The sequence below is a fragment of the Pseudonocardia charpentierae genome (assembly GCF_031845345.1).
Classification (GTDB): domain Bacteria; phylum Actinomycetota; class Actinomycetes; order Mycobacteriales; family Pseudonocardiaceae; genus Pseudonocardia; species Pseudonocardia charpentierae.
The window spans coordinates 1-57,195 of sequence record NZ_JAVREJ010000005.1 but is presented as its reverse complement, the minus strand read 5'-3'; the positions used below and the strand labels follow the sequence as shown (position 1 = coordinate 57,195).

Sequence of the window (57,195 nt, the reverse complement as noted above, 5' to 3'; positions counted from 1 at the left end):
GCCCTCACCAACTCGAGGATCGACACCTCGACCCCGGTGCCGATGTTGTAGACGCGGTGTCGCGGATCCTTGATCGCCGCCACGGCGAGGTTGGCCGCGGCGACGTCGGCGACGTAGACGAAGTCGCGGGTCTGGGTGCCGTCGCCGAAGACGACGGGTCGGCGACCGGTGAGCAGCCGCTCGCAGAAGATGGCCACGACCCCGGCGTCACCGGTCGGGTCCTGGCGCGGGCCGTAGACGTTGCCGTAGCGCAGTGTCACGACGTCGAGCCCGGAGCTGGACCGGAACCAGTCGGCGTACTCCTCGACGACCCGCTTGCTCAGCCCGTAGGCCGACAGCGGGGCCACCGGCGCCGTCTCCGGGGTCGGGATCGGGGCCGTCGGGCTGTAGATCGCGCCGCCGGTCGAGGTGTTCACGACCCGCCGCGCCCGGACGCGCGCCGCGGCGGCGAACACGTTGATCGAACCTAGGACGTTCACCGACGCGTCGTCGTGCGGATCCGCCATCGAGGCGCGCACGTCGGTCCGCGCGGCGAGATGGAACACCACGTCGGGCCGGAAGTCGTCGAACGCCTCCTGCACCAGTGCGGCGTCGCGGATGTCGAGCTTGACCATCTCCACGTCGCCGCCGACGTGGTGCAGGTTCGCCGCCGAGCCGGTGCTCAGGTCGTCGACCACGAGCACCGACGTCCCGCGGTCGCCGAGCGCCTCGACGACCGACGAGCCGATGAAACCGGCACCCCCCGTGACCAGCGCGCGTTCGGCCGCCATGGTTCGCCCCCCTCCTGCCCTGAACCCCCGGAAAACTGCGACGCGGCACACGCGTATCTTTGGGCCGGTCGTTCGCCATTACTACGTCGTTCGGAGCAGCGTCGGCAACCCTATGGTCCAACGACCATCAACCATTCTTGACCGATCACAACAAATGCTTGTGCTCATTCGCCGATCGATTCCTGCCGCAGACGGCTGCGAACTCGGTAAATGTGTCGGGAATCGGGATGCCCGGGTCCTGCCCTACCGGCGAACGGGGAGGACTCGTCACCCGGACGTGTGATTCACGATCCGGGGATCGCCCGGCTCTCGGCCCGCGGTGCGGTGCCGAGGAAACGGGACCGGTAGCGGCGGTACCCGACGAGCAGTGCCAGTTCGACGACCACGACCGCGACGACCGTCTCCGCGTCGAGGTAGCCCAGCACCACGTTCACGCCGGCCAGCCCGAGAATGAGGCCGGCGCGACCGGCCGCGACACCGACGCGGTCGCGTGCGATCAGGAGCGCGACGGCGGACGTCAGCAGCAGGACGCCGACCAGCGTCTCGCCGACAGACGCGACGAGGAGCGCGGTCCGCAGCTCGCCGACGTCGACCGGGGTGTCGCCGAGCACCACCTGCAGGTCGGGGTCGCCGTTCGCCAGCCCCACGAAGACCGCGAGACCCGTGAAGGACAGGAGCCCGAGCAGGGCCGCGGCGAGAGCCAGCACCAGGCGGTGCACCCACCGCGGGAAAAGTGCCCGCTCCATCCGGGTCAGCGCCGCCACGACGGGCCGCGTGCGGGGTTCGGGAAGGTCGACGGCCGCCTCCTCCACCACCGGCCTCAGGCGTCGCGCGAGCTCCTGGAGGTCGGGATGGGCGGTGGCGTTCTCGAGCGCGGCGACCTCATTCAGCATCTCGGCGCGGTCGCCGGGCGAGACCGGTCCGTCCACCACGCTCTTGAGGCGGACGACCAGCGTGTAGGCCAGGGACCGCGGCTCCTGCAGCGGAGCGTGCCGGGCGAGGACGGCCACGCCCAGCACGCCGAGGAAGAAGGCGTAGATGATCGGGGCGGCGAGCGGGGTGAAGTAGTCGTTCTGGCGGGTGATGAACTTGCCGACCTCGTCGATGAACAGGCCCGACCCGGCCCCGGCGCACACCGCCGTCGCCCGCTGCACCCACGGGTTGCTCCAGAGCAGGGCCATGATCCCGCCGAGCAGCAGGAGCAGCCCGCCCCAGAGCGCGTGCGCGAGGTGGTACTCGCCGCCGCCGATCTGGGGCCAGCCGGTCAGACTCAGATACAGGCGGGTCCCGACGACCGTCACTCCGAACGACACCGCCAGCAGGCGGACACTGGCCGCTCCGTCCACGCGGGGGACCGGACGCCTCATCGGACTCCTCACCGTCTCATATCGCGGGAGAACTGTTGCGCATGTTGGGAAACGGTCCGGACCATACCGGCATGCGCGCCGATCACGAGACCTACACCCACGGCCATGCTGCCAGCGTTCTGCGCTCCCACACGGCGCGCACCGTCGCGAACTCCGCCGCCTACGTCGAAGAGCACCTCCGTCCCGGCAGCACCGTGCTCGACGTCGGGTGCGGCCCCGGGACGATCACCGTCGACATCGCCCGCCGCGTGGCGCCGGGCCGGGTGCTCGGGATCGAGCCGGTTGCCGGACCGTTGGAACAGGCCCGGGAGCACGCCGCGGGCGTCGACGGCGTCGAGTTCGCCCTCGGCGACGTCTACGCCCTCGACCACCCCGACGGCGCCTTCGACGTCGTGCACGCCCACCAGGTGCTCCAGCACCTCGCGGACCCGGTCGCCGCTCTGCGGGAGATGCTGCGGGTGTGCCGGAGCGACGGCGTCGTCGCCGCCCGCGACGCCGACTACGCGGCGATGACCTGGTACCCGGCCGACCCGCGGCTCGACCGCTGGCTGGCGATCTACCGGGCCGTCGCCCACGGCAACGGCGCGCAGCCGGACGCGGGGCGCCGGCTGCTGGCCTGGGCACGGGCCGCCGGCGCTGCGGAGGTGACCCCGTCGGCGTCCGTGTGGTGCTACGCGACTCCTGACGACCGGGCGTGGTGGGGCGGCATGTGGGCCGACCGGATCCTCACCTCGGCGATCACCCGCCAGGCGGTCGACGGCGGCCACGCCGACCTGGCCGACCTGGAGCGGATCTCCCGGGCCTGGCGCGAGTGGGCCGAGAACGACGACGGCTGGTTCCTGGTCCCGCACGGCGAGGTCGTCTGCCGGCCCGGCCGATGAGCGGCCGTGCGGAGGTGGCCGACCAGGCCCGCGCGGTGGCGGCGGCGTGGTCACCACCCGGCGCGCCGGAGAGCTGGTGGCTGACCGCGGAGACGTTCGCCGCGATCGCCGAGGACGACGCCCTGCTGGACCTGGCGGTGGAGGTCCCGGCCGAGCGACTGCCGCCCCTGCTGCTCAGCGCGGCGATCACCCTCCTCGTCACCGAGCAGGGCCCGGAACCGCTGTCCCGCTACTACCCGCGTCCCGGCCGGCCACAGCCTCCGTGCGACGACGGGTTCCGTCCCGCGCTGCACGCGTTCGCACTCGCCGAGAGCGACGCGTTGCGCCGGCTGTGCGGGCGGCACCGCTACCAGATGAACGAGGTCGGCCGATGCGCCGACGTCCTGCCCGCACTGTCACTCGTGAGCGAGGCCGACCCGCGCCCGCTGGCGCTGGTCGACCTGGGGACCGGCGCCGGATTGGGACTGCATCTCGACCGCTACCGGTACACCTACGAGCTGCCGGGCGGCGACCGTCTCGTCGCGGGGGACGTCACCTCCGAGGTGGCCCTGAGCTGCGAGGTGCGGGCCGGTCGGCCTCCGGTCTCCGGCGGCGTGCCGTCGATCGGGTCGCGGATCGGCGTCGACAGCGAGCCGCTCGACCTGGCCGACCCGGCGACCGCGGCCTGGCTGGCGGCGTGCGTGCCACCGGAGGCCGGTGCGGTCACCCGGTTCGCCGCCGCGGCGGCGGTGGCCCGCGCCCACCCGACCCGGACGGTCCGCGGCGACCTGGTCGACGTGCTCCCGCAGGTCGTCGCCGAGGTACCGCGCGACGAGCTCCTCTGCCTGGTGGACACCTACGTGCACGTGTTCCTGCCCCCGCCGGAGCTGGCCCGGTTCGTCGCGCTGGTCCACGAGATCGGGCGCGAGCGCGACCTCGACTGGATCTCGGTCGACCCGCTCGTGCCGCTGGGCCCGCAGGCCACCGACACCGTGCAGGGCCTGCCGGTGCCGCGGGCCCTGATCGACGACAACCGCGACGGCGGTGTCTTCGGCCTGATCGGGCGGCTGAGCATCCGCGACGGACGTGCGACCGGGACGCTGCTCGGGCGCGCGCACCCCGGGTCGGCGTGGCTGGACTGGACGGTGCCCGCGCAGGCCGACGGCTGACGCCGCGTCAGACCGGCAGGGTGTCGACGAACCCGCGCAGCAGCGCGTCGAACTCCGTCGGCCGCTCCATGTTCGGCAGGTGCGCCGTGCCGTCGACGGCGGTGAAGGTCGCCCCTGCCACGCCCTCGACGAGCTCGTGCACCATGCGGAGGTGGTCGGGTGAGTCGAGCGTGCCGGCGATCCCGAGCAGCGGGATGTCGATCTTGCCGATGCGCTCGGGCGCGTCGGCCACCGGCGTCGGTGTGGGGCCGGGCCGGGGGCGATGTGGGTGACGAGCGTGTCCGTGATCATCTGCCGGCAGCGGGCGACGACGTCCGGGTCGAGGTCCGCGAGGGTCCGGTACGGCCCGGCGAGGCCCGCCGCGAGGTAGATCTCGGTCCACGTCGCGGCGTCCCAGGCGCGGGCGGCGGCGTCGAGGTCCGCGAAGCGTTGCAGGAGCCACGGGTCGCGGAAGTCGCCCTGGCCGAGCCCCGAGTGCGCGCTCGCACCGGCCGAGCAGGCCACGACCGCACGGACGAGGTGCGGGTGCTCCAGCACGGTGTCGACGGCGGCGGCCGCTCCCATCGACAGGCCGACCAGCACGGCGGGGCCGAGTTCGAGAGCCTCGATCGCGGCGGCCACGTCGTCGCACTGCCGGAACGGGCCGGTCGGGGTCGACGACCGGCCGTGGCCGCGCGCGTCGAGCAGAACCACCCGGTGGTCGGCCGCGAGTGCGGGCACCTGCCGGCGCCACATCCGTCGGTCGTACGCACCACCGTGCAGGAACACGACGGCCGGGCCTTCACCCGCCTGCTCGTAGGCGATGTGCCCACCGGGGCCGGGAACGGTGGCGGTCATGCGAACTCCTCCGTGACGGTGCTTGCGCCGGCTGGGGCGAACCGCGCCAGCCCGGTGGTGAGGGCGTCGAGGACGCGCAGGGCGGCCGCGACGTCGTCCGGGGCCAGGTCGGCGGCGATCTCGCCGAGGTTGCGGAGCTCGACGGCGTGCAGCCGCTCGAACGCGGCGCGCCCCGCGTCGGTCAGCGTGATCAGCCGCGAGCGCCGGTGTGCCGGGTTGGGAGCGGTGTCGACCAGGCCCAGCTCCAGCGCCTGGTCGCAGAGGCGCTGCACCACCTGACGCGGCATCGACAGGGCGCGCCCGATCGCCGGGACCGGCTGCGCCCCCTGACCGGACAGAACCTCGAGGACCGCACGCACACCCATCGTGACGTGCTCCCCCGCCAGGGCGTGTGTCACGGCACGGGCCGCGACCAGGTGCAGGGGGCGGACGTACCGCAGGACCGCGTACAGCTGCTCAGCCTCTCCCGACATGACACTCATGATGCTTATATGACACTGGTGATGGCAATAGTTGCCGCAACACTTACCTTGTGCTTCTATGCATATAGCCTCAAGTGTTGGAGGACAGTTGCGCATCGACAAGGACCTGGTCGCGGCATCGGCGACGCCGCTCGTGCTCGCGATCCTGGCCGAGGGCGAGAACTACGGGTACGCGATCCTCAAGCGGGTGCGCGAGCTCTCGGCGGGTGAGCTCGAGTGGACCGACGGGATGCTCTACCCCCTGCTCCACCGCCTGAGCCGGCTCGGGTACGTCACCACGGAGTGGCGGACACCCGACGAAGGACGTCGTCGTCGGTACTACGTGATCACCGACGACGGACGGGCCGCGCTCGCGGAGCAGCAACGGCAGTGGGCGACCGTCACCCGCGCCCTCGGTGACGTCTGGCGGGGCCCGGGCGGGCTCATGCCGGCACTCGGTGGGGCGTGATCGGTGGACCCCGTGGAAGCCAGGCCGGCGGAGATCCAGATCGCGGAGGAACAGATCGTGGAGTCACAGATCGCCGAGTGGCGGGCCTACGTCGCGAAGGCTCCGGCCGTCGACGGCCGGGACGTCGACGAGCTGGAGGCGCACCTGCGCGACCAGATCGCCGAGCTGGACGCGGCCGACCTCAGCGCGGACGAGGCGTTCCTCGTCGCGGTGAAGCGGATGGGCTCCCTCGACACCCTGTCGCGGGAGTTCGCCCGCGAGCACAGCGGCAGGCTGTGGAAGCAGCTCGTCCTCGGCGGCGACGACGCACCGGCACGCCCGTCCGGCGGATGGGTCGAGGCCCTCGGCTTCGCCGCGGGCGCGGCCGTCGCGATCCAGGTCGCCCGTCTCCTGGCGCACTTCCCCGACGAGGAACCGGTCTGGCTGCTGCGCAACATCGGGCTGCTGGTGCTGCCGTTCCTCGCCGGGTACTTCGCGCACCGCCGAGGGCTCGACACCCGGCGACGGTTGCTCACGGCCGTCCCGTTCGTCGTCGCCGCTCTCGTGGTCAACCTCTACCCGTACCGCCCGGAAGCGGCCACCGAACTGCTCGTCGCGGCCCACCTGCCCGTCGTGCTGTGGTTCGCGGTCGCCTACCCGTACATGGGCGGAACGGTCCGGTCGCACGAGCGGCGCATGGACTTCGTCCGCTTCACCGGCGAGTGGGCGATCTACTTCGTCCTGATCGCGCTCGGTGGCGGCGTACTGCTCGCGCTCACCGGGGCGATCCTCGACCCGATCGGCGTCGACATCGACCGGATCGCCGAGTGGGTGGTCCCGTCGGGCGCGGCCGGCGCCGTGGTCGTGGCGGCGTGGCTCGTGGAGTCCAAGCAGCACGTGGTGGAGAACATGGCGCCGGTGCTCACCATGCTCTTCACCCCGTTGTTCGCGGTGATGCTGACCGTCGCCGCGGTCACCTACGCCGTGTCCGGGGTCGCCGGTGCCTTCGACCGCGAGCTGCTCGGCGTCTTCGACGCCCTGATGGTGGTCGTGCTGGGGCTCGTCCTCTACGCGATGTCGGCCCGCGATCCGTTGCGCCCGCCCGGGCTGATGGACCGGATCCAACTGCTCGCCGTCGCGAGCGCCCTCGTGCTCGATGTGATGGTGCTGGGCTCGATGGTGGCCCGGATCGGCGATCTCGGGTTCACCCCGAACCGCGTGGCGGCGCTGGGCCTCAACCTCGTCCTGCTCGTGAACCTGGCCGGAACCGCCTGGTTCTCGACGCGGTTCCTCGCCGGCCGCACCGCCTTCCACCGCCTGGAGCGGTGGCAGACCCGCTACCTCCCGGTCTTCGCCCTCTGGGCGGCGGTCGTGGTCGCCGTCCTCCCGCCGGTGTTCGCCTTCGCCTGATCCTCGACGGGGGTCTCGGTCGGCGAGCGGAACGTGAGTCGGGTTGCGAGCCGACTGGTGTCCCACTCGCCGAGCCGCACCGACCGGCCCACCGGCAAACATCCGACCGGCACGACTGGAAGGTCAACTGGAAGGTCCGACGGTTCCCGGCCGACTTCCGCCCTGCCAGGGTCGGAAGGCGGAGCGGGAGGTCCCATGGAGCCGGTGTCGCCGAGCACGAGTTCCACGGCGCGGATCGCGGCCGTCAGCGGTCTCGTCTTCGCGGTGCTCTTCGTCGCCGCCCTCGTGTTCGTGCACCGGGCCCCGACGCTCGGCGACCCCGACACCACGTACGCGGCCTTCTACGCCGACGGCGGCGACCAGCTCTTCGTCGCCGTCGGGCTCTACCTCGTGCCCTTCGCCGGCATCGCGTTCCTGTGGCACATGACCGCGATGCGCGACGTCCTCAACACCCTCACGCCGACGCCGTCCGCCATGGCGCACGGGCTCAACCTGCTTGCCGGGATCATCTTCGTGACCCTGTTGTTCGCCGGCACCGCCGCCGTCGGCGCCACCGCCTTCGGGGTCTACTTCGGCCACGCGCCGGTCGAGGACCCGGCGACGGCGCGGGCGCTGACCGCGGTCGGCTACGGACTCGTGTTCGTGTTCGCCGTCCGCGGGGCCGGCATGTTCGCCCTCACCACCACGACCCTGCTGCGCAACGCCGGGGTGCTGCCGAAGATCCCGGCCGTCGTCGCCTACCTGCTCGCCGTCTTCCTGCTGCTCGCCGTGACCAACAACCCGATCGCCGTACTCGTCTTCCCGGCCTGGGTCGTGCTGGTCTCGGTCTTCCTGCTGCGCCACGCCCGTCGCGTCGCGGCGCCCTCCCCCGGATCGCTCCCCGACCCGACTCCCGACACCACCAGCCCGAGCCTCAGGAGCGATCCGTCATGACCGCCACCGTGACACCCGCGTCGAAGACCCTGGACGACATCCCCGGCCCCAAGGGCGTTCCGTTGCTGGGCAGCATGCTCGAGATCAAGCAGGCCACGCTGATCCAGGACCTCATGAGGCTCGCCCGGGAGTGGGGCCCCATCTTCAAGCTGAGCGCTCCCACCGGGCCGCGCTACATCGTCTCCGGCCTGGAGATGGTCGACGACCTGTGCGACGACAGCCGCTTCGACAAGCTCGTCGGGCTGAGCCAGCGGGAGCTCCGCAAGACCCACGAGAGCGCGGGCCTGTTCACCGCGGACACCGACGACCCGCTCTGGAAGTCCGCGCACGACATCCTGCTGCCGAGCTTCAGCACGTGGGCGATGAAGGGCTACGTCGATCCGATGATCGACATCGCGGAGCAGCTCTGCCTGAAGTGGGAGCGCCTCAACCCGGACGAGCCGATCGACGTCACCGCGGACATGACCCGCCTGACCCTCGACACGATCGCGCTCTGCGGGTTCAGCTACCGGTTCAACTCGTTCTACCGCGACACCGAGCACCCCTTCGTCGCGGCGATGATGGGCGCGCTGCACGAGACCCAGGCCCGGCAGGGCCTGCCGCCGATCGCGATCAAGCTGCGCCGCGGCGCCCAGCGGCAGCTGCTGGCCGACGCGAAGTTCATGGACGACACGGTCGCCACGATCCTCGCCGAGCGCAAGGCGAGCGGGGAACCCGGCACGGACCTGCTGGGGCACATGCTCGTCGGGACGGACAAGCAGGGGAACCGCCTCCCCGACCACAACATCGTCGCCCAGTGCGAGACCTTCCTGGTCGCCGGCCACGAGACCACCAGCGGGCTGCTCTCCTTCGTGATCGCCTATCTGCTCAAGTCCCCGGAGGTCGTCGCCCGCGCCCAGGCGGAGGTCGACCGCGTGCTGGGCACCGACCCGTCCGTGCCGCCCACGGTCGCGCAGCTCGGACAGCTCGGCTACATCCGGCAGATCCTCGACGAGACGCTGCGCCTCTGGCCGACGGCTCCCGCGTTCACCCGCCAGGCCCGGCAGGAGACCACGGTCGGCGGATGGGGGCCGTTCGCGCCCGGGCAGTCGATCATCGCCCTGACCCCGATGCTGCACAGGCTCCCCAAGATCTGGGGTCCGGACGCCGACGACTTCAACCCGGACCACTTCGACCCGCAGCGCCGCGACGCCCTGCCGCCGAACGCGTACAAGCCGTTCGGCTCGGGACAGCGGGCGTGCATCGGGCGCCAGTTCGCGCTGCAGGAGGCGACGCTGGTGCTCGGCATGGTCCTGCAGCGGTTCGAGCTCGTCGACCACGCGAACTACCAGCTCAAGATCAAGGAGTCGCTGACCATCAAGCCTTCGGGGCTGACGATCACCGTGCGCCCCCGCAGCGGGCGGACCTGGGGCACGACGCCTCGGGCCGCGGCGGCGACGGACAAGCCGCGGTCCCCCGCGCTCGCCGTCGCACCGGCCGACCGCCACGGCACCCCGTTGCTGGTGCTCTTCGGTTCCAACCTCGGGGCGGCGGAGGACCTCGCGACGCGGATCGCCCGCGACGCGACCGACCGAGGCTACACCGCCCGGACCGCCGCGCTCGACGAGGCCGTCGGGGAACTGCCTGCCGACGGCGCCGTCGTGGTCGTGACGTCCTCCTACAACGGCCAGCCGCCGGACAACGCCGGGAAGTTCTGCACCTGGGCCGACGACGTCGCGTCGTCGGCGGCCGGGGTCCGCTACACGGTGTTCGGCTGCGGCAACCGCGACTGGGCCGCGACCTACCAGGCCGTGCCGACACGTGTCGACGCCGCTCTTGAGGCGCGCGGCGCGACCCGCGTCTACCCGCGCGGTGAGGGTGACGCGCGCGGCGACTTCGACGGCCAGTTCGAGGCCTGGTACGCCGGGCTGTTCGACGCACTGGGGTCCGCTCTCGGCCTGGACTCCGCGACGACGACGGCGGTCGGGGGTGGCCCGCGGCTGACCGTCGAGGTCGAGCAGCGCCGCACGGCGAGCCCGATCCTGCAGTCCTACCGCGGCCAGGCCGCGACCGTCCGGGTCAACCGTGAGCTCACCGTCGGCGCGGGCACTCCGGACGGCCGCTCGGTGCGGCACCTGGAGATCTCGCTGCCGGCCGGGGCCTCCTACGCCGCGGGTGACCACCTCGGGGTGCTGCCACGCAACGAGGTGTCGGTGGTCAACCGGGTGCTCACGCGCTTCGGCCTGGACGGAGGCCAGTACGTGACGCTCGCCGCCACCGGGAGCGCCCCGACCCATCTCCCCATCGGGCAGCCCTACCCGCTGCTGGGCATCCTGGCCGGCTGCGTCGAACTGAAGGATGTCGCGAGCCGCGCCGGGCTGTCGGCGATGGCGGCCCACATGCCGGACGGCCGCGCCCGCGACGACCTGGCCGGCCTGGCCGGGACGGACGACGAGTCGAAGGCCCGCTACCGGGAGAAGATCGCGGTGCCCCGGCACACCCTGCTCGACCTGCTCGAGGCCCATCCCGAGTGCGAGCTGCCCTTCGCCGAGTTCCTCGACCTGCTCCCGGCGCTGCGGCCGCGCTACTACTCGATCTCGTCGTCGCCGACGATGAGTGCGGACGTCGCGCTGACCGTCGGCGTGGTCGAGGGCCCGGCGCGCTCCGGCGACGGCTCGACGTTCCGCGGCGTGTGCTCGGGCCACCTCAGCACGGTCCCCGAGCGCGGCACCGTCTTCGTCTTCGTGCGGCAGCCGGGCATCCCCTTCCGGCCGCCGGCGAACCCGCACGTGCCGATGATCATGGTGGGTGCGGGCACCGGGATGGCCCCGTTCCGCGGGTTTCTCCAGGAGCGGGAGTCGCTGCGGGCCAAGGGCGTCCCCATCGCCACGTCGCTGCTGTTCCTCGGCTGTCGGGACCGCGAGGACGACCTGCTCTACGCCGACGAGCTGAAGGCCTACGAGGCGGACGGGGTCGCGACGCTGATCGCTGCCTGCTCGCGCATCAAGGGCTACCCGCACCGCTACGTCCAGCACGCCCTCGAGGCGTCGGCGGACCAGGTGTGGGAGGCCATGCAGCAGGAGGCGGTGGTGCTCGTCTGCGGCAACGCCTCGACCATGGCCCCCGGTGTCCGGGCCGCGCTGATCGCGGTGTTCCGCGCCAAGACCGGCGCCGGCGAGTCCGACGGCGAGGCCTGGCTCGCGGGCTTGCGCACGAGCAACCGCTACCTCGAGGACATCTGGGGCGAGACCGCGGTGGTGTAGGACTCAACCACTTGTGATCATGCGCACGAGTTTGCGCGGGATAGTTCACCGTGATTGAAGTACCTAATGTTCGACTGCCGGGTCGCTCCCCACCGGACGGGGGCTCGTGACACCGCCGTCCGCGCCCGGCAGCCCGGACGAAAGGAACTCCATGACGGCGCTGGAATCTCACCAGCTCGAACGCCCCGACGCGACGATCCACTACTGGAGCGGCGGCAGGCTCGACGCCACGACCATCGTGCTCCTGCACGGCGCCACGCTGGACCACCACGCATGGGATCCGCAGGTCGACGCCCTGCACGACCGCTTCCAGCTCGTGGTGCCCGACCTGAGCGCCCACGGTGAATCGACCGCGCATCACCCGGTTGTTCCGCCCGCGGGCGGCCTGACCGCCGGGGCCGCGAGCGGAGCACCAGTCGGGTTCAGAGCCCGCTGGTGACCCGCTCGGCCCCGCGCCCTGCTACCGGTTGCGGCGCCGTCCCTCGCTCTGCCAGTAGCCGGGGCCAGGGGTGTCGACCGTGTGCCGGCGGCTCTTCGCGTTCCACGACCAGCGCCCCGCACCGAGCCCCCAGCTCACGCCGTCGGCGCCGACGTTCAGTCGCAGCGGCCCGACGCGGAACGTCCTGCGCGCGTGGAAATGGGGAAGCAGTCGGAATCCCATGTGTCCTCCTTCGTCCGATCCGTGAACGGATGGTCGGATCCGGAGGTGCCCAGGTCGTCGACTTCCAGTCCGGCGATCTGCGTCACTAGGGTCCGTCGCAGGAAGTCAGAGGGTCTGGATGAGGCCCCCGTCGATCGTCACGTCCGCCCCGGTGACATTGCCAGCCCGGCCGCCCGCGAGCAGGACGACCAGGTCGGCGACCTCGTCGGGCCGGGTGAAGCGGCCCGTCGAGGTCGTGGCCGCGACCTTGTCGACGACGGCGTGGGGGTCGACTCCGCCCGACACCGTCGCGGCGACGCCGTGGTCGCCCAGCCACAGGTCGGTCTCGACCGGCCCGGGGCTGACGGTGTTGACCCGCACGCCGCGCGGCCCGTACTCCTTCGACAGCGCCTTGCAGAAGTTGCCGAGCGCCGCCTTCGCGGCGGAGTAGTCGATCACGCCGGGGTCGGGCAGGAACGCGTTGACCGACCCACCGTGACGATCGTGCTCGGCGCCCGGTCCAGGAGGTGCGGCAGCGCCGCCCGGGTGGTCCGTACCGCCGCGAGGAAGTTGAGGTTGAGGGTCGCCTCCCACTCCGCGTCCGTGATGGCGAGGAAGCCGTCGAGCCGCGGGCGGACGGCACCGACGTTGTTGACCAGGATGTCCACCCCGCCGAACGTCGCGACGGCCTCCTCGACGAGGCGGACCGGCCCGTCGGCCGTGGAGAGGTCGACCGCGACCGGGTGGACGCCGTCGAGCCCGGCGAGCCCGCCCGTGCTGCGGGCGCCCGCGACGACCGACGCTCCTTCGGCGACCAGGGCGCGGGTGACCGCCAGGCCGATTCCCTTGCTGGCGCCCGTGACGACGGCGACCTTGCCCGTGAGTCCGAGATCCATGCGCTACAGCCCCTGCCCGCGCTTCCCGTCCGACACGTAGAACGGCCGTTCTACCCGGTGCTGCTGACGCTAGTGAGGAACGCCCCGCCGGGTCACCGACATCCTCGAACGGTCACCCTACGACCCCCGCGCAGTCTCGACAGATCGCCCGCACCTTCGTCGAAGACAGCACCGTCCCCGGCCTTCGTGGGTGCGAGTTCGTCGACGCCTCCGCCGAGTACTCCCACGACACCGACCCCGCCCGGGCCCTCGCCGCTGAACCGCGCCCGACCTGCTCGACGGGCCCGCCTCCGCCTGCCACGATCGGCAGCGGCCGGTCACCCGTCGGCCAGGCGCGGAGGTCCGAATGCTGACGTGTGGCGCCCGGACGCCCGTCGACTGCACGGCGCCCGCAGTCCAGCACGTGCAGCTGCAGACCCGCAACGGCGACCGGTACGTCGAACTCCTGCTGTGCGGCCCGCACTTCGCCGAGCTCGAGGCCGAGTACCGCAGGGACTGGCACGCGATCGGTCCCCGCTGTGCGTACCCGTGGCGGACCTGGGACTACGACAGCAGCCGATGCGTCGAGGACAGGTCCGACAACAGCACGCGGTACTTCACGGTTGAGCAACTCGTGCAGCTCCTCGAAGACGCGCCACCGGATGCCACCGACGACGACCCGGACGTCCCGCCGAACGGCCCCCAGCGCGCGTCCAACTGAGCGGACACGATCACCGCAGGATCTCGACGAGAAGCACCCAGGCGCCGACACGAGCCTCGCCGTACCCGGCGAGCACCACGACCGGCAGGCCGTAGAAGCCTGCGGGGTTGTCCGGCGACCAGGAGCACGCCGGTGGTCAGGGTCGCGAGGGTGACCGCGGCCGCCGGCAGGGCGCTGTCGGCGAACCAGATGACGATCGGCTGCTCCGGTGGGCGCCCGGCGGGCCGGGCCAGTACGCCGAGCCAGATCCCGACGACGGCGCCCAGGACCACGAGCTCGACACCGAAGGCCGCCGTGGTCTGCGGGACGAGCAGCAGGATCCCGGCGACCAACGGCATCACCAGCAGGAGGAGGGCCAGGAGAGCGCGCGTGGGCAGGTGCTCGGACACCACGATCTGCCGGAGGTTGATCGACAGCGCGACGACCAGCAGCCCGGTCAGCGCCGCGGTCGCACCGGTCACGGCGACCCCGAAGTTCGCCCGGGCGTCCACCGTACTCAGGGCGAGGCGTCGGACGGACCGTTCGACCGGTCCGGCGCCAGCTTCGCCAGCACCCGCCGGGCGAAGTCGGTGAGGAGGTCCGAGGGGGACAACGGCGCCGGTCGCCGCGCCAGATCGAGGTCGAGCGTGAGGGTGTCGACGCTGGTGAGCAGTACGGTCTCCGCGTCGTGTTCCACCAGGGTCGCAGCGGCCGCTCCCAGGTCGGGCTCCGCCGTACCCGACGCTCCGGCCTTCTGGTCGGCGACGTTGCGCTCGTGCTGCTCGTGTGCCGCCGCCGTGTCCCGGTACGCCCCGATGATCATCTGCAGTCGCACGCCCTGCAGCGGCGTCGGGGCCGGCCCGGACACCGTGTAGGTGCAGGTCATCCGCTCCAGACGGCCGACCGACGGTGACGGCGTCCCCAGCACCGTGCGGACGGCCACGCTGTCGACGGGCAGACCGAACAGCGCGGAGGCTTCGTCCGACGTGATCAGGTCCTCGCACGTGTCCGGCAGCGGGTTCCCGGCCTCCCGCGTGGGCGGCGCACCCGCCGACGTCGTCGGCACCGCGTCGAAGGTCGGCACCGGGACCACAAGCGGCGCCGACGAACAGGCGGTCACCCCGGCCACCACCGCGGCTCCGCACACGGCTCGCGTGAGCCACGCCGGACCGGCGCGCCGTCCGTGCCGGACGCCGACGCGCGGGTCCCCACCGCGTCGCCGTGGCGCCGGCCTGCTCCCCCGAACACACGCGCGCCGCGCAGCCATCGCCACCACGTGCCCCCTACCGGTACATGCCCCGACTTCGACCGGCGGTTAACCTTCCCGACCCGAGCCGACGCGTGCCCCGGTGCGTCGCCTGTGGGCACGTCGCGACGTGGCCCACGGCCGGATGAGACCCCCCAGGTTCATGTGTTACTCGCTCTGCCCGGGCCCGGCAAGTGGACCTTTTCGCAGAGCAGGCTCCCCCGGATCGACCCCCGCGGAAGTTCACCCGGACGTGCCGGGCGCCACATGCAGCCATGAGGCAGCCTGGCTACGTTTGGTAAAAGATTGACTGCGGAAAGTGTGCGTCGCAAGGAGGTGCTGGTGCTGTCGCGCATCGTGATCCTCCTGTTCACAGCCTGGATGCTCGCGCTGACCGCCGCGTTCTACGCATTCCCGGCATGGCACCTCGTGCTCTGGAGCTCGCTCGCCCTGAGCAGCGCGGGTGCCATCGCGGCCGGCGTGGTGATCCACCGTCCGTCGCACCCGATGCCGTGGTGGGTTCTCGCGCTCACGGTCACCGTGTTCGCCGCGGGCGACACCACGTACAACGTCCTCACGACGGTGCTCGGCCAGGAGCGGCCGTTCCCGTCGCTGGCCGACGTCTTCTACATCGCGATGTACCCGATCGCCGCTGCCGGCCTCGTGCTGCTCATCCGGCGCCGGACCGGTGGCCGCGACCGGGGCAGCCTGCTCGACGCGCTCAGCGTCACGACGGGGCTGGCCCTGCTGAGCTGGATCTTCTTCATCGGTCCCTACGTCCACGACGCGGCGCTCACGTGGCGGGAACGCGCGACCTCGATCGCCTACCCGCTCGGCGACGTCCTCCTCATGGCGACCCTGGCCCGCCTGCTGATCACGAGCGGCACCAACCGTGCCGCCGCACTGCTCGGCACCGGCGCCGTGGGGCTCCTCGCCTCCGACGTCGTCTACGGTCTCGGCCAACTCGACGGCACGTGGGCGATCGGGAGCTACTACGACCTCGGCTGGGTGGTGTTCTACATCGCCTGGGGTGTCGCGGCGCTGCACCCGTCGATGACCGATCTGACGGCTCCCGACCGGGGGGCCTCGGCCGAGATGAGCATCGGACGCATCACGCTGCTCGTGGCGGTGTCGCTGGTCGCCCCGGGCGTGCTCCTGGCCGAGGCGCTCACCGGCGACGTCACCCACGGGACGATGATCGCGGTGTCGTCCGCCCTGCTGTTCCTGATCGTCCTGACCCGGCTGGCCGGCGTCGTCTCACGGCACCGGCAGGCGGTCGAGCGTGAACGCATCCTGCGCTCGACCGGTGCCGATCTGGTGTCGGCCACCGACGCCACCGCCGTCGCCGCGTCCCTGCGCGCGGCGGTCGGCCGCCTGGTCCCGGCGAACGCGCCGCACCGCGCGGTGCTGCTCATCGACGGCGAGTCGGCCGGCGTACCCGGTCCCGGACCCGGCACCCCGGACGAGGCGAGCTGGTTCGTGAACGTGGAGACTCTCGACGGTGCGGCCGCCCGCGAGATGGAGGGGTTCGCGACGGCGCTGGTGTGCCCCCTCGTCCCGAACGGCCGTCCCACCGCCGGGTCGTCCGTGGGCCTCCTCGTCGTCGCCGCCGCCGAGACGGTTCTGCTCACCCTGCGCGGTGCTCTGGAGGTGCTCGCGTCCCAGGCCGCCCTCGCGGTCGAGCGCGTGACACTGAGCCAGGAGGTGACCCGGCGCAACAACGAGGCGTACTTCCGGACGCTCGTCCAGAACGCCCACGACGTGATCCTGATCGTCGACGACCGCGGCCTCATCCGGTACGCCAGCCCGTCGGCGGAGACGCTGCTCGGCCCGGGCTCGACGGTGGGGAGGCGAGCCGTCGATCTCGTCGTCGATCGCGACGCCGCCGAGCGGGCGCTGCGCTCCCTGTGGGCCGGGGAGGCGAGACCGGGAACCCGCAGTTACCAGATCCTGCGCACCGACGGGAAGCGCGTCGACGTCGAAGTGGCCTCGCGCGACCTCCGCCACGATCCCACCGTCCGTGGCGTCGTGCTCACCATGCGCGACGTGACCGAACAGCGGAAGCTCGAGGACGAGCTCACCCACCGGGCCAGCCACGACTCGCTCACCGGGCTCGCGAACCGGGTCCTGTTCCGCGACCGGGTGGAGCGTGCACTCGCGGCCGACGACGGCCGGGTCGTGGGGGTCCTCCTGGTCGACCTCGACGACTTCAAGCTCGTCAACGACACGATGGGGCACGGAACGGGCGACGAGCTGCTGGTCGCCGTCGCCGGCCGCCTCACCGCCACCCTGCGCCCCCACGACGTCGCGGCGCGGCTCGGTGGCGACGAGTTCGCGATCCTCATCCAGGGCGCGGCGAACGCGACCGAGATCGAGGAGATCGCGGCGCGGGTCGTCGACGCCCTCGGCGCTCCCCTCGACGTCGTCGCCGGGATGACGACGTCGGTGAGCGTCGGCGTGGCCACCACGCCGGGCGCGCGCAGCTCCGCCGAGATGCTCAGCCAGGCCGACCTCGCCCTCTACGCCGCCAAGGGCGCGGGCAAGGGCCGGTGGCGCCGCTACGAGCCCGGGCTCCACCTGGCCGCGGTCGACCGTCTCGAGGTGCGCAACGAGCTGGAGCACGCGATCGCCTCGGGCGCGTTCACGCTGCGCTACCAGCCGATCGTCGAACTCTGCAGTGGCGCGCTGGTCGGTGTGGAGGCACTCGTGCGCTGGCGCCATCCCCGCCGGGGTCTCGTGCCGCCGGGCGACTTCATCCATGTGGCCGAGGAGACGGGGCTGGTCGTGCCGCTGGGCTCGTGGGTGCTCGACTGCGCGCTGAGCGATCTCGCCCGTTGGCGCCGGAACGGCGCGTCGGGGACGTCGGTCATGATGAGCGTGAACGTCTCGGCCCTCCAGGTACGCGCACCGGACTTCCTGAACACGCTGGTGGCGGCGCTCGCCCGGTGGGAGGTGCCGGCGGAGTCGCTCGTGCTGGAGATCACGGAGACGGCGCTGCTCGGCGAGGACGACCGGGTCACCGCGGACCTGTCCGCCCTGCGCGAGCTCGGCCTGCACATCGCCATCGACGACTTCGGCACCGGCTACTCGTCGCTGGACTACCTCCGGCGCCATGCCATCGACGTCCTGAAGATCGACCGGTCCTTCATCAACGGGATCGAGAGCTCGGGCCGCCAGGCCGCGCTGGTCGGGGCGATCGTGCACCTCGCCCGGGCGCTCGACCTCCGAGTCGTCGCCGAGGGGGTGGAGACCGCCACGCAGCGCGACGTCCTGCTCCAGGCCGGCTGCCGTCTGGCGCAGGGGCACCTCTTCTCGGTCGCGGTCACGGCCGACGAGATCGTCTCCCGGCTGCTCGCCGCCGCTCCCCGACCCTGGGCGGCACACGCCGACCTCGCCCGCTGATGACGATCATCGACCGGCCCGACGGGGGCCTGCACCGGAGCCTGGCGCACCTCCGTCACGACCCGCGCCTGTCCGTGCTGTCGCGGCTGCACCGGTCCAGCCCGATGCTGGACGCCGTGATCGACGAGGTGCGCGGGAGGCGCATCCGCGTCGGCGAGCACTGGCTGGCCGACTTCGCGTCCTGCAACTACCTCGGGTTCGACCTCGACCCGGAGATCGCTGCCGCGATCGGCGAGCAGGTGGGGCGCTGGGGGACGCACCCGAGCTGGTCGCGGTTGCTCGGCAACCCGCGGCTCTACCCCGAGATCGAGGAACAGCTGACCGAGCTCCTGGGCTCCCCCGACTCGCTCGTCCTTCCGACCATCACGCACATCCACTCCTCGGTGCTGCCCGTACTCGCCGGCGACGGCACCGTCCTGCTGGAGACGAGTGCGCACCGGACGATCCACGACGGGGCGATGGTCGCCGCCGCGGCCGGTGCGACGGTCCACCGCTTCCGGCTCGACGACCTCGACCGGCTGGCCGACCTGCTGCGCGTGGCGCCGGCCCGCGGCCCGCGCGTCGTCTGCGTCGACGGCGTGAACAGCATGACGGGTAACCCGCCGGACCTCCCCCTGCTGGCCCGGACCTGCCGCGAGCACGGTGCACTGCTCTACGTCGACGACGCCCACGGCTTCGGCGTGCTCGGCGAACGCGCTCCCGACGAGACCTCCCCCTACGGCCGCTGCGGCAACGCGGTGGTGCGGCACTTCGGCGAGACCTACGACGACATCGTGCTGGTCGGCGGGTTCTCGAAGGCCTACTCGTCGCTGCTCGCCTTCCTGACCGTGCCGACCTGGCTCAAGGAGCACCTCAAGGTGGCGGCGCCGCCCTACCTGTACTCCGGGCCGTCGCCGACCGCCTCCCTTGCGACCGTGCTCGCCGGCCTGCAGGTCAACAGGTGTCGCGGCGACGCGATCCGGGCCGATCTGCACCGCAAGACGCAGCGCGTGCTCGACCACCTCGCCCTGCTCGGGGTGTACACGCCGAACGTCAGCGGCACCCCGATCGTCGAGATCCCGCTGGCCGCCGCCGACGATCTCGACGTCGTCGCCCGGCTGCTCTGGGACGCCGGCATCTACGTCACGCTGGCCGCGTACCCGCTGGTGCCCCGCGCCGCGGTGGGCTTCCGCGTGCAGCTGACCGCGGCCAACACCGACGACGAGGTCGACGAGCTGCTCGCCGCGATCACCGCGCTCGCTGAGCGGTCGCTCCTGCGGTGAGCGGCGCCGACGCCGACCGTCGGTGGCGCAACGCCGATCCGGACTGGGACCGCTGGCCGGTCCCGGTCTACCTCGCGGAGAACTACCGCGACCTCCACGAGAGCGACGACGCGGTGATCGTGCACCACTCGGCGGTCTACCGCGGTCTCGCCCGCGGAAGTCTCGGCCGTGCGGTGGAGATCGGGTCGGGGCCGAACCTCTACCCGCTGTTCCTGGCGTCGGGCGCGGCGCGGCGGATCGACGCGGTCGACCGGAGCGCCGCCGGGCTCGGCTACCTCCGCCGGCAGCTCGCGGAGGGCCCGGACCCGATCTGGGATTCGTTCTGGCAGCGGTGCCGGGCGCTGAACCCCGCGTTGCCGGACACCGTGGAGGAGGCGCTCGCGCGTGTCCAGGTCCGCCTCGGCGACGCCTTCGCGCTGGCCGGCTCGGACTACGACCTGGCATCCATGCACTTCGTCGCCGAGAGCGTCACGGAGGATCCCGACGAGTTCGAGGAGTTCTGCGCGGCGTTCGTGGCGACCGTCCGACCGGGCGGCCACCTCGTCGCGGCGTTCATGGAGAACATGAGCCGGTACGAGCTGGGCGACGGCTCGCGGTGGCCGGGCACCCCTGTCGACGGCGCGGTCGTCGCGCGGGTGTTCGGTCCGCTCACCGAGGATCTGCGGGTCTCGCGGATCGACGCCGACCCGGGTCTCCCGGAGTACGGCTACACCGGGATGGTGCTGATGCGGGCCCGGCGGCCTCGCGTCACCTGACGCTCGTCGGCCTGTTCGCCGGACGATCAGCTCGGTTGATCGTGCGGGAGAAATCCGGCCTGGTCGGGCCCCATCGAGTCCCGGACGATCAGCTCGGTTGATCGTGCGGGAGCACCGGGGCCGGTCCGGGCGAGTATCTGTCCCCGACGATCAGCATGCCTGCGCACCACGCGGGCTCAGAGCCGGTGGCCCCGGTTGCGGGCGACCCAGTCCGCGTAGTCGGCGCGCTGCGTGGAGAGCTGGTCCGGCGTCAGCCCGAGGCGCTCCCCCAGCACGTCGGACACCGCAGCGACCGCAGCGGCGTCGCCGTCGGCCGACCAGTAGAACGATCCCGTCCGCCGCACCAGCACGTCGGAGACGGTCCGTGCCATCTCGTCGTCCACCGCGTGGCGGATCTCGGCGTCGGTGAGCTCGGTGCCCGCGATCGGTGCGTGGCCGCCCGCCCTCGCGACCGCAGAGGCGGTGCCGCCGTAGCGGCGCAGCCAGCGCTCGGCGAGGTCCGGGGCGACTCCTACGAGCTCCCGCTCCGCCCGAAACCGCTCCCCCGGATCGCCGCCGGCGATGGGGACGGACGCGGTCGTGGTGTCGGGAACGCCGCGGACGCCGTGCCGCTCCCGGAGTTGCTCGACTACCCGCTCGACGATCTCGCGGCCCATCAGCCGCGCCGTCGTCAGCTTGCCGCCAGCGGCGGTGATCATGCCGCCGGGCCCCTCCGTGATCGAGTGCTCGCGGGAGGCGTCGGAGTTGGTCGTGCCGGGCGGCGGCGCGACGATCGGACGCAGGCCCGCCCAGGAGGCCACGAGGTGCTCGGGCCCGACCTTCACGTCTGGCAGAGTGTGGTTCGCCGCGTCGAGCAGGTAGGCGATGTCCTGCTCGTCGGCGACCACGTCGTCCGGCGAACCGGTGAAGTCGGTGTCGGTGGTGCCGACGTAGACGTGGCGCCCGTCGGCCGCCGGGGTGGGCCAGACGACGCGGCCGTCGGTGGGCGACCGCCGGAACACTGCGGTGTTCAGCGGGAAGTCGTCGGTGCGCAGCACGATGTGCGCCCCCTTGGTGGGGCGCAGGGTCGGGGTACGGACGTCGCGCTCGAGCCCGAGGACACCGTCGACCCACGGCCCCGCCGCGTTCACGACGGTCCGCGCGCGCACCGTGAACTGCTCACCGGCGAGACGGTCCGTCACCTCGGCGCCCACGACCCGGCCGCCGTCGTGCACCAGCCCGGTCACCTCACGGTGGTTGGCCACCAACGCGCCCGCGCGGTGGGCCGACTCCAGGACGTCCAGCACGAGCCGGGCGTCGTCGGTGAGGGCGTCGTAGAACAGGCCGCCCCCGCGCAGGCCGTCCGGCTTGAGGTACGGCTCCCGGCGGAGAACCGCGCCGCGCCCGAGCATCCGGTGCCGACGGCGCCGAGGAGCGCGGGCGAAGGCGTCGTAGAAGGTCAGGCCGAGGTTCAGCAGCGCCTTGCCCTCGGGATCCCCCTCGTAGATCAGATAGAGGAAGGGCCGCAGCGCCGCGAGGTGCGGGGCGATCCGCATCATCACCTCACGCTCGCGCACCGACTCGTGGACCATCGCGAACTGGTAGGTCTGCAGGTAGCGCAGGCCGCCGTGGATCAGTTTCGACGAGCGCGACGACGTGCCGGAGGCGAAGTCGTCGCGCTCCACGAGCACGGTCGAGAGCCCGCGCAGCGCGGCGTCGCGGGCGACCGACGCTCCGGTGATACCGCCGCCGACGACCAGGACGTCGGCTGTCGCGGGCAGGTCGGCGGTGGTGAACCGCCTCATGTGTGGATCCAGCCCTTCGCCCGTTCGACGGCCCGGCCCCAGTCGGCGTAGAGGGCGTCGCGAGTCGCCTGGTCCATGGACGGCGTGAAGACGGCGTCGTCGCCCGCCTCGCGGAAGCAGTCCTCCGGGGTCTTCCACACACCCACCGCGAGGCCGGCGAGGTAGGCGGCGCCGGTGGAGGTCGCCTCCACGTTCGCCGGGCGGTGGACGGTGGCGTCGAGCATGTCGGCCTGGAACTGGAGCAGGAAGTCGTTGGCCGAGGCGCCTCCGTCCGCACGGAGGACGGTGATCGACCGTCCGGACTCCTCGGCCATGAGGTCGATGAAGTCCTTGATCGAGTAGACGATCCCCTCCAGGGCCGCCCGGACGATGTGGGGCCGGATCGTCCCGGGAGACAGGCCGATCAGCAGGCCTCGCGCAGTCGAGTCCCAGGACGGTGCGGCGAGCCCGGTGAGCGCCGGGACGAAGTACACGCCGTGGGTGTCGGGGACGCTGCGGGCCAGCGTCTCGGTCTCCGCTGCGGAGCCGAGGAGGCCGGCGCCGTCGCGCAGCCACTGCACGGCCGCCCCGGTCACCGGCGCGTAGCCCTCGAGGCCGTACGTGACGACCCCGTCCAGGCGCCAGGCGATGATCGTCGAGAGCCCGTGGTCGGAGATCACCGGCGTGGAGCCGGTGTTGAGGTCGAGGAAGGTGCCCGTGCCGTGGGTCGTCTTCGCCTCGCCGGGGCGCAGGCAGCCCTGCCCGAACAGTGCGGCCGACTGGTCGGCCACCGCAGCCGCGATCGGCACCTCGGCGCCGAGTACGTCCGCACTCGTCGTCGTGATGACCCCCGAGTCGTCGACGACCTGCGGCAGCACCGCCCGGGGGATGTTCAGAGCGTCGAGCCACTCGCCGTACCACTCGCCGGTATGGATGTCGTAGCACCCGGTCACGACGGCGTTCGACGCGCTGATGACGTGCGCGGCTCCCCCGCTGAGCTTGTACACGAGCCACGAGTCGATGGTGCCGAACGCCAGCTCGCCGGCCTCGGCCCGGCGGCGCAAATCGGCGTCGTTCTCGAGCAGCCAGTGCAGCGACATGCTGGAGTAGACCGGCGCCAGCGTCCAGCCGGTGCGCTGCCGCACCTTCGCACCCCACTCCGGGGCCAGCGCCGCGGCGATCGGTGCCGTCCGCAGGTCCTGCCAGACGATCGCCCGGGTCACCGCCTCGCCCGTCGCCCGGTCCCACAGCAGGCTGGTGCCGCGCTGGTTGGTGATCCCGACCGCGACGAGATCGGTGGCCGTGATGTCGGCCGCCTGCAGAGCGTCGTGGATCCGGTCCAGGGTCAGCCGCCAGATCTCCTCGGCGTCGTGCTCGACACGGTCGGGAGCGGGATGGTGCTGGGTGAACTCGCTGTAGGAGGCGCTGAGTCGGGTGCCGTGGCCGTCGAAGACCAGGGCCCTGGTGCCCGTGGTGCCCTCGTCGACGACGAGGATCCGGTCGTCACTCATCGGTGAGCCTTCCTGATCAGAGACCGAGCTTGCCCGGGTTGAGCAGGCCGTCGGGGTCGAGCGCGTGCTTGAGCCTGCGCAGCACGCGGTGCGCAGAGCCGAGCGAACGGCGCGAGTAGGGAGAGCGGGCCAGGCCGCCGCCGTGGTGGTGCGACAGCTCGGCGCCGTGGTCGAGACAGGTCTGCATCGCGGTCGCCCAGATCTCGGTCAGGCGGGCCGTGGCGGCCGCGTCGTCGTCCGCCCGGCCGAGCAGGATGACGTACATCGACGTGCCTTGGGTGTAGACGTGCGAGAAGTGCACGAGCACCTCGTCGGCGAGCGGCTCGAGCACCTTCCGAAGTGCGGTGTAGAGCGCCTCGATGTGCCGCCAGGTGTGGGCGACCTCGATCGTCTCCGCGTAGCCGCCCGCGGTGTCGAGCAGGCGCTCGACCGTGGAGAAGTCGAAGCGCCGGTCGAGCCACGCCTCCACCGGTTCCGGGCCGATCGCGACGGCGCCGTACTCCTCCGCGATCGCCGTCAGCACGGCCATCTCCGCGGCGGCGATCGCGGGCTCGCCCTCGGTGCCGGTGAACAACACGGGGCTCGAGACGTCGGCGTCCGCCATCGCGTGGCGGGCCTCGTCGACGTCGTAGAGGCGCAGCAGTGCGGGTCGCAGGCCCCGGGCCGCCTGCGCACGCAGGATCGCCAGCCCCGAGACGACGTCCGGGACGCGGAACGCCGCCAGCTCGCGTGCCGCCGGAATCGGCATGATCTTGAGTGTGGCACGGGTGATCACCCCGAGCGTGCCCTCCGAGCCGAGGAAGATCCGGCGCAGGTCGGGGCCCATCGCCGCGCGCGGCGCGGCGGTCAGCTCCGCCACCGCACCGTCGGCCAGCACCACGCGATAGCCCACCACCAGGTCCTCCACCCCGCCGTAGCGGGAGGAGAACTGTCCGGTGGCGAGCGTCGCGAGCCAGCCGCCCACCGAGGATCGGTACAGCGACTGCGGGGAGAAGCGCGTCGTCCAGCCCGCCTCCTGGAGCGCCCGCTCGAGCTCACCGCCGTTCACACCGGCGGGAACGGTCACGGTCATGTCGATCTCGTCGATCTCGTGCGGCCCGGTCAGGCTCGAGACGTCGAGCACGATCCCGCCACGCGTCGGGAGCGGCTGCCCTGTCACGGACGAACCGAGCGCGCGGGTGGTGACCGGGATCCCCGTCTCCTCGGCCACGCGCAGCACGGCGACGACGTCGGCCTCGTCCGCGACCCGGACCACCACGTCGGCCTGGTGAGGGTGCAGACCCTGACGAGCCCACTTGGTGGCGACCGGCCAGGTGTCGTGGCTCGTGGCCGCCAGCACGGCCGGGTCGGTACTGACGGCGTCCGGGCCGACCGCCTCGGCGAGCCTCTGGACGAGCAGTGCGGTCTCGGACACGTCGCTTCCCTGATCAGAAGGAGAACTACCGCGTCCTTAATACTCCATTTTTGGAGCACTGTCCAGAGGCGCTAGGGTGATCAGGCGATTGAGGCACCGGAAGCGGGACGAATGGGCGAGCGCGTGAGGCCGGCGGCGTGGGATCGGCCGTTGCCGCGGGTGCTGCGCGCGATCGTGCTCGACGCGCTGCGCCTGGGAACCGGTGCGGCGCTGCCGACGAACGCCCACTACCTCGGAACGGTCGGGGCCACCGCCGGAACCATCCAGCGAGCGGTGGCCGTGCTCGCCGAGCAGGAGGCGCTCACCACCACGTCGCACGGCGCCGGCGGGCGGCAGATCGGGTCGCTGCACGTGGGACGGGCGTGGACGCTCGCCGGGCTCGCCCCGGTCCGCCTGCTACTTCCTCCGAGCGGCCCCGTCGAGTTCGACGCGCTGGTCGACGGGATCACGGACCGGTTGACCGGGCTCGGCCTGCCCCACACCGTCAGGCACCTGCGCGGCGGTTCCCGCCGGCTCGACGCCGTGGCCGGGGGCGCCGCCGACGTCGCGGTGGTGTCGTCGGGAGTGCTCGGCGCCGCGGCCGACCGGCTCGGCGAGGTCCCGATCCGACAGTTGGGGCCGGGCACCTACTACGCGGCGGGGGCCGTGGTGTCCGTCGTGCGCGCCGCCGATCCGCCGACAGTGCCGGCCCGCGTGGCCATCGACCGCGACTCCCCCGACCACACGCTGCTCACCGAGGCCGCGTACCCGCCCGATGAGGGCTACGAGTACGTCGAGCGTCCGTTCCCGGAGGTGCCGGCGGCCGTCCTGCGCGGCGACGTCGACGCCGGGGTCTGGCACCGTAGCCCGTCGGTCGTCCCGCTCGACCTGGCCGGGCTCGCCTGCATCCCGCTGGGCTCCGCCGCAACGGAGGTGTGGGCCGAGATCTCCGCCGCCGCCCTGGTCGGCGCGCCCGAGCGCCCGGAACTGCGCGCGGTGCTCGACGCCGTCGCCCTCGTCTGAGGCGACGGCTACTCCAGAGACGTCGTGACCGACACCGGCGAAGGACCCGCCCCCGACCGGTTCACTGTTCGAGCGCTGGAGGCGGCGAGCCGCGGCGCGTAGCGTCCGGCTCCGCGACCTCCGGCGCGGGGCGGGGCCGGACGATGAACTGGCCGAACGTCACACCGGCGGCGAGGGCGAGGGCGATGGCCAGCGCGAGGGTGATGGTGACCAGACCGTCGGCGATGTACTGCGGCCGCGAGGAAGCCAACTGGTAGAAGCCGCGGTAAGCGGTGAGTCCGGGCAGCAGCGGGATGATGCCGGCCAGGATGATCACTTGCCGGTGCACCGTCGTGCGGCGGCGGATGAGTTCGCTCCCGAGGCCGACGAGCACAGCGGCGAGCCCGGTCGCCACGACAGGACCGAAATCCGCGTACTGGGTGAGTGCGCCGTAGGCCGCCCAGCCGGCCCCACCCGCCAGCGCGGCAGCGCCCAGCGAGCGCAGTGGTGCATAGCAGGCGAGCGCGAACATCGCGGCCGCCACTGCCGCCGCGAAGGTTGAGATCCCGAACCGGGTGGCGTCGGCGGCCACCAGTTCGGCCGGATCGAGGAAGAGCCCGAACCAGATACCCATCTTCAGCCCGAGGATGACGCCGGTGAGCAGCCCCGCGGACAGCAACCCGATCTCGGCGGCACGGCCTGCTGCGGTCACGACGTGTCCGGCGATGGCGTCCTGCACCGCTCCCATGACCGACAACCCCGAGAGCAGCACGGTGATGCTCGCCGCGATCACCAGCGACGGCCCGGTCTCCGACGGCAGCGCGCCGACCGCCAGAAGACCGATCGTGCAGGCGGTGGCGACGAAGCCCCCGATCATCTGCAGAAAGAACGACGCGACGCCCCGACGGCCGAGGAACCGACCGAGGCGATCGATGATCGCGGTGGTGACGAACGCGGTCAACCACGTCTCGGGGCCACCGCCGAGCAGCAGCGCCACCGCGGCGGCCAGTCCGGCCCAGCCGGCCGTGGCCGCCCAGCGCGGGTAGGGATGGGGCGCACGGGCCGCCTGGGCCAACGCGACTTCGGCAGCCGCGACTCCCATCTCGCCGCGGATGACCTGATCGACGATGCGGGTCACCAGCGCCAGCCGGGTCAGGTCCGTAGTGCGGTAGCACACGAGCCGCATCGACGTCACGGGAGCGGCGAGCCGTCCCCGCCGACAGCACATGACGATCGAGGTGAAGGTGATGTCGACGTCGACCGTGGCCAAGCCGCAGGCCCCGGCGAGGCGCGTCATCGTCGCCGACGTGTCCGCAGCGGCTTCCCCACTGGACAGGAGCACCTCGCCGACCTGCAAGCACAGGTCGAGCACCTGGAACACCCGCTCGTCCGACGGGAGATCCGGGCCGACGGGCCGGAGTAGCTCGACGGTCGGAGGCCCGCCGTGCAGGATGTCGTGTGTCTCGCGGCGCAGGGCATCGCGGAGCCGACGATCGAACCGGATCATGTTGCGGACAGTCGCATCGCACACCTGCTGGAAATCGCCCTGAAATACCACCGCAACTATAATCATGTCCGTACACCGGCCAGAGGCCCGGGAGCGTGGCTCCCGACGACCCGTTCACGATGACAGGCATGAGCGATCGGGGGCGGACCGTCCGTGACAGGGCGCGCACACTGCTGCACCGACTCCGCCGGGTACCTCATCGGGTCGAGGTGCTCGACGGGCGGCTCGGAGCGGTGGACCGCGAGGTCCTCGCCATCCGCCACGGCCTCACAGAAGTGCAGTCGCGCCTGGACCGGATCGCCGCGAGCGTCGGGGAGGCCGGACCCCGGTTCGCCGAGCTGCGCGACTCGATCCACCTCGTGGCGCGCCGCTCTGCCCTACACCGCCGGCGGACCCGGGTGCTCTTCCTGGTCCACGTCCTCGGCGCCTGGGACTCCTACCACGCGGTCGTCGAGGCGATGGCCGCCAGCAGCGACTTCGAACCGATCGTGGCCTCGATCCCGCGCCGGTTCCGCGGCTCCCGCGGCCTCTACGGAGAGGAGGAGGTACACCGCGGCCTGGCCGAGCGGGGTGTGCCCCACCTGCGGTTCTCGGCGGACGACCTCGACGGCACCCTCTCGTTGATCAAGACGATCGAACCGGACGTGATCTTCCGGCAGTCGCAGTGGGACGCCGACGTGCCCGAGGAGTTCGGCACCGCCCGGCTCGGTTTCGCCCGTACCTGCCTTGTCCCCTACGAGACGATGAACATCGTCGTGAACGTCGCCGACGCGGTCACCGCCAACTCCGCCGTCGACACCGACTACCACCGCGCCGCGTGGCTGGTCTTCTGCACCAACGAGATGATGCGCGAGATCGCGGTCCGGGACGGCATGCGTGACGGCGCGCAGTTCCGCGTCGTGGGCCATCCCAAGGCGGACCACCTCCGGTCTGCGACGCCGAGCTGGCCGGCGCCCCCTGCGGCCGGCGACGCTGCTCGGCCCGGCCGCATCGTCTGGTCCGCGCACCACACCATCGGACACGGGTGGACGGACTACGGCGCGTTCCATCTCATGCGCGACGACATGCTCGCGTGGGCCCGACAGCGCGACGACGTGCAGTTCGTCTTCATGCCGCATCCGGCGCTCCTGCCGTTCCCGGACTCGGAGGACTCGCCGATCAACCGCGCCGAGTTCGATGCGTGGATGAGCGAATGGGCGGCACTGCCCCACTGTGACGTGCTGTCGGAGACCGACTACGGCCCGACGCTGGCCGCCTCGGACCTCATGGTGACCGACGGGCTGTCGATGCTGGTCGAGTACCAGCTCCTGACCAAACCGGTGATCTTCTTCGAGCGCCGTGGCCACCGGCCGTTCAACGTCATCGGCGAGCAGGTCGCCCGCGGGGTGCACACGGTGCACACCGTCGACGCCGCCCGACGGTTGGCCGACAGGTTCCTCGGCGGCGAGCCGGACCCGCTCCGCGACCGACAGCGCAACAACGTTCGGGCGTTGTTCGGGGTCGGCGACAGCGTCGAGCGGATCCTCACCACGCTGCGCGAGGAGATCGCGCGGGAGCGGGGCACGGCGAACGTCGATCCGACGACCTGACCGGCTCTCAGCTCCGCTGGCAGCTCAGGCGCGCATGGCGAGGACCGTTGAACGCACGTCCTGCGAGAACCTCCGGAGGTGCTGTTCGGCGGCCGCCCGCGCGGCGGGAGCGTCCCCGCGCACGACGGCCTCGACGACCGCCCGCTGGCTGCGGATGTGCTCGTCGCCTGCCAACTGATCCTGCAGGCAGAAGTTCCAGATGCGCAGGGCCAGGTTGGCGTACTGGTTGAGGGTCGCCTCGAGGAACTCGTTCCGGGTGGCGGCGTAGATGGCCCGGTGCACCCGGGCGTCGAGTTCGGTGTGGTCGGCGCGATCGTGGCTACCGTGCTCCAGGTCCGCGAGCCGCTCCAGCAGTGCCGCGCGGTCCTCCTCCGTCGCTCGCTCGGCCGCCAGCGCCGCTGCAAGGCCCTCGAGCTCCACGCGGATCTCGGTGAGCCGGGCCTCGTCGGCGATGTTGATGCGGGAGACGAAGGTGCCCCTCCGGGGGTAGGTGACCGCGAGCTTCTCCAGCGTCAGCCGCTTCAGTGCGTCGCGGATCGGGGTGAGCCCCAGCCCCAGCGACGCGCTGAGGGCCTTCTCGTCGAGCGGCGCTCCCGGCTGCAGGCTCACCGCGACGATCGCGTCGCGGATCCGGCGGTACGCCTGGTCCACCAACCGCTCCTGCCCTTGAACGGCAGAAACCTCGTCGGTGGAGCTGCTCATCCCTCCAGGGTAGCCGGAGTGACGACAGACTGACATATCTGTGCAACTCCGGCGGTCGCCGCCCTCCGCGCCGGGCCGGCGGAGGTGAGAAGCCGGGCGGTCCGCCACCCTCGCAGGGAGCTGATCACCGCCAGTCCTCGGGCCGCCTCCAGGTCCAAGTCCCGGAGCACCCGCTCGTGCAGGACACCGCGGTCGAGCAGGCGGGCCCGCTCGACGCCCGGCAGGCACCCCGACGACAGCGGGGGCGTGCACCAGGTCCCGTCGAGGTCCAGGGCGAGGGTGGCCCGGGTGACCTCGGTGAGCTCGCGGCGCGTGTTGACCATGATGACGTCGTCGACGTCGGGCCGCCGCAGCCGCCGACGCTCGTAGGGCTCCCGGAACGTCGTCTTGTGGTAGAGCCACCGCTCGAACGGGTCGACCGGGTCGTGGTCGAGTGCGAGGAGAACGGGGCCGGGCAAGGCCGCGGGGAACGGCTCCACGTCGACGGCCACCGCTCCGGTACGCCGCAGCCGCAACCGGACCCGTGCCGCGCCGCTTCCCGTCGTCCGCGAACGCAGCGCCTCCGTCGCGTCGGACAGGTCGAACCGGAACCCCAGGTGCTCGGCCGACTCCGCCATGCGCCGGAGATGCCGATCGCGGTTGCGCAGACCCCGGTGCGGCTCGTACCGGAGGGTCTCCAGCAGCTCGAACTCATGGACGTGTGCCGCGAGAACCGCCGCCTTCGTGACGACCTCGGCGTGCTCGGCCGCGGGCTCCGAGTCCCACGTGATGCCCCCGCCGGTGCCGTAGACGGCGTCGCCGGTCTCCGTGTCCACGACTGCGGTCCGGATCGCCACACTGAAGCGGGCCCGGACGGGCGCGTCGGGCGGCCCGACCAGTCCGATCGCGCCGCAGTAGACGCCGCGGGGTGCCGGCTCCAGCGAGCGGATGACGTTCATGGAGCTCGCCTTGGGCGCCCCGGTGACGGACCCGCAGGGGAAGAGCGCCCGGAACAGCTCGACCAGCCCGGTCTGCGGCCGCAGGCGCGCGGTGACGTCGGAGGTGAGCTGGAGCACCGTCTCGAAGCGCTCCACCGTGAATAGGGCCGGCACGGCGACGCTGCCGGTCTCGGCGACGCGGGCGACGTCGTTCCGCAGCAGGTCGACGATCATGACGTTCTCGGCCTGCTCCTTGGCGCTGTGGCGCAGCTGCCGGGCCAGGACCTCGTCCTCGCGCGGGTGCCGCCCGCGCCGGGCGGTCCCCTTCATCGGACGGAGCAGGATCTCGTCGCCGCGGCGCTCGAAGAACAGCTCCGGGCTGGCGCTGGCGACGGCGAAGCGCCCGAGGTCGAGGTAGGCGTTGTGGGCTCCGCGCTGGCCCAGGGCGAGGTCCCGGTACAGCCCGAACGGGTCGCCGTGCACCCGTCCGGCCATCCGGACCGTCAGGTTGCACTGATACGTGTCGCCCGCGGCGATGCGCTCACGAACGCGGGCGACGTCGCGCGCGTGCTCCTCGGGCGTCCACGTCGGTCGCCATTCGGCACGAGCAGGAGGGTGCCCGGCCGCGTCGGGGTCGGCGTCGAGGGGCCGTACGGCGGTCGGCTCGTCACAGAGGCCGAACCACACCAGCGGCATGCCCATCGGGCCGGCCCCGTGCACGGCGAGGTGCGGGTCGAGCCCCGCCGCGGCCTCGTACGCGACGTACCCGAAGGCCCAGCACCCGGCGTCCGTCGCGCGCTCGACCTCGACCAGGACGCCCACCACCTCGTCGGGCCGCTCGGCGACGAGCACCCGGTACGGTGCCGGACACTGGACGGCGGTCCCGGTCCTGAGGTCGTCGAAACGGGCCCATGGCTCCAGGGGCTGCGCCCGTGTGCTCAGCACTCGACGACGTTGAGGGCCAGCCCGCCGCGGGCGGTCTCCTTGTACTTGACGCTCATGTCGGCCCCGGTCTCCCGCATGGTCTTGATGGCCTTATCCAGGGAGACGTGGTGAGCACCGTCGCCGCGCACGGCCATGCGCGCGGCGGTGATGGCCTTGATCGACCCGACGGCGTTGCGCTCGATGCAGGGGATCTGCACCAGCCCGCCGACGGGGTCGCACGTGAGCCCGAGGTTGTGCTCGATCCCGATCTCGGCGGCGTTCTCCACCTGCTCCGGCGTGCCACCGATGACCTCGGCGAGGGCACCGGCCGCCATGGAGCAGGCCGAGCCCACCTCGCCCTGGCAGCCGACCTCGGCTCCCGAGATCGAGGCGTTCTCCTTGAACAGCAGCCCGATCGCGGTGGCGGTCAGCAGGAACCGCACCACGCCGTCGTCGGAGTAGGAGTCGATGAAGTCACGGTAGTAGTGCAGCACGGCCGGCACGATCCCGGCGGCACCGTTGGTCGGCGCGGTGACCACGCGGCCACCCGCGGCGTTCTCCTCGTTCACCGCCAGCGCGTAGAGCGTCACCCACTCCATCGCCCGCAGCGGGTCGGTGTCGTTCCGGTTGGCCTCGAGCTGGTCGTGGAGCGCGGCGGCCCGCCTGCGGACCTTGAGACCGCCGGGAAGCACTCCGGGGGTGCGCATCCCGCGCTCGACGCACTCCTGCATCACCGCCCAGATGTGCAGCAGACCGTCGCGGACCTCTGCTTCGGTGCGCCAGGAGAGCTCGTTGGCGAGCATGATGTCGCTGATCCGCAGCCCCGACTCGCGGGCGTGCGCCAGCAGCTCCTGTCCACTGTGGAACGGATACCGGACGGGGGTGCTGTCTTCGACGATCACCGGGTTGCCGGCCTCGTCCTCGTCGAGCACAAATCCGCCACCCACGGAGTAGTACTCGCGCCGGTCCAGCTCGGCCCCGTCGGCGTCGAACGCGAAGAAGAGCATCCCGTTGGTGTGGAAGTCGAGACGCTTGCGGCGGTGCAGGACGACGTCGTCGTCGACGGAGAACCGATGGCGTGCTCGCCTGCCAGCGACAGCTTGCCCGCGTGGCGGATGGACTCGACCCGCGGACCGGCCGTGCTCGGGTCGACGAGATCCGGCTGTTCGCCCTCCAGCCCCAGAACCACGGCCTTGACGCTGCCGTGCCCGTGCCCGGTCGCACCAAGCGAGCCGAACAGCTCGCAGCGCACCCGCGCCACCCGGGCGAGCAGTCCCTCCTCGCGAAGACGGAGTGCGAAGGAACAGGCGGCCCGCATCGGGCCGACGGTGTGCGAACTGGAGGGGCCGATCCCCACCTTGAACAGGTCGAAGGCGCTGATGGTCATCCGTCCTCCATTCGCTCGTCGATCTCGAGGCTGATATATCAATCGTATAGTCAGTGTATGTCGGTCACAACGACGGAACAAGACTTCTGGTCCAGCAGCATTTACGATCGACTGGTGACTGCTGCCCCACTCGAGCTGGACGCGACCCCGACGTCCCTGGCGGACAGGGCCTACCTCGCCATCCGGGACCAGCTGATCATGTTGGACATCCAGCCCGGCGAGCCGATCGACGACGATCAACTGGCGAAGTCGCTCGGTGTGGGACGCACCCCCGTGCGGGAGGCGTTGAAGCGTCTCGAGGTCGACCGGCTCGTGGTGTCGTACCCCCGCCGAGGCACCTTCGCGACCGGCATGGACATCGCCGACCTCGCTCACGTCTCGGAGATCCGTGTGCAGCTCGAGCCTCTGGCGGCGCGGCGGGCCGCCGAGCGCGCCCCGCGCGCGACGCGGGCCGAGCTCGACGAGCTCGCGTCCCGCGTCGAGGCCCTCGACATCGCCCGGAGCGACCGGACGGAGGTCATGCGGTGGGACCTCGGCGTGCACCGGGCGATCTACCGCGCCGCGAACAACCCGCACCTCGAAGACGTGCTCATCCGCTATGACAACCTCGCGACCCGCATCCACTGCATGTTCCTCGATCGGCTTTCCACACTCGACATGCACGTCGTCGCGGAACACGTGGCGTTGCTGCGCGCCATCGCCGCCGGGGAGGCCGACCGCGCCGGCGACCTCGCCCGCGAGCACGTCCTCCGCTTCGAGCGGGCGATCCGCGCAGTGATCTGACGCGGCCGTTGCGGCCTGCCGGGCCATGTTGCAGCCGCACGATCAGCCCGGTTGATCGTCCGGGAACAGCGCGGCCGGCCGAGCTGCCCGCCGAGGTCGTCGCCGAGGCGGACGACTGCCGGCTGCCCGTCGTCGAACTCCACCGTGCGGTGCAGTTCGTCGAGGTCACCAAGGAGATCAACGGCCTCCTCACCAACGAGTCGGTCCGCCGCCTGCAGCTCGCCGACCGTGTCTCGCACGCGCTGGCCGCCGCACTCGCCGACGGGTCCGGGGTCGACGAGCTGATCCGACTTCTGGCCACGGTGGGCAGCGCCGACGCGCAGCTGACCTCGACCACCGGCGAGGAGATCGCGACCGCACGGGCGGACGACCCGGAGGTGGAGCCGGACGGAGCGCGTCCCCGCCGCAGGCGTGGCGGGACACGTCCCCTCGTCGCACCGGTCCGCAGCGGCGGTGTCACGGTGGCCACGCTGTCCCTGACGCCCACCGCGGACGCCGACCCGCTCCTCGTCGACGCCGCCATCGACCGCGCCCCGGAAGCCGTCGGCCTGGCGCTGCTGCGCACCCGCCTCCTCTCCCGGGTCGAGCGCGACACCCACGAGTTCCTGTCCGTGCTCCAGAGCGGGCGGCCGACGGAGCGCATCCTGGCGGCGTACGCGGACCGGCTGGGGCTGACCGACCGGGATGCCTACGCCGGGATCGTCGCCCTCGTCGACCTGCGGCCCGGGGTGATCACCGACGTTGGAGACGGCGATGCGGCGCCACGCCCGCGCCGCGGTCAGCCAGATGCGCGAGGGACTCCTCTACGCGGTCGTGGGTTCGGCTCCCCACGCCGTGATGGACTGCGTGGAGCTCTCCGTGCCCCGCTTCGTCCACGCCGTGCGCGACGACGCCGTCGTGGGTGCACTCGTCGATGACGTGCTCGGAAAGCTGATCGCACACGACCGGCGCCGCGGCACCACACTGTTCGACACCTCGCCACTTATCTGCGGCACGGCGCCAGCAAGACGGAGACGGCGAAGGCGCTACACCTGCAGCGACAGAGCCTCTACCAGCGGTTGAGCCGCGTCTTCGAGATCATCGGCGAGCCCGTTCCCGGCTTGACCGAGTACGGCGCGCTGCTCGTCGCCGTCGAACTGGAGACGGCCCGGCGCGTCAGCCGCCTTTCCGGCCGATGACCTCGAGAACAGGCGGTGGCTCCTGCCCTCGCCGCAGCGCTGCGCCGATCTGGCTAGCCGCGCGGAGCAGGTGGTCGACCGCGTGGATATCGCACCCCTTGCTGCGCCGTCGCACAGCGACGACGACCGTCACACCCTGCACAACAGCTGTGCCGGCCTGAAAGGGTGTGCGACACCGCCGAGGTGTGTGACGGGGAGGCGAGTGGGCCCTGTCGGTTACGGTGAGCAAGAGGTCAGGGAGTCGTCCCGGTGAACCACGCGTCCACGACCTGCTTGTTGTCGGCGGCCCACTGCGTGGCCGTCGCCTGCTCCTGGCCCTTGCCGCCGTTCTGGATCTTCAGCATCAGGTCCGAGAGCTGCTCGGGAGTGATCGTGAAGTTCTTCAGCCAGCCCGCGACCTCGGGGTTGGCTTCGCCCCAGCCCTTGGTGGCGAGGATCTGCATCTGGTCCGGCGGGCCGAAGGCCGTCTGCGTGTCGTCCAGCACCTTGATCGGGAAGCGGCTGAACGCCCAGTGCGGCTGCCACAGCGTCACGACGATCGGCTGCTTCTGCTTGATGGCCGAGTCGAGCGACGCGAGCATTGCGGGCGAGCTGCCCTCGACCAGGTTGTACTCGTCGCCGAGCCCGTAGCCCGGGATGACCTTCTCGCGCATGGCCTTCATCTCGCCGGCACCGGCCTCGATGCCCACGATGCGGCCGTCGAACATGGCGGCCTTGCCCTTGAGGTCGGCGACGGTGTTCACGTCGGTGACGTAGTCGGGCACGACGATCGTGTTCTTGCTCTCCAGCCAGGTGGTCACCACCTCGAGCTGGTCCTTGAAGCGGTCCCAGTACGCCTGGTGGGTGGTGGGCAGCCACGCGTCCATGTAGAGGTCGACCTGGCCGTTGGCCACGCCGGTGAAGGTGCTCGCGATGTCGAGCTCCTGCATGTTCACCGTGTAGCCCCGCTCCTCCAGGAGCGCCTTCCACAAGTTGCTGGCGGCGACGTCCTCGTCCCACCCGGCGACGACCGAGATGCTGACGTTCTTGTCGCCGGCACCGCCACCCGACCCCGAGCTGCCACCGCTGTTGCCACCGAACGAGCTCGACTGGCCGCTACAGGCGGTGATGGACGCGATGACGAGGGCTATGAGCCCGGCGAGCAGCGATGTGCCGCGTCGGCGTGGGGAGCGGGTCATCGTCGGCGACTCCCTGTCATGAGGACACCAGAGCGGGCTCGTCGGCGGTGCCGGCCGGTGCGGCTTCGGCCCTGCGGGTCTTGGTGCGACGGCGACGGGGCTCGGCGAGCGCGCTGGTGAGGCGGTCGAGGTAGATGGCGAGGAACACCACCGCGATGCCACCTTCGAAGCCCGCACCCACGTCGAGGGTGCTGATCCCCCGGACGACGACGGCGCCCAGGCCGCCCGAGCCGACCAGTCCCGCGATCACCACGCACGACAGGGCCAGCATCAGGGTTTGGTTGACCCCGGCCATGATCGAGGGCATGGCCAGCGGGAGCTGCACCTCGCGCAGCATCTGGCGGGGCTTCGCCCCGAAGGCGACTGCGGCTTCGGTGACTTCCTTGTCGACGCTGCGGATGCCCAGCTCGGTCAGCCGGACCGCAGGCGGGATCGCGAACACCAGAGTCGCGACGACGCCCGGTACGGCGCCGATGCCGAAGAAGAACACGGCCGGGATCAGGTAGACGAACACCGGCAGCGTCTGCATGAAGTCGAGGATCGGCCGGACCACGTTGCTGACCCGCCGGCTGCGCGCAGCCCAGATGCCGACAGGTATCCCGATCGCGACGGCGATGAGGGTGGCAACCACGACGAGCGCGAGGGTCTGCATGGCCTCGACCCACAGGCCCATCGCCAGGATCAGCAGGAACGCCAGCAGGGTGAACAGCCCGAATCCCCACTTGCGCTCGAGCAGCGCGAGCGCGACGAGGACCAGAATGACGATGTAGGGGCTCGGGGCGGTGAGGACGATCAGCACTGCGTCGAGCAGGACCAGCATCACCGTCGAGATGGCGTGGAACAACGGTCCGAAGTTGGCGGTCAACCAGTCGACGAACGCACCGACGGGCGCGCCCACATTGATCTCAGGCATTGCCGTTGTCCTTCCTCGCGCCATCGGCTGAGCTGTCGTCCTTGCCGGGTGTGGCGAGCGCGGCGAGCAGGGTCGCGCGGGGAACGACGCCGACCAGACGCCCGTCGGCATCGGTGACGCCCAGGGGCACGCTGTTGCGCCCTACGAGCGCACAGATGTCGGCCAGTGGCGTGTCCGCGTCGACGGCTCTGTACTCGTTGGTCACGAGTTGGCCCAGCGCGGTGCGGTGCTGCCCGACGGCGGCGGCAAGCAGATCCACGCGGGTGACGCCGGCGATCCCGCCCTCGTCGTTGAGCACGTAGGCGCCCACACCCTCGACGTTGCTCAGCCGGCGGAGCACGTCTTCGGGGTCGTCGTGCTCCGTGGCCGTGACCAGCGGCGCCTGCATGATCGTGCCGGCGGTGAGGACGCGGGAGCGGTCGACGTCGGAGATGAACTCGGCGACGTAGTCGTCGGCCGGGGTGTTCAGGATCTCCTGCGCAGTGCCGAGCTGCACCACCCGGCCGTTGCGCATGATCATGATGCGGTCACCCATGCGCATGGCCTCGTTGAGGTCGTGGGTCACGAACACGACCGTGCGCCGCAGGTCCCGCTGCAGCGTCATCAGCAGGTCTTGCATGTCGCGGCGGATGAGCGGGTCCAGCGCACTGAACGGCTCGTCCATCAGCAGGATGTCCGCATCCGACGCCAGTGCGCGGGCCAGTCCGACCCGCTGGCGCATGCCGCCCGACAACTCCCTGGGCAGCGCGTCGCCCCACTCCCCCAGACCCACGGTCTGCAGTGCCCAGTCGGCGCGCTCCGCCCGCGCGGCCGCGCCCTCGTTGCGGACGTGCAACGCGTAGGCGGCGTTCTCGCGCACCGTGCGGTGGGGAAACAGAGCGAAGTGCTGGAACACCATGTTGATCTTGCGGTTGCGCAGCTCACGCAATTCGCCCTCGGGCATCGTCGACACGTCACGGCCGCCGATCAACAGCTCACCCGACGTCGGCTCGACCAGCCGGTTGAGCATCCGCAGCACGGTCGACTTCCCGGATCCGGACAGGCCCATGATCACGAAGAACTCGCCGGGAGCCACGGAGAACGACACGTCGTCGGCGGCGGCCTTCGGCTTGTTCTCCGCCTCCGACTTCTTTCCCCCGAACCAGCCGGACGACTTCGACGCCGCCCCGCCCCGAGGCCCGTAGATCTTGGTCAATCCGGTGACCTGAATGGCCGGCTCGGCAGCCGGCCCGCCGTTCTGCGCGGCAGTCTGCGCACCCCGCAATTGGGTGGTCATCGCCACTCCGTTTCGCTTGTGTCTCGGCGGGACCCTGGGGCGGCCAGAGTCAAGGCATGGAACGCCACGAGGGAGGAGTGAACCTCACGCCATGGCGGCGGGCACTTCGAAGGGATTCATCGTCGCGGCATGCGCGAGGTCGCACCACACAAGTCCACCGCGCGCTCGCACCAAGAAAGCCGGGCCGGCACACAGGTCGTGACCTGTGTGCCGGCCCGGCTTCTTGGGTGCCGGCGTCGGGACTCAGAGGTTGCCGGCGTTCATCTCCGACAAGATGTGGTCGGCCTGTCGGGTCGCCAGCGCGACGATGGTCAGCGTCGGGTTCGCCGCCGCACCGGTCGTCATGACCGAGCCGTCGCTGACGAACAGGTTCGGCACGTCGTGCGCCTTGCCCCACCGGTCGACGACGCCGTCTTCCGGCCGATCGCTCATCCGGCACGTGCCGAGGTTGTGCGTCGACGGGTACGGCGGGGTGTGGTGCACGCTCAGCGCCCCGACCGCCTCGTAGAGCAGGTCCGCCCTCGCGTAGCCGTGGTTGCGCATCGCGACGTCGTTCGGGTGGTCGTCGAAGTTCACGTTCGGCACCGGGAGGCCGTGCTGGTCCTTGACCTCGGTGTTCAGCGTGATGCGGTTCGACTCCTGCGGCATGTCCTCGCCGACGATCCACATGCCGGCCGTGCGCTCGTAGGCGTCCATCTTCTCGGTGAAGGACCGGCCCCACTCCCCCGGCTCGACGAAGGCCGCCAGGAACGCCGGCCCGAGCGAGAGCGTCTCCATGTAGTAGCCGCCGGCGAAACCGCGCGAGGTGTCGTACTTGGCCTCGTCGGCGATGATCCCGGCCATCGTCTCGCCCCGGTACATCCGCACCGGCCGCTCGAAGGTCGCGTACGCGGAGCCGGTCATGTGCCGCATGTAGTTCCGGCCGACCTGGCCGGACGAGTTCGCCAGCCCGTCCGGGTGCAGCGAGCTCGAGCTCATCAGCAGCAGCCGCGGCGACTCGATGGAGTTGCCGGCCACGCACACCACGCGTGCGGCCTGCTTGTGCAGGTTGCCCGCGGCGTCGAGGTACTCGACGCCGTCGACCTTGCCGGCGTCGTCGTGGGTGATCTTCACGGCCTGACACTCCGGACGGAGGTCGAGGTTGCCGGTCTCCAGCGCCCGGGGGATCTCCCGGACGGCGGTCGACCACTTGGCGCCGCTCTTGTCGCCCTGGAAGTTGAAGCCGTCCTGCACCGACGCCGGCCGGCCGTCGTACGGCGTCGCGTTCGTGCCGTACGGCCCGGTCGCGTAGTACTTGTAGCCGACCCGCTCGGCGCCGTTGGCGAACACCTTGTAGTTGTTGTTCGCCGGGAGCGCCGGCCGCCCGTGCCGGTGGGACGACCCGATCGCCTTCTCCGCCTTGTCGTACCAGGGCGCCATCTCGTCGAGGGTGATCGGCCAGTCCAGCAGGTTCGCCCCGTCGATCTCGCCGTACACGGAACGCGTCCGGAACTCGTGCTCCATGAACCGCGGGGTGGCGCCGGACCAGTGGGTGGTCGATCCGCCGACGGCCTTGACGATCCAGGCGGGCAGGTTCGGGAAGTCGTTCGCCACCCGCCACGAGCCGCTGGTCGTCCGCATGTCCAGCCAGGCCATCTGCGTGAACGCACGCCACTCGTCGTTCTCGTAGTCGTCGCGGGTCAGGTGCGGGCCCGCTTCCAGCACGACACACTTCACGCCCTGCGTGGTGAGCTGGTGGGCGACGGTGCCGCCGCCCGCGCCGGACCCGATGATCACGACGACCGGGTCCTTGTGGTCGATGGTGGCCATCAGTTCGATCCCTCCGCCTTCACGAGCTCGGTGGCCACGATCTCGGCACGCGGTTCGCCGTCGTACTCCTCGACACGGGGGTCGGGCAGCCAGTCGAGGTCGTCGAAGCCGCGGTCGACGTAGCCGCCCTTGTCGAACGAGGGACCCTCGTAGCCGAGCAGCTCCCACACCTGGTGGTCGTCGTAGAGCGCGACGACGGTCGTGCTGTGCACCAGTTTGAAGAACGCGCCGTTGGCGACCTGCTCGACGATCTTGGTGGCGTCGGCGTCGGAGAGCCCGGCGAAGTCGCCACCGGCCTGCTCGTCGAGGTCGTCGAGGCCGTCGGCGAGCAGCTCCGCGGAGCCGTCGGCGTCCTGGACCGCCTTCGCCGTGCGCTCGTAGGGGTCGTCCGGGAAGTCGGGATGCGGGTAGGCCACCTTCAGCAGGCGCAGTAGCGTGCGCTGCTGCTGCTCGGACAACCCTGCGGGTGCGGTGCCGTCGCCCTCCGCGGTGTCCCGCTGAAGCTCGACAGGTTCCTGGGGCGGCTGCTCGGCGCTCTCTGATTCGGGCATCGTTGCTCTCCTCACCTACACGACCACTCGACCGTTTGGACCGGAAGCCGGTCCGGTGCGACGTGGGCCACAGGTTGTCAGCTCGACCGTGTGATCGACACCGTCGTTCTCATTGCGTGAGAGGCGAGGCTCACCTAAGAGAGCGGCAAACCCGCAGCGATCAGCCGACCGCGGTCGCCGGCCCCCGCAGACCGGCACCGACCCGCGACGCGACCTGGCGCAACCGGGCCGTCAGCCGGTCGCCGTCGCCGGCGAACCGATGGGGCTGCGCGGACACCGCCACCGCGCCGAGCAGGGCGGAGTCACCTCCGCGGACCGGTACGGCCGCGCACGCCCAGCCGGCGAGGAACTCCTCGTGCTCCCACGCGATCCCGCGGCGGGCGATGGCGTCGAGCTCTTCGTCAAGGGTGGGACGTTCGGTGATCGTGTTCGCGGTCAGCGCCCGCAACCCGTGCCGGGCGAGGTACATGTCGCGTTCGGCGGTGGACAGGTCGGCCAGGAGGATCTTCCCGAAGGCGGTGGCGTGCGGGGCCTCGTGGAAGCCGAAGCGCATCGGCTGGAGCCGGGGACAGTCCGGCGAGTCGACGACGTGCACGATCACGAGTTCCGCGCCGCGCAGGATGCTGAGGTACGCCGCGAAGCCGGTCGACTCGTGCAGCCGGCCGATCTCGTCGGTGAGCGCGCGGGAGAGCCCGACCTGGCGATGCAGCGACAACCCGAGCCGGTGCAGCTTGTAGCCCAGCTCGTAGCGGCTCTCACTGCGGATGTGCACGAGGTAGTCGGTGTCGACCAGCTCCTTGGCCAGCCGGTAGACGGTCGGCAGCGGCAGGCCGAGCGCGGCGGACAGCTCACGGGCACTCGCGCCGCCGCGTTCGGCGACCAGCTCAAGAATGCCGAGGGTCCGCTCGACCGGACCGCGGCGTGCCGCGAGCGTCACGGCCGCCATCGTGCCGCAAAGATTCACGTCTGTCGCCGGTCCGACCTGCTCGCCCGTGCACCCGTGACGGTGACGAGCCCCGTCACGACACCCGCGGCGATGAAGCCGGCGCCGACGTCCCATCGCAGCAACGCCGCGCCGGTCGCTGCGCCGACGAGGATCAGGACGACGGCGGCGACACGTCGCACGGTGCCGCCGCCCGTGCCGGAACCGAGCACCGACTCCGACGCGAGCCCGGTGAGGGTCGAGGTGACGACAACCGTCGGCACGTCCTTGACGGCGAGGAAACGGGCGGTCGCGGGCCTGCACGCCCATGGCGGCTCCGACGACGGCGACGACGCCGACCTGCACGGGACGATCGTCCGCCCGGAGCCCGGTCAGCAGGCCGACACCCACCACCCACTCGACGAGCGCGGTGACGGCGAAGAGGCCCGTCACCCGGCGCGTCCACCCGCCGTCGGCGCCCTTGAGCACGCGGCCACCCCCCGCGGCTCCGGCGACGAAACCCGCGAGGGCCACGAGCGGGCCGAGGACGGGCAGCTCGTCCGCACCGAGGAGCGCCATCCCGAGGATCACGACGTTCCCGGTCATGTTGCCGGTGAAGACTCGGTCGAGACCGAGGTAGCCGACCGCGTCGATGATCCCCGTGGCGAACGTGAGCGCCAGCATCAGCGCGAGGTGCACGCTCGCCGTCGGCGCGTGGCGCAGCCTCGTGATCATGTCCTCGCCTTGCTCACGTCTGCGCCCGACGGACGAGCAGGAGCCCCGCCGCCGCCAGTGCAAGGGCGACCGGGACGAGCCCGAAGGCGGCCGTCAACGACGTCGCGTCCGCGAGCGTCCCGACCGTGAGGGGCGCGAGCAGTACGGCGAACGACGTCGCTCCCACCGCCCGCCCGCTCGCCAGCACCGCCCGTTCAGGAACGAGGCCGACCGTCACCGACAACCCCATCGGGAACAGGTTGCCCAGCCCGAGCCCGAGCACCGACAGGCCGACCAGCGCCTGAACGGGTCCCGTCGACGGCCACAGGATCCCGAACCCCACGGCCGTGACGACGAGCGCGACCGCGAACAACCGCTCCGGATCGTGGCGGCGCGCCAACCGGCTGCCCGCGGTGCGCCCGACCACCACACCGCCGAAATAGCCGGCCATCAGCGCGATGGCGGAGTCGCTCGACACGCCGGCGGCGTCTTCGACGAAGGTCGCGCCCCAGGCGGTGATGCACCACTCGGCCGAGGTGGCGCAGAACAGCATCGCGGCGGAGATCCAGAACACGGCGGGCAGACGACCGTGCACCACCTGCGACAGGGGCGGCGCGTCGATCGCCAGCCGCCGGTTTCCCCACCACACGAGCGCCAGGACCACGAGCGAGGCCAGCAGCGCGACCCGCCACCCCACACCCACCGCGGCGGTCAGCGACAGCACCCCGATCAGCACCACGTAGGCCACGCTCGCGGCCACGTTCGCCTCGGTCAGCGCCACCGCGCGACGCTCGCCGTGGTGATCGGCGAGCGTCGCCTGGATCGCCACCAGCAGCAGCCCGCCGCCCAGGCCCATGACCAGCACCGAGCCGATGGTCACCGCAGCGATGCGCCCTGCCGTCAACCCGATCACTCCCACGCCCATCAGCGCAGCCGCCGACCAGAACAGCGTGCGCCTCCCGAGCCGGCGCTCGAGCTGCGCGGAGATCACTCCGGCGAGGAGGCTCCCGGCGGCGAACGCCGCGATGTGCAGCCCGCCCGTCGAGTAGCTCAGGTCCAGCTCGTCGCGCAGGTGGACGATGACCAGCCCCGGCGCCGCCTGCAGGTAGGCGAACCAGCCCAGCATCACGTACGCGACCCACGTGAGCCGATCACGACGGAAATCCGCCTGCACCACGCGGCCGCCCCTCGGTGATCGACGTCGTCCGACGGGTACAGGTTGACGTCGTGTGCGACGAACGTCCACATTGAGTCCGGCGCGCACAGCCGCCTCTTCGACCCCGCCCCCCGCCGAGGAGTGCCATGTCCGCCGATCCACATCCGCCGACCGTCGAGTCGTCCACCTCGACGTCCGGATTGCCCGGTTTCCTGTTCAGCGGCGAGGGCTGGCCGTACCTGCTCGTGCCGTTGATCCCGGTGGCGGTGGTGCTGGAGTTCACCCACGCCGGCGCGACCTGGGTGTTCCTCGCGTCGGCGCTCGGGGTGATCCCGACCGCGGCACTGATGGGCCGGGCGACCGAGGAGCTCGCCGCGCGGTCAGGGCCCGGCATCGGCGGGTTCCTGAACGTCACCTTCGGCAACGCCCCCGAGCTGATCATCGCCCTGTTCGCGCTCGGCGCCGGCCTGCACGAGGTCGTCAAAGCCTCGCTGGTCGGGTCGATCCTGGGCAACATCCTGCTGGTGATGGGCGCATCGATGCTCGCGGGCGGAGCCAAACGGGACCGGCAGAACTTCGAACCACGTGCCGCCTCGGCACAAGCCCTGCTGCTCCTGCTCGCCACCGTCGCGCTGATCATGCCGGCGATCTTCGAACTCGTGCAGGGCCCCGGACTGCCCAGTCCCCGCGACCAGGCCGTCGCCTACCCGTCCGACGTGCTGTCCCTCTCGGTCGGGGTGGCGATCATCCTGCTGCTCTCCTACGCAGCCGGCCTGCTGTTCTCCCTCAAGACCCACGCGCACCTGTTCAACCCCGCCCACGACGAGGACGACCACGGCGGCGAACCCTGGACCGTGAAACGCAGCGTCACCATGCTCGCGATCGCCGGCGTCGCGGTCGGGTTCATGTCCGAGATCCTCGTCGGGTCGATCACCGAGGCGTCGGAGTCGATCGGGCTCTCGCCTTTCTTCGTCGGCGTGATCGTGGTGGCGATCGTCGGCAACGCCGCCGAGCACTGGGTGTCGGTCTACTTCGCCGTCCGCAACAAGATCGACCTGTCGATCAACATCGCGGTCGGGTCCGCCGCGCAGATCGCCCTGTTCGTGGCCCCGGTGCTGGTGCTCTCGTCGTTCCTGATCGGCCCGTTCCCCATGGCGCTCGTCTTCAACGGGTTCGAGATCGGAGCGATCTTCCTCGCGGTACTCATCGCCCAGGAGATCACCCAGCGCGGCGACACCACCTGGTTCGAAGGGCTGCAACTGCTGGCCGTGTACGCGGTGCTCGCGCTGACGTTCTTCTTCGTCTGAGCGGGCGTCGCGGCCCGGTCGCGGCATTTCCTCGCACGCAGCCCTGCGGAGGGCGTGACTTAGGCCGACGGGCGTCCCTATGGTGGAGATGCCGGATGGACCAAAGGCGGTTCTCCACCATGAGAGACGTACATCGGCTCGAGCCCATGTCGGCCGGCAACCCGGCCAGGGGCACCGTGTTCGCGGCCTGGGAACGGTTCGTGCAGGGCGAAGACCAGGTCCCGGGTGTGCGGCCCGAGGTCGCGATCTCCTGGCATCGCTGCCGGGAGCAGTACCGGGTCGACCCGCACCTCACCGAGGCACCGGTCGCCGTCGCGGAGATCGACCACACGCCCGAACACGACGTCGTGTTCGCCGACCTGGGGTTCCGGGCCGCCTCGGTGGCCCACGACGTGGGCAGCGTCGGCGGCGTCGTCACCGTCACCGATGCCACGGGCCGCATCCTGGTCGAGTGGGGAGACCCGACCACCCTCGCCCGGGCCGCCGAGGCCAACATGGCGCCCTGGTTCTGCTGGTCCGAGTCGGCGACGGGCACGAACGGCATGGGCACGGCTCTCGAGGCGCACGGCCCGGCGCTGGTCAGGGGTGCGGAGCACTGGTGCCAGGCGTTCCACGACTGGGTCTGCGCGGGCATCGCGGTGCGTGACGTGGTGACCCGGGAGCCGATCGCGGTCCTGAACATCTCCTGCTGGCGCAGTGCTCTTCCCGCGGGCGCGGGAGGGTGGCTGGGCAACGCGGTCACCAAGACCCAGTGCACGCTGAGGCGTCGCGCCCGCGACAGCGGGACCGAGCTGGTGGCGGCCTACACGCTGGCCAGGGCACGTTCCGGTGTCGCGATGGCGGCGATGGACACGGCAGGGAAAGTGGTGATCGCCGACGAGACGGCGAGCGTCCTCATGGGCGTCCCGGCCTCCACTCCCGCGCTCGACCCCACGGTGCGCTGGCAACCCGGGCTGCCGGAGTTGATCAGCGCCGCGCAGTACGCCACCCGCCAGGCGGCCCGCAACCCCGGTTGGGTCGGCTCGACGCAGATCTTCACCCACCTCTCCGACGAGCCGACACCGATCAGCATCCGGCCCGTCTTCCTGTCCGGACACCTGATCGGGAACCTGGTCCTGTTCGGCGCGACGGAGGGGGCCCCGCTGCCCCAGGAGGGGCCCGCGCACCCGCTGGCGCCGCACCCACGGCGGGTGGTCGCGACACGGGAGAACCGGATGGTGCTGCTGCACGTGCCCGAGGTCTGCTTCGCGGAGTCGGAGGGGAACGACGTGTGGTTGTCCACCGACCAGGGACGGCTGCGCGCTGCGGCGCCGGGCCTGGACAAGCTGGACGGCGAGCTGGCGGGCGCCGGATTCCTGCGGGTGCACCGCCGGTACGTGGTCAACATCGAACGCGTCCGGGAGGTCGAGCGGGGACGTGGCAGTGAGCTCTCCCTGGTCATGGACGACGGGGTGAGCAGCGTCGTGCCGGTGTCCCGGCGAAACGCGGCGGCGGTGCGCCGCGCGCTCGACATCTGACGGCGGCGGCGCGATGAGCGAGCTTGCGAGCGAATCCATGTCACAGCGCCTGCGCGAAGCGCCGACCGAGCGCAACGAGGGAGTGCGATGAGTGAGACGAGCGGCGGCGGACTCGGCCTCCCTGCACCGGCGCCGCGCCGCGCCGCCACTCCCGGGGGCCCGAGCAACCGCGACTGGTGGCCGTACCGGCTCGATCTGTCGATCCTGCGGAAGCACCCCGCCGCGGCCAACCCGCTGGGCCCGGACTTCGACTACGCCGCGGCGTTCGGGACCCTCGATCTCGACGCCCTCGCGAGGGACGTCGACGAGGTGCTGACGACCTCGCAGGACTGGTGGCCTGCCGACTTCGGCCACTACGGGCCGCTCATGGTCCGGATGACCTGGCACTGCGCCGGGACGTACCGCGTCGCCGACGGCCGGGGCGGCCCCGCGATGGGCATGGAACGCTTCGCGCCGCTGAACAGCTGGCCGGACAACCGCAACCTCGACAAGGCGCGCCGGCTGCTGTGGCCGGTGAAGAAGAAGTACGGCCGCACGATCTCCTGGGCCGATCTAATGGTCTTCGCGGGCACCCGCGCCCTGGAGACCATGGGGTTCCGGACGTTCGGCTTCGCCGGCGGCCGGGCGGACGTCTGGGAACCCGAGGAGATCGACTGGGGTCCGGAACGGGCCTGGCTCGGTGACGAGCGGCACCGCGGTGTCCGCGATCTGACGGGTCCGTTGGCGGCCGACCAGATGGGCCTGATCTACGTCAACCCGGAGGGCCCGAACACCGTCCCGGACCCGCTGATGTCGGCACGGGACATCCGCGAGACGTTCCGCCGGATGGCGATGGACGACGAGGAGACCGTGGCGCTGATCGTGGGGGGCCACACGTTCGGCAAGACCCACGGCGTCGCCGATCCGGACACCTACCTCGGCCGCGAACCGGAGGGTGCTTCCCTCGAGGAGCAGGGCCTGGGTTGGAAGGGCAGCTACGGCACCGGGAGGGGGCCCGACACGATCACCAGCGGCCTCCACGGCACGTGGACCCGCACCCCGACCAGCTGGGACAACAACTTCCTCGAGACGTTGTTCGGCTACGAGTGGGACGTGGCGCTGAGCCCGGCCGGCCTGTGGCAGTGGGTGCCGCGGAACGGCGGCGGTGCCGGCACCGTGCCGGACGCCCACGACCCGTCGACGAGGCACGCCCCGACGTTCCTGACGACGGACCTGGCACTGCGGTACGACCCGGGCTACGAGCCGATCTCGCGGCGGTTCCTCGAACACCCCGACGAGCTGGCCGACGCCTTCGCCCGGGTCTGGTTCAAGCTGACGCACCTCGACATGGGCCCAGTCCAGCGCTACCTCGGGCCGCTCGTCCCGCAGGAGGCGCTGATCTGGCAGGACCGCGTCCCCGCCGTCGACCACGAGCTGGTCTCGGCCGACGACGTCGCGGAACTCAAGCGCCGCATCCTCGGCTCGGGGCTCACGGTCCCCGACCTCGTCGCCACCGCGTGGGCCTCGGCGTCGACGTTCCGCACGAGCGACAAGCGTGGCGGCGCGAACGGGGCCCGCATCCGGCTCGAACCGCAACGGACCTGGGAGGTCAACGACCCCGACGCGCTGGCGCAGGTGCTGCGCGTCCTGGACGGCGTCCGGGAGGCCTTCAACGGCGCGCAGACCGGCGGCACGAGGATCTCGCTGGCCGACCTGATCGTGCTCGGCGGCTGTGCCGCCGTCGAAGAGGCCGCGGCGAACGCCGGCCACGACGTGCGGGTCCCCTTCACTCCCGGACGCACGGACGCGACGCAGGAGCAGACCGACACGGCGTTCTTCGCGGCGACGGAGCCGGTTGCCGACGGGTTCCGCAACTACCGTCGGAAAGGCGGCCGGTTGCCGTCGGAGTTCCTGCTGGTCGACAGGGCGAACCTGCTGGGCCTGACCGCGCCCGAGATGACCGTGCTCGTCGGTGGGCTGCGCGTGCTGGGTGCCAATACCGGGCGATCCCCGTCGGGCGTCTTCACGTCGACGCCCGGGGCACTCACCAACGACTTCTTCGTCAACCTGCTCGATCCGGGGACCGAATGGACGGCGACCTCCAAGGACGCGGAGACCTTCGAGGGGCATGACCGGTCCACGGGCGAGGTCGTGTGGACGGGCAGCCGGGTCGACCTCGTCTTCGGCTCGGACTCCGAGCTGCGCGCCGTCGCGGAGGTCTACGCCAGTGACGACGCGCGCGGGCAGTTCGTCTCCGACTTCGTGGCCGCGTGGAACAAGGTCATGAATCTCGACCGGTACGACCTCAGCTGATCGTTTCTTCGTCGTGGTCCGGCAGCGGGTACGAACGGTAGCCGTCGGCTGACGAACGGCGTGACCCGTAATCGCCCCTTGTCGCCCTGGTGGCCCCGGCGTAACGTCCGCCCGGTCTCACAACGTGATTGCGATCACACGCTGCATGATCCTTTTAGTGCGCGTCGCCACGGCGATCGCCGCCATTCATCGTGCTGATTTATACATTCAGAACGTCTTAATCGACCGACGTTGACAACGAGGATCTCGATGAGGAGGTGAGGCCCGATGACCACCCTGCATGAGCGAGCTGACCTGCTGAGCAAGCTCGGGCTGGACGTGCAGAACAAAGCGGCCTTGGGCCAGGTGCTCGGGACCGGAAGAATTGGTGAGGCCACCGAAAGGTCCGACGGGAAGATGGAGGCGACAATCCGGATCCGGCCCGACGAGATCGCCTGGGATCCGTCGATCCTGGTCATGCCGCACGGCGGCGACATCGAACTCACGCTCATCAACGACGACCTGAACACGCACTGCGCGCTTCTGCCCAACAATGGCGACCGGAAGTTCATCTGGCTGGTCAACCATTCACGTGGGCGGGCCTCTCTCAACCTTGACGGCCCGGGCTACTACTGGTTCAGCTCGCCCACGGGCAACGACGAAGGCCGCGGACTGACCGGCTGCATCGTCGTACTGGGCGACGTCCCGCCGGAAGCCCGGCTCGACCGACCCGACCAGCCCCGACCGTGAGGAGGAGCACGACATGACTGTCGAGTACGTGGACGCGGGCGAGGCCATCAACCAGGGACTGCTCAACTACAAGACCCCTGGCGCCGACGTCGCACCGCCCGTGACGCAGAACGTCGACTACGAGCGCATCCTCAACGCCCGCGAGGAGCCACAGAACTGGCTCACCTACTACGGCGCCTACGACGGGCAGCGCTACAGCCCGTTGGACCAGATCAACACCGAGAACGTCAAGCGCCTCGTCCCGGCGTGGGTCTTCCAGGCCGGGACGACCGGCCTCATCGCGGGTGCGTCGACCTACTCGTTCGAGGCCGCGCCGATCATCGTCGACGGGATCATGTTCGTCACCGGCTGGGACGGCTGGATCTGGGCCATCGACGCGGCGACGGGCGTGGAGATCTGGCGGTACAAGCACGCGGTTCCGTTCGACGTGTCGCTGTGCTGCGGGAACGTCAACCGCGGATGTGCAGTGGCGAAGGGCAAGGTCTTCTTCGTCACGGCGAACGCCCACGTGATCGCCCTCGACGCGACGAACGGGAAGCGTGTCTGGGACCGGACCTACGGCGACGTGCGGGCCGGTGAGAGCGCCACGTGCGCGCCGCTGGTCGTAAAGAACATGGTCATCGTGGGCAGCTCGGGCGGCGAGTTCGGCACCCGCGGCCACCTCGACGCGTTCGACGTCGACTCCGGCGAGCACCAGTGGCGCTGCTACATGGTCCCGAAGCCGGGCGAGCCCGGCTCGGAGACGTGGCCCGCCGACGGGGAAGCCTGGCAGCGGGGCGGCGCGAACTGCTGGCTCACCGGCACGTTCGACCCGGACACGAACCTGCTGTACTGGGGCACCGGCAACCCGGCGCCCGACTTCGACGGCGGGGTGCGCGAGGGCGACAACCTCTACACCGACAGCGTCGTCGCCGTCGACGCCGACGCCGGCCAGATCCGCTGGCACTACCAGTGCACCCCGCACGACGTGTGGGACTACGACAGCATCGCCGAGTGCATCCTGTTCGAGAAGGACGGGCGCAAGCTTCTCGGGCACTTCGACAAGAACGGCTACTTCTTCGTCCTGGACCGCACGAACGGCGAACGGGTCTCGATCACACCCTTCGTGGACCGGATCACCTGGGGAGCGATCACGCGGGACGGCCAGGTGACGGCCAAGGTCTACCCCGACAAGGAAGGGGACCCGGTCCACTTCTACCCGGGTCCGGCCGGCGCCAAGGAATGGACGCACGCGGCCTACAGCCCGAAGACGGAGCTCTTCTACGTGCCGGTCCAGGACACCGGCGCGACGGCCACCCGACGACGCCGGGAGTTCAAGGAGAGCATCCCCTACTGGGGCGCGGGTGTTCAGGTGGACATCGAGGACATGGCGGGATCCATCAGCGCGTTCGACGCCAACGGCGACGAGAAGTGGCGCTGGCGCAACGACCTCCCGATGTGTGCGTCGGTGCTGGCCACGAACGGTGACCTGGTGTTCGCCGGAGCGCCCTCGGGCGAGTTCGTCGCGCTCGACGCCCGCACCGGGGAGCAGTTGTGGAAGTTCCAGTGCGGTAGCGGCCACCACAGCAGCCCGACGACCTACAGCGTGGACGGACGGCAGTACATCGCGGTGCCGGTCGGCTGGGGCGGATGGGCCGAGGGGTTCCTCCCCGGCATGCTCGGCGCCGGTCACGGGAGCGCACTGATCGCCTTCGCACTCCCTGAGTCGTAGCCCTGCCCAGAGACTGCCGAGCACCGGCAGAGAGGAGGTGGATCCATGGAGTCCCAGCTCGATGTGTGGGAGACGCCCGAGTTCGACGAGATCGGAGTCGCGCCTGAGGTGACCATGTACATCGCCCAGATGGAGGAGTAGGAGCACACGGCGCGGCGTCGGACCCCGGTCCGGCGCCGCCCGTCCGTCACGGGGAGATCGACGTGTGGTTGCGGGTGCTGGGTTCGGCGGCGGGGGGCGGTTCCCCGCAGTGGAACTGTGGCTGCCCGGTGTGCGCCGCGGTCCGCTCCGGGGCGGGCGTCGCGCGCACCCAGTCGTCAGTCGCGGTCAGTGCCGACGGCCGGTCGTGGTTTCTGATCAACGCCTCACCCGACGTCCGTACCCAGATCGAGGCCTCCCCCGCCCTGCACCCGCGCGGCGACCGGGCCACGCCGCTGGAGGCGGTGCTGCTCACCGACGCGGAGCTGGACCACACGCTGGGCCTGCTGCTGTTGCGTGAGGCGCGCGCCGTCACGTTGTACGCGACGCCGGCGGTGCAGAAGACACTGCGCGACGGCTCGGGGATCCTGAGCCTGCTCGAGCGCTACTGCGCGGTCGAGTGGCGCGCGGTCGTCCCCGGCGCCGACCTTCCCCTCGCCGACGGGCTGTCGTGCCGGGCGTTCGACGTGCCCACCGCGAAGCGCGATCGGTTCGGCACCGGGGTGGACCACGGCCGCGTCGTGGGCTACCGGCTGACCGACGAGCGCAGCGGCGGGACGCTCGTCTACCTGCCGGGGGTCCAGGCGCTGACGCCGGGCGTGCGCGCGGAGATCGAGGGCTGCGACTGCCTGCTGATCGACGGCACCTGCTGGCGTGACGACGAGCTGGTCCGGCTCGGCCTGGCCGGCAAGACGTCCCGGGAGATGGGCCACCTGCCCATCGACGGCCCGGACGGCAGCCTGGCGCAGCTCCCGTCGCTCGGCGTCGGGCGGACGATCTTCATACACATGAACAACACCAACCCGGTCCTGCTAGCGGGCACGCCCGAGCGGCGTGCCGTCGAGGACAGCGGAATCGACGTGGCCGTGGACGGCCTCGAGGTGGAGGTGTGAGCCCATGACGACGACCGAGACCGACTTCGTCGAGATGCTGCGGGCCCACTCGAGGCGCTACCACGACCAGCACCCGTTCCACGTCCGGATGAACGCCGGTCGACTGAGCCCGGCGCAGCTCCGTGGCTGGGTGGCCAACCGCTTCTACTACCAGGAGAACATCCCCCGCAAGGACGCGGCGATCCTCTCCAACTGCCCGGACCTCGAGGTCCGCCGCCGCTGGATACGCCGGATCGTCGACCACGACGGCGCGGCTGCCGGAGAGGGTGGGATCGAGGCGTGGCTGCGCCTCGGCGAGGCCGCCGGGCTGACCCGCGAAGAGATCACCGACCACCGGCACCTGGTGCCCGGCGTCCGGTTCGCGGTCGACGCCTACGTGAACTTCACCCGGACCCGCCCGTGGGTGGAGGCCGTGGCGTCGTCGCTCACCGAGCTGTTCGCCCCCGACCTGATGGCGGAGCGGCTGGCCGCGTTCGAGCGGTGGTACCCGTGGATCGACTCCGACGGCCTCGCCTACTTCCGCGCCCGCCTGGAACAGGCGCCCCGCGACTGCGAGCACGCCCTCGAGGTGGTCACCACGCACTGCCTGTCCGCCGAGTCGCAGGCGCGCGCCGTCGATGCGCTGTCGTTCAAGTGCGACGTGCTGTGGAGCCTGATGAATGCCATCGACCAGGCCTACCCGGAGTGACGCCGTGGACCTCTCGGATCGCCCCCGGCTGGCGCGCCACGTCCGGCTGAGCTTCTGCCGGATCCGCCAACGGCCCATCCTGCAGCTGCCCGAGACGGTGGTGGTGCTGAACGCCAGCGGCGCGACGATCCTCGAGCTGTGCGACGGGGAGCGCACCGTGGCCGGGATCGTGTCCGAGCTGGGCGCGCGGTATCAGACCGTCCCCGACGACGAGGTGCAGCGGTTCCTGACCAGGCTCGCCGCCCGCCGCTGTGTAGAACTCTCCGGGTAGGAGCTCACGCATGGACAGCCCCTTCGGTCTGCTGGCCGAGCTCACCTACCGCTGCCCGCTGGCCTGCGCCTACTGCTCCAACCCGCTGAACATGGCCGACTACACCGACGAGCTGACCACGGCCGAGTGGCAGCGGGTGCTGGTCGAGGCCGCCGACCTGGGCGTGCTGCAGTGCCACCTGTCCGGTGGGGAGCCGCTGCTGCGCCGCGACGTGGTGGAGATCGTTGCTGCCGCGAACGGGCTGGGCCTCTACACCAACCTCGTGACCAGTGCGCTGGGGCTCTCGCGACCGAAGGCCGAGCAGTTGCGGGCCGCAGGCCTTGACCACGTGCAGGTCAGCATCCAGGCCGACGAGCAGGCGGTGTCCGACCGGATCGCCGGCACGCCCTCCTTCCGCCGCAAGATCGAGGCGATGGCGCTGGTCAAGGAGCTGGGCTGGCCGCTCACCGTGAACGTCGTGCTGCACCGGCAGAACATCGACCGCATCGCCGACGTGCTCGGGCTCGCCGAGGAGGTGGGCGCGGACCGGGTGGAGCTGGCCAACACCCAGTACTACGGCTGGGCCTGGCGCAACCGTGACGCGCTGCTGCCGAGCCGGGCGCAGCTCGAGGCGGCCGAGGTCGTCGTGCGGGCGGCGCGCGAGCGGTTGCGGGACCGGATGGACGTCATCTACGTCATCCCCGACTACTACAGCCGCTACCCGAAGCCGTGCATGGGCGGCTGGGCCGCGCGGCAGCTGACCGTGACGCCGAACGGCGACGTCCTGCCCTGCCCTGCCGCCCAGTCCCTGCCGTTGCCGCGGGCCAATGTGCGCGACGCTGCGCTTGCCTGGATCTGGGCCGACAGCCCGGTGATGACCGCGTTCCGCGGCACGGACTGGATGCCCGACCCCTGCCGGAGCTGCGACCGCCGTGAGCTGGACTTCGGCGGGTGCCGGTGCCAGGCGTTCCAGCTCACCGGCGACGCCGCGCGCACCGACCCGGTCTGCCACCTGTCTCCCGACCACGACCTCGTGGTCGACGCGGTGCGGGCGGCGAACGGTGAGCGGCCGATCGACCTGGTACTCGTCCCCCGCCCCCACCGCTGACAGGAGCGTGTCGCGTGACGTCGATATTGATCTTCGCGGCCGGCGCAGCGCTGTTGATCTACAGCGCCGAGAAACTGATCGTCTACCTCGTCGGCGCAGCGAGCGGTCTGCACGTGTCGGTGTTCCTGCTGGCCATCGTGTTCACCGGGATCGAGTTCGACGACGTCGCCTTCGGGGTCGTGCTGAACGTGGACGACCTCGGCGGCGTCGCCCTCGGCACCGTCTTCGGAACGGCGATAGCGATGACCGGGGTCGTCCTCGCGCTCGCCGCCATCATCACCCCGACCAGAGTGAACATCCCCCGCAGCTACATCGTGCTGTTCGCCGTGTCACCGCTGCTGATGGTTCCGTTCATCCTGTCCGGACCCATGACCGCGACGAGCGGCGTGGTGCTCGTGCTGCTGTTCGTCGCGTTCATCGGCTACGTCGCGAGCAAGGAGCTCCGGAGCACCACCCCGGTCTTCCGGAACGCCGAGATCCTGGAGAAGATCGAGGTGGGCGGCGGTGGGGCGCCACCGGTCGCCGCCGCCGGCACGGACCGACCCACCGACGAGCCTCCCTTCACGGTGACCGTGCCCTTCGACAAGACCCGGCCGCTGCCTGGCTGGGCCGGTATCGCGCTCGCGGTGGTCGCCCTCGTCGGCCTGGTCGCCGGGGCCGCGATCATGAGCCTCGGGACCGAGGGCATCCTCGAGGAGTACGAGATCGGGGCCACGCTCTTCGGCGCGACCGTCGCCACCCTGGTGCTGACCATCGAAGACGTCTTCCTGACCGTCGAGCCCACCCGCAGGGGCGCACCGGAGATCGGGGTCGGCAACGTCATCGGCAGCGTCGTCTTCGGTGTGACCGCGAAGCTCGGCATCATCCTGCTTGCCGGGGGCAGCATCGCGGTCGACGACGACGTGCTGTCGTGGCACCTGCCGGTGCTGGTGGTCATGACGGCGCTGTCGGCGTACTTCATCAGCACGGGACGGCTGCGGCGCTGGCACGGTTTCGTGCTTCTCGCGCTGTACATCGCCTACTGGGGCGTCAGCTTCACGATGCTCGGCGAGGCCCCGATCGAGATGGACTGACCCCTCGCGGATCAGTCCGTGGTCGTGGTCGGACGTGCCGGGCCGAGCAGTCGCTCGAGCAGGTACGGGTCGCCGGGCCAGGCGTCGAGGAGGACCTGGCGAGGAACGGTGCGGCCCGCGTACCGCAGCAGCAGCGCGACGGCGATGACGTCGTCCAACGGGCCGATCACCGGCAGGAACTCGGGGATCAGGTCGATCGGCGACAGCACCCACAGCACCGCGATCAGGAGTGCGACCTTCGCGCGGCGCGGCACCCGCGGATCCGTGCGGAGCGTCCGCATGGCCGTCACGCAGTCGGGCAGGAACCCGGCGAGATCCTTCGCCACCCCGGGCGGCAGCCGACGGGCCAGCACGATCAGCACCAGCCAGGAGACGACCACCACGGCAACGGCGATCAGGACCGCTTGCAGCCAACCGGGCATCGCCACTCCACCTCGACGTCGGAGTCCCCCAGTGTGACCGAGCAAGTGCGATTTCCGACCTCACACCGCTCGTCCATCGCCATCCGGCACCCTCGCGGGGCAGGGCTTGATCAGCGGAGCACCAGTCGGGTCCTGAGCCCACTGGTGCTCCGCTCGGGACGACCCGACCGCCGGCCCGGTCAGTCGAGGCAGAACTCGTTGCCCTCGGGGTCCGTCATCACGATGTGGCCTGCACTCATCGGCGGTTCGGGTTCGTAGCGGCGCACCCGCGTCGCTCCCCGGGCGACGAGCCGGTCGCACTCGGCCTCCAGCGCCGCCATCCGCTCCTCGCCCTGCAGCCCGGGGGCCACGCGGACGTCGAGGTGGACGCGGTTCTTGGCGACCTTGTCCTCCGGCACCTGCTGGAAGAACAGGCGCGGGCCGACCCCGTCCGGGTCCTCGACGGCCGATCTCGTGTTGCGCTGGTCCTCCGGTACACCGAGGCGCGCGAGGAAGTCGTCCCACGCGGCCAGTGCGTCGGCGCCCTCGGGCAGGTCGACCCCGGGCGGGCCGGGGTGCACATAGCCCAGTACGTCGCGCCAGAAGGACGACAGAGCGCGTGGGTCGTGGGCGTCGAAGGTGACCTGGATGTGGCGGCTCACCGGCTGCTCCGTTCGTCGCGGGATTCGTGGCGGAGGTTGGACACGTGGTACCAGGAGCCGGCGGCCGCCCGGATCCGGGGTGGAGCCGCTGATTCTCGCTAGGCTCCCGCCATGCGAGGCCGTGATGGCTGACGCCGACGACGTTCGGCGGCTGGCGCTCGCCCTCGAGGGCGTCGTGGAGATCCAGTCCGAGGGCTTCGACTTCCGTGTCGACGGCAAGGGTTTCGTCTGGTCGTATCCCGAGCGGGTGCCGGGCAGGCGGCGGACCATCCGTACCGATATCGCGGTGCTGTACGTGGGTGACGAGGCGGAGAAGCAGGCCCTGCTGCTCGGGGAGCCACAGCTCTTCTTCACCACCCCGGCCTACGACGGCTTCCCGCTCGTCATGGTCCGGCTCGACCGGGTCGACGCCGATCGGCTCGCAGAGCTCGTCACCGATGCCTGGCGCATGCGCACCAGTCCCACCACAACCGCCCCGGTGCGTCCGCACCGGATCCCGACCGCAGGAGACACGCCATGAGCACGCTCGTCGTCGGAGTTCCGAGCGAGATCAAGGACAACGAGAAGAGGGTGGCACTCACCCCGGACGGCGTCACGGAGCTGGTGCACAACGGCCACCAGGTCGTCGTGCAGGCCGGAGCCGGCATCGGGTCCCGGTTCCCCGACGAGGAGTACGCCACCGCCGGGGCCAAGATCCTCCCCACCGCCGACGACGTGTTCGCCGCGGCCGACCTGATCGTCAAGGTCAAGGAGCCGGTGCCCGCCGAGTACCACCGCTTCCGCCCCGGCCAGCAGCTCTTCACCTACCTCCACC

At 71.2% G+C, this 57,195-nt stretch carries 49 protein-coding genes and 5 pseudogenes (1 of these 54 only partly in view); 28 read left to right on the top strand and 26 right to left on the bottom strand.

What is annotated here, in order from left to right; all coding sequences use genetic code 11:
• Both RM445_RS09640 and RM445_RS09635 read right to left on the bottom strand, forming a co-directional pair.
• Positions 1–770, bottom strand: partial view of an NAD-dependent epimerase/dehydratase family protein gene (locus RM445_RS09640; RefSeq protein WP_311555815.1) — the 5' portion only. The gene continues 184 nt to the left of window position 1, outside the view; 770 of the gene's 954 nt are visible here — the first part of the coding sequence; it begins with the start codon at positions 768–770; its stop codon lies beyond the left edge, outside the window.
• 284 nt (positions 771–1,054) lie between these two features.
• Positions 1,055–2,137: a hypothetical protein gene (locus RM445_RS09635; RefSeq protein ID WP_311555814.1), complete on the bottom strand. Its 1,083-nt coding sequence runs from the start codon at positions 2,135–2,137 to the stop codon at positions 1,055–1,057.
• Between the two features lie 71 nt (positions 2,138–2,208).
• Between RM445_RS09635 and RM445_RS09630 the strand changes: the two genes are divergently transcribed.
• A complete protein-coding gene (locus RM445_RS09630) occupies positions 2,209–3,018 on the top strand; it encodes a methyltransferase domain-containing protein (RefSeq protein WP_311555813.1) in 810 nt (269 codons plus the stop codon).
• Entirely contained in the window at positions 3,015–4,166 is a 1,152-nt protein-coding gene (locus RM445_RS09625; RefSeq protein ID WP_311555812.1) for a DUF2332 domain-containing protein, read from the top strand. The genes RM445_RS09630 and RM445_RS09625 overlap by 4 nt, the downstream gene beginning before the upstream one ends.
• A gap of 7 nt (positions 4,167–4,173) precedes the next feature.
• Here RM445_RS09625 and RM445_RS09620 read toward each other — a convergent pair whose 3' ends face one another.
• From RM445_RS09620 to RM445_RS09615, 3 genes and pseudogenes are all read right to left on the bottom strand, one after another.
• Positions 4,174–4,398, bottom strand: coding sequence for an alpha/beta fold hydrolase (locus RM445_RS09620; protein WP_311555811.1), 225 nt, complete (start codon positions 4,396–4,398; stop codon positions 4,174–4,176).
• A gap of 44 nt (positions 4,399–4,442) precedes the next feature.
• Positions 4,443–5,003, bottom strand: a pseudogene (locus tag RM445_RS32345) (alpha/beta fold hydrolase); the annotation flags it as partial.
• Entirely contained in the window at positions 5,000–5,476 is a 477-nt protein-coding gene (locus RM445_RS09615; protein ID WP_311555810.1) for a MarR family winged helix-turn-helix transcriptional regulator, read from the bottom strand. The gene RM445_RS09615 and the pseudogene RM445_RS32345, both read right to left, overlap by 4 nt.
• Before the next feature lie 97 nt (positions 5,477–5,573).
• On the opposite strand from RM445_RS09615, the gene RM445_RS09610 reads away from it, so the two are divergent.
• The 5 genes from RM445_RS09610 to RM445_RS09590 all read left to right on the top strand — a co-directional run bounded on the left by RM445_RS09610 (position 5,574) and on the right by RM445_RS09590 (position 11,936).
• Positions 5,574–5,933: a PadR family transcriptional regulator gene (locus RM445_RS09610; protein WP_311555809.1), complete on the top strand. Its 360-nt coding sequence runs from the start codon at positions 5,574–5,576 to the stop codon at positions 5,931–5,933.
• Positions 5,934–5,945: 12 nt separating this feature from the next.
• Positions 5,946–7,322, top strand: coding sequence for a permease prefix domain 1-containing protein (locus RM445_RS09605; protein WP_311555808.1), 1,377 nt, complete (start codon positions 5,946–5,948; stop codon positions 7,320–7,322).
• A gap of 195 nt (positions 7,323–7,517) precedes the next feature.
• A complete protein-coding gene (locus RM445_RS09600; RefSeq protein ID WP_311555807.1) occupies positions 7,518–8,255 on the top strand; it encodes a hypothetical protein in 738 nt (245 codons plus the stop codon).
• Complete coding sequence (locus RM445_RS09595) at positions 8,252–11,497, top strand: bifunctional cytochrome P450/NADPH--P450 reductase (RefSeq protein ID WP_311555806.1); 3,246 nt, start codon at positions 8,252–8,254, stop codon at positions 11,495–11,497. The genes RM445_RS09600 and RM445_RS09595 overlap by 4 nt, the downstream gene beginning before the upstream one ends.
• Before the next feature lie 151 nt (positions 11,498–11,648).
• A complete protein-coding gene (locus RM445_RS09590; RefSeq protein WP_311555805.1) occupies positions 11,649–11,936 on the top strand; it encodes an alpha/beta fold hydrolase in 288 nt (95 codons plus the stop codon).
• A 21-nt stretch (positions 11,937–11,957) separates the two neighbouring features.
• Here RM445_RS09590 and RM445_RS09585 read toward each other — a convergent pair whose 3' ends face one another.
• From RM445_RS09585 to RM445_RS09570, 5 genes and pseudogenes are all read right to left on the bottom strand, one after another.
• Positions 11,958–12,158 (bottom strand): DUF4236 domain-containing protein, encoded by a 201-nt coding sequence (locus RM445_RS09585; RefSeq protein WP_311555804.1) that lies wholly within the window; start codon positions 12,156–12,158, stop codon positions 11,958–11,960.
• A 105-nt stretch (positions 12,159–12,263) separates the two neighbouring features.
• Positions 12,264–12,545 (bottom strand): SDR family oxidoreductase, encoded by a 282-nt coding sequence (locus RM445_RS32340; RefSeq protein WP_397469273.1) that lies wholly within the window; start codon positions 12,543–12,545, stop codon positions 12,264–12,266.
• Positions 12,534–13,033, bottom strand: a pseudogene (locus tag RM445_RS32335) (SDR family NAD(P)-dependent oxidoreductase); the annotation flags it as partial. The pseudogene RM445_RS32335 and the gene RM445_RS32340, both read right to left, overlap by 12 nt.
• 543 nt (positions 13,034–13,576) lie before the next feature.
• Positions 13,577–14,224: a hypothetical protein gene (locus RM445_RS09575; RefSeq protein WP_311555803.1), complete on the bottom strand. Its 648-nt coding sequence runs from the start codon at positions 14,222–14,224 to the stop codon at positions 13,577–13,579.
• 5 nt (positions 14,225–14,229) lie between these two features.
• Positions 14,230–14,832, bottom strand: coding sequence for a hypothetical protein (locus tag RM445_RS09570; RefSeq protein ID WP_311555802.1), 603 nt, complete (start codon positions 14,830–14,832; stop codon positions 14,230–14,232).
• Between the two features lie 468 nt (positions 14,833–15,300).
• Between RM445_RS09570 and RM445_RS09565 the strand changes: the two genes are divergently transcribed.
• Genes RM445_RS09565 through RM445_RS09555 form a run of 3 tightly spaced genes read left to right on the top strand, consistent with a single transcriptional unit; the run spans position 15,301 to position 20,377 of the window.
• A complete protein-coding gene (locus RM445_RS09565; RefSeq protein ID WP_311555801.1) occupies positions 15,301–18,360 on the top strand; it encodes a putative bifunctional diguanylate cyclase/phosphodiesterase in 3,060 nt (1,019 codons plus the stop codon).
• Complete coding sequence (locus RM445_RS09560; protein WP_311555800.1) at positions 18,360–19,622, top strand: aminotransferase class I/II-fold pyridoxal phosphate-dependent enzyme; 1,263 nt, start codon at positions 18,360–18,362, stop codon at positions 19,620–19,622. Before RM445_RS09565 ends, RM445_RS09560 begins: the two co-directional genes overlap by 1 nt.
• Positions 19,619–20,377, top strand: a complete 759-nt coding sequence (locus RM445_RS09555; protein WP_311555799.1) for a class I SAM-dependent methyltransferase — start codon at positions 19,619–19,621, stop codon at positions 20,375–20,377. Before RM445_RS09560 ends, RM445_RS09555 begins: the two co-directional genes overlap by 4 nt.
• A 176-nt stretch (positions 20,378–20,553) precedes the next feature.
• Here RM445_RS09555 and RM445_RS09550 read toward each other — a convergent pair whose 3' ends face one another.
• The 3 genes from RM445_RS09550 to RM445_RS09540 are packed head-to-tail and all read right to left on the bottom strand — an operon-like array spanning position 20,554 to position 25,065.
• Positions 20,554–22,161, bottom strand: coding sequence for a glycerol-3-phosphate dehydrogenase/oxidase (locus RM445_RS09550; RefSeq protein ID WP_311555798.1), 1,608 nt, complete (start codon positions 22,159–22,161; stop codon positions 20,554–20,556).
• A complete protein-coding gene (locus RM445_RS09545) occupies positions 22,158–23,651 on the bottom strand; it encodes an FGGY family carbohydrate kinase (protein ID WP_311555797.1) in 1,494 nt (497 codons plus the stop codon). Before RM445_RS09545 ends, RM445_RS09550 begins: the two co-directional genes overlap by 4 nt.
• Before the next feature lie 16 nt (positions 23,652–23,667).
• The gene (locus RM445_RS09540; RefSeq protein ID WP_311555796.1) at positions 23,668–25,065 is read right to left on the bottom strand and encodes an FAD-binding oxidoreductase; all 1,398 of its coding nucleotides are present in this window, start codon (positions 25,063–25,065) and stop codon (positions 23,668–23,670) included.
• A 111-nt stretch (positions 25,066–25,176) separates the two neighbouring features.
• Between RM445_RS09540 and RM445_RS09535 the strand changes: the two genes are divergently transcribed.
• Positions 25,177–26,067 carry a YhfZ family protein gene (locus RM445_RS09535; RefSeq protein ID WP_311555795.1) on the top strand — a complete coding sequence of 297 codons (891 nt, stop codon included), beginning with the start codon at positions 25,177–25,179 and terminating at the stop codon, positions 26,065–26,067.
• 61 nt (positions 26,068–26,128) lie between these two features.
• On the opposite strand, the gene RM445_RS09530 is transcribed toward RM445_RS09535, so the two are convergent.
• The gene (locus tag RM445_RS09530; RefSeq protein ID WP_311555794.1) at positions 26,129–27,553 is read right to left on the bottom strand and encodes a threonine/serine exporter family protein; all 1,425 of its coding nucleotides are present in this window, start codon (positions 27,551–27,553) and stop codon (positions 26,129–26,131) included.
• A gap of 128 nt (positions 27,554–27,681) precedes the next feature.
• Between RM445_RS09530 and RM445_RS09525 the strand changes: the two genes are divergently transcribed.
• Complete coding sequence (locus RM445_RS09525; RefSeq protein WP_311555793.1) at positions 27,682–29,142, top strand: hypothetical protein; 1,461 nt, start codon at positions 27,682–27,684, stop codon at positions 29,140–29,142.
• Between the two features lie 24 nt (positions 29,143–29,166).
• Here RM445_RS09525 and RM445_RS09520 read toward each other — a convergent pair whose 3' ends face one another.
• The 3 genes and pseudogenes from RM445_RS09520 to RM445_RS09510 form a co-directional block, all read right to left on the bottom strand.
• Positions 29,167–29,844 (bottom strand): GntR family transcriptional regulator, encoded by a 678-nt coding sequence (locus RM445_RS09520; protein WP_311555792.1) that lies wholly within the window; start codon positions 29,842–29,844, stop codon positions 29,167–29,169.
• Positions 29,841–31,706 (bottom strand): aminodeoxychorismate synthase component I, encoded by a 1,866-nt coding sequence (gene pabB, locus RM445_RS09515; protein ID WP_311555791.1) that lies wholly within the window; start codon positions 31,704–31,706, stop codon positions 29,841–29,843. Before pabB ends, RM445_RS09520 begins: the two co-directional genes overlap by 4 nt.
• Positions 31,700–33,072, bottom strand: a pseudogene (locus RM445_RS09510) (L-serine ammonia-lyase). Before RM445_RS09510 ends, pabB begins: the two are co-directional and overlap by 7 nt.
• A gap of 114 nt (positions 33,073–33,186) precedes the next feature.
• Here RM445_RS09510 and RM445_RS09505 point away from each other — a divergent pair.
• The 3 genes and pseudogenes from RM445_RS09505 to RM445_RS09495 all read left to right on the top strand — a co-directional run.
• A complete protein-coding gene (locus tag RM445_RS09505) occupies positions 33,187–33,855 on the top strand; it encodes a GntR family transcriptional regulator (RefSeq protein WP_311555790.1) in 669 nt (222 codons plus the stop codon).
• 8 nt (positions 33,856–33,863) lie between these two features.
• Positions 33,864–34,772 (top strand): hypothetical protein, encoded by a 909-nt coding sequence (locus tag RM445_RS09500; RefSeq protein WP_311555789.1) that lies wholly within the window; start codon positions 33,864–33,866, stop codon positions 34,770–34,772.
• A gap of 63 nt (positions 34,773–34,835) precedes the next feature.
• Positions 34,836–35,033 (top strand): annotated as a pseudogene (locus RM445_RS09495) (helix-turn-helix domain-containing protein); the annotation flags it as partial.
• Between the two features lie 233 nt (positions 35,034–35,266).
• Here the strand turns inward: RM445_RS09495 and RM445_RS09490 are convergent.
• The 7 genes from RM445_RS09490 to RM445_RS09460 all read right to left on the bottom strand — a co-directional run bounded on the left by RM445_RS09490 (position 35,267) and on the right by RM445_RS09460 (position 43,573).
• Positions 35,267–36,211 (bottom strand): glycine betaine ABC transporter substrate-binding protein, encoded by a 945-nt coding sequence (locus RM445_RS09490; RefSeq protein ID WP_311555788.1) that lies wholly within the window; start codon positions 36,209–36,211, stop codon positions 35,267–35,269.
• Between the two features lie 16 nt (positions 36,212–36,227).
• The gene (locus RM445_RS09485) at positions 36,228–37,124 is read right to left on the bottom strand and encodes an ABC transporter permease (RefSeq protein ID WP_311555787.1); all 897 of its coding nucleotides are present in this window, start codon (positions 37,122–37,124) and stop codon (positions 36,228–36,230) included.
• Complete coding sequence (locus RM445_RS09480; RefSeq protein ID WP_311555786.1) at positions 37,117–38,400, bottom strand: quaternary amine ABC transporter ATP-binding protein; 1,284 nt, start codon at positions 38,398–38,400, stop codon at positions 37,117–37,119. Before RM445_RS09480 ends, RM445_RS09485 begins: the two co-directional genes overlap by 8 nt.
• A gap of 243 nt (positions 38,401–38,643) precedes the next feature.
• Positions 38,644–40,209 carry a GMC family oxidoreductase gene (locus RM445_RS09475; RefSeq protein ID WP_311555785.1) on the bottom strand — a complete coding sequence of 522 codons (1,566 nt, stop codon included), beginning with the start codon at positions 40,207–40,209 and terminating at the stop codon, positions 38,644–38,646.
• Positions 40,209–40,760, bottom strand: a complete 552-nt coding sequence (locus RM445_RS09470; RefSeq protein WP_311555784.1) for a hypothetical protein — start codon at positions 40,758–40,760, stop codon at positions 40,209–40,211. The genes RM445_RS09475 and RM445_RS09470 overlap by 1 nt, the downstream gene beginning before the upstream one ends.
• 160 nt (positions 40,761–40,920) lie before the next feature.
• The gene (locus RM445_RS32730; RefSeq protein ID WP_311555783.1) at positions 40,921–42,417 is read right to left on the bottom strand and encodes an IclR family transcriptional regulator domain-containing protein; all 1,497 of its coding nucleotides are present in this window, start codon (positions 42,415–42,417) and stop codon (positions 40,921–40,923) included.
• Positions 42,418–42,430: 13 nt separating this feature from the next.
• Positions 42,431–43,573 (bottom strand): MFS transporter, encoded by a 1,143-nt coding sequence (locus RM445_RS09460; RefSeq protein WP_311555782.1) that lies wholly within the window; start codon positions 43,571–43,573, stop codon positions 42,431–42,433.
• A gap of 125 nt (positions 43,574–43,698) precedes the next feature.
• Here RM445_RS09460 and cax point away from each other — a divergent pair, with 125 nt between their 5' ends.
• The 11 genes from cax (at position 43,699) to RM445_RS09405 (ending at position 55,318) form a co-directional block, all read left to right on the top strand.
• Positions 43,699–44,859: a calcium/proton exchanger gene (gene cax, locus RM445_RS09455; RefSeq protein ID WP_311555781.1), complete on the top strand. Its 1,161-nt coding sequence runs from the start codon at positions 43,699–43,701 to the stop codon at positions 44,857–44,859.
• Between the two features lie 119 nt (positions 44,860–44,978).
• Entirely contained in the window at positions 44,979–46,376 is a 1,398-nt protein-coding gene (locus tag RM445_RS09450) for a DNA-binding protein (RefSeq protein ID WP_311555780.1), read from the top strand.
• Between the two features lie 87 nt (positions 46,377–46,463).
• Positions 46,464–48,668 (top strand): catalase/peroxidase HPI, encoded by a 2,205-nt coding sequence (gene katG, locus RM445_RS09445; RefSeq protein ID WP_311555779.1) that lies wholly within the window; start codon positions 46,464–46,466, stop codon positions 48,666–48,668.
• 267 nt (positions 48,669–48,935) lie between these two features.
• Complete coding sequence (locus RM445_RS09440; protein ID WP_311555778.1) at positions 48,936–49,397, top strand: MSMEG_3727 family PQQ-associated protein; 462 nt, start codon at positions 48,936–48,938, stop codon at positions 49,395–49,397.
• A 13-nt stretch (positions 49,398–49,410) separates the two neighbouring features.
• Positions 49,411–51,108 carry a PQQ-dependent dehydrogenase, methanol/ethanol family gene (locus tag RM445_RS09435; protein WP_311555777.1) on the top strand — a complete coding sequence of 566 codons (1,698 nt, stop codon included), beginning with the start codon at positions 49,411–49,413 and terminating at the stop codon, positions 51,106–51,108.
• A gap of 45 nt (positions 51,109–51,153) precedes the next feature.
• Entirely contained in the window at positions 51,154–51,249 is a 96-nt protein-coding gene (gene pqqA, locus RM445_RS09430; protein WP_311555776.1) for a pyrroloquinoline quinone precursor peptide PqqA, read from the top strand.
• Positions 51,250–51,311: 62 nt separating this feature from the next.
• The gene (pqqB, locus tag RM445_RS09425) at positions 51,312–52,199 is read left to right on the top strand and encodes a pyrroloquinoline quinone biosynthesis protein PqqB (protein ID WP_311555775.1); all 888 of its coding nucleotides are present in this window, start codon (positions 51,312–51,314) and stop codon (positions 52,197–52,199) included.
• Between the two features lie 4 nt (positions 52,200–52,203).
• Positions 52,204–52,887, top strand: coding sequence for a pyrroloquinoline-quinone synthase PqqC (pqqC, locus tag RM445_RS09420; protein WP_311555774.1), 684 nt, complete (start codon positions 52,204–52,206; stop codon positions 52,885–52,887).
• A 4-nt stretch (positions 52,888–52,891) separates the two neighbouring features.
• A complete protein-coding gene (pqqD, locus tag RM445_RS09415; protein ID WP_311555773.1) occupies positions 52,892–53,158 on the top strand; it encodes a pyrroloquinoline quinone biosynthesis peptide chaperone PqqD in 267 nt (88 codons plus the stop codon).
• A gap of 10 nt (positions 53,159–53,168) precedes the next feature.
• The gene (gene pqqE, locus RM445_RS09410; RefSeq protein WP_311555772.1) at positions 53,169–54,245 is read left to right on the top strand and encodes a pyrroloquinoline quinone biosynthesis protein PqqE; all 1,077 of its coding nucleotides are present in this window, start codon (positions 53,169–53,171) and stop codon (positions 54,243–54,245) included.
• A 14-nt stretch (positions 54,246–54,259) separates the two neighbouring features.
• Positions 54,260–55,318, top strand: a complete 1,059-nt coding sequence (locus RM445_RS09405; protein ID WP_311555771.1) for a sodium:calcium antiporter — start codon at positions 54,260–54,262, stop codon at positions 55,316–55,318.
• A gap of 11 nt (positions 55,319–55,329) precedes the next feature.
• Here RM445_RS09405 and RM445_RS09400 read toward each other — a convergent pair whose 3' ends face one another.
• Together RM445_RS09400 and RM445_RS09395 are read right to left on the bottom strand one after the other, a co-directional pair.
• Positions 55,330–55,740 carry a YkvA family protein gene (locus tag RM445_RS09400; protein WP_311555770.1) on the bottom strand — a complete coding sequence of 137 codons (411 nt, stop codon included), beginning with the start codon at positions 55,738–55,740 and terminating at the stop codon, positions 55,330–55,332.
• A 179-nt stretch (positions 55,741–55,919) separates the two neighbouring features.
• The gene (locus RM445_RS09395) at positions 55,920–56,381 is read right to left on the bottom strand and encodes a VOC family protein (RefSeq protein WP_311555769.1); all 462 of its coding nucleotides are present in this window, start codon (positions 56,379–56,381) and stop codon (positions 55,920–55,922) included.
• A 124-nt stretch (positions 56,382–56,505) separates the two neighbouring features.
• Between RM445_RS09395 and RM445_RS09390 the strand changes: the two genes are divergently transcribed.
• Positions 56,506–56,901 carry an MmcQ/YjbR family DNA-binding protein gene (locus RM445_RS09390; RefSeq protein ID WP_311555768.1) on the top strand — a complete coding sequence of 132 codons (396 nt, stop codon included), beginning with the start codon at positions 56,506–56,508 and terminating at the stop codon, positions 56,899–56,901.
• Positions 56,898–57,195: pseudogene (locus RM445_RS09385) on the top strand (alanine dehydrogenase); the annotation flags it as partial. The gene RM445_RS09390 and the pseudogene RM445_RS09385, both read left to right, overlap by 4 nt.

Excerpts from the sequence above, each read along its gene's own strand:
- RM445_RS09635 (WP_311555814.1), bottom strand. The coding sequence starts at position 2,137 with ATGAGGCGTCCGGTCCCCCGCGTGGACGGAGCGGCCAGTGTCCGCCTG.
- RM445_RS09630 (WP_311555813.1), top strand. The coding sequence starts at position 2,209 with ATGCGCGCCGATCACGAGACCTACACCCACGGCCATGCTGCCAGCGTT.
- RM445_RS09625 (WP_311555812.1), top strand. The coding sequence starts at position 3,015 with ATGAGCGGCCGTGCGGAGGTGGCCGACCAGGCCCGCGCGGTGGCGGCG.
- RM445_RS09615 (WP_311555810.1), bottom strand. The coding sequence starts at position 5,476 with ATGTCGGGAGAGGCTGAGCAGCTGTACGCGGTCCTGCGGTACGTCCGC.
- RM445_RS09600 (WP_311555807.1), top strand. The coding sequence starts at position 7,518 with ATGGAGCCGGTGTCGCCGAGCACGAGTTCCACGGCGCGGATCGCGGCC.
- RM445_RS09595 (WP_311555806.1), top strand. The coding sequence starts at position 8,252 with ATGACCGCCACCGTGACACCCGCGTCGAAGACCCTGGACGACATCCCC.
- RM445_RS09590 (WP_311555805.1), top strand. The coding sequence starts at position 11,649 with ATGACGGCGCTGGAATCTCACCAGCTCGAACGCCCCGACGCGACGATC.
- RM445_RS09585 (WP_311555804.1), bottom strand. The coding sequence starts at position 12,158 with ATGGGATTCCGACTGCTTCCCCATTTCCACGCGCGCAGGACGTTCCGC.
- RM445_RS09560 (WP_311555800.1), top strand. The coding sequence starts at position 18,360 with ATGACGATCATCGACCGGCCCGACGGGGGCCTGCACCGGAGCCTGGCG.
- RM445_RS09550 (WP_311555798.1), bottom strand. The coding sequence starts at position 22,161 with ATGAGGCGGTTCACCACCGCCGACCTGCCCGCGACAGCCGACGTCCTG.
- RM445_RS09545 (WP_311555797.1), bottom strand. The coding sequence starts at position 23,651 with ATGAGTGACGACCGGATCCTCGTCGTCGACGAGGGCACCACGGGCACC.
- RM445_RS09535 (WP_311555795.1), top strand. The coding sequence starts at position 25,177 with ATGGGCGAGCGCGTGAGGCCGGCGGCGTGGGATCGGCCGTTGCCGCGG.
- RM445_RS09530 (WP_311555794.1), bottom strand. The coding sequence starts at position 27,553 with ATGATCCGGTTCGATCGTCGGCTCCGCGATGCCCTGCGCCGCGAGACA.
- RM445_RS09525 (WP_311555793.1), top strand. The coding sequence starts at position 27,682 with ATGAGCGATCGGGGGCGGACCGTCCGTGACAGGGCGCGCACACTGCTG.
- RM445_RS09520 (WP_311555792.1), bottom strand. The coding sequence starts at position 29,844 with ATGAGCAGCTCCACCGACGAGGTTTCTGCCGTTCAAGGGCAGGAGCGG.
- RM445_RS09490 (WP_311555788.1), bottom strand. The coding sequence starts at position 36,211 with ATGACCCGCTCCCCACGCCGACGCGGCACATCGCTGCTCGCCGGGCTC.
- RM445_RS09485 (WP_311555787.1), bottom strand. The coding sequence starts at position 37,124 with ATGCCTGAGATCAATGTGGGCGCGCCCGTCGGTGCGTTCGTCGACTGG.
- RM445_RS09480 (WP_311555786.1), bottom strand. The coding sequence starts at position 38,400 with ATGACCACCCAATTGCGGGGTGCGCAGACTGCCGCGCAGAACGGCGGG.
- RM445_RS09475 (WP_311555785.1), bottom strand. The coding sequence starts at position 40,209 with ATGGCCACCATCGACCACAAGGACCCGGTCGTCGTGATCATCGGGTCC.
- RM445_RS09470 (WP_311555784.1), bottom strand. The coding sequence starts at position 40,760 with ATGCCCGAATCAGAGAGCGCCGAGCAGCCGCCCCAGGAACCTGTCGAG.
- RM445_RS32730 (WP_311555783.1), bottom strand. The coding sequence starts at position 42,417 with ATGATCACGAGGCTGCGCCACGCGCCGACGGCGAGCGTGCACCTCGCG.
- cax (WP_311555781.1), top strand. The coding sequence starts at position 43,699 with ATGTCCGCCGATCCACATCCGCCGACCGTCGAGTCGTCCACCTCGACG.
- RM445_RS09450 (WP_311555780.1), top strand. The coding sequence starts at position 44,979 with ATGAGAGACGTACATCGGCTCGAGCCCATGTCGGCCGGCAACCCGGCC.
- katG (WP_311555779.1), top strand. The coding sequence starts at position 46,464 with ATGAGTGAGACGAGCGGCGGCGGACTCGGCCTCCCTGCACCGGCGCCG.
- RM445_RS09440 (WP_311555778.1), top strand. The coding sequence starts at position 48,936 with ATGACCACCCTGCATGAGCGAGCTGACCTGCTGAGCAAGCTCGGGCTG.
- RM445_RS09435 (WP_311555777.1), top strand. The coding sequence starts at position 49,411 with ATGACTGTCGAGTACGTGGACGCGGGCGAGGCCATCAACCAGGGACTG.
- pqqA (WP_311555776.1), top strand. The coding sequence starts at position 51,154 with ATGGAGTCCCAGCTCGATGTGTGGGAGACGCCCGAGTTCGACGAGATC.
- pqqC (WP_311555774.1), top strand. The coding sequence starts at position 52,204 with ATGACGACGACCGAGACCGACTTCGTCGAGATGCTGCGGGCCCACTCG.
- pqqE (WP_311555772.1), top strand. The coding sequence starts at position 53,169 with ATGGACAGCCCCTTCGGTCTGCTGGCCGAGCTCACCTACCGCTGCCCG.
- RM445_RS09400 (WP_311555770.1), bottom strand. The coding sequence starts at position 55,740 with ATGCCCGGTTGGCTGCAAGCGGTCCTGATCGCCGTTGCCGTGGTGGTC.
- RM445_RS09390 (WP_311555768.1), top strand. The coding sequence starts at position 56,506 with ATGGCTGACGCCGACGACGTTCGGCGGCTGGCGCTCGCCCTCGAGGGC.